This is a genomic window from Clostridium sp. OM02-18AC, from assembly GCF_003481825.1.
GTDB lineage: Bacteria > Bacillota > Clostridia > Lachnospirales > Lachnospiraceae > Brotaphodocola.
The window spans coordinates 767-57,834 of record NZ_QULW01000003.1 but is presented as its reverse complement, the minus strand read 5'-3'; the positions used below and the strand labels follow the sequence as shown (position 1 = coordinate 57,834).

Below are 57,068 nucleotides of genomic sequence, written 5' to 3'. Positions count from 1 at the left end.
GGTATGAGTTTCTCGGAAACGGCTGAATATTTTAAAGAACGCTTTGAAATTCCGGACTCCATCGATGAGATCAAACAGACCTGGATTCGTATGAGCATCGAGAAATACCGGAAGGAAGTACCGTTAAAAACCGGAGCGATGCAGCTTTTAACCTATCTGAAGCAAACAGGGAAAAAGGCTGGTATTGCCACCAGCAATGGCCGCGATATGGTAGACGTAGTGCTGGAATCGCTGCACATCAAGTCTTATTTTCAGGTTATTGCAACGGCATGCGAGGTTGCTGCAGGAAAGCCTGCTCCGGATATTTATCTGGAAGTTGCAAAGCGGCTTGGAGTCAAACCAGCTAAGTGTATGGTCTTTGAGGATGTACCTGCCGGAATTCTTGCCGGAAAACGGGCCGGTATGACAGTCTGCGCGGTCGAAGATGAATTTTCTTTGGGAATGCGGGAAGAAAAAGAGGCGCTGGCAGATTACTATATTTCTGATTTTACGAAACTTTTTGATATAGAACGATAATACGCGTTTTCGGAATTTTATTTGTCCGGCGCGTAAAAAGCAACAAACAGGGAGATTCATTTTATGATACATGATTATTTGCCGATCTGCCGGGAAGATATGGACCGGCGCGGCTGGGAGCAGTGCGATTTTGTTTACGTTTCCGGAGATGCCTATGTGGACCATCCGTCTTTCGGACCGGCGATCATCAGCCGTCTTTTGGAGTCCCGTGGCTACAAAGTGGGAATCATCGCACAGCCAGACTGGAAAGATCCGGAAAGCATCCAGATTCTCGGAAAACCGCGTCTCGGATTTTTAGTATCTGCCGGGAACATGGATTCCATGGTAAACCATTATTCAGTTTCAAAAAAGCGCAGACAGCAGGATTCCTACACGCCGGGCGGTGTTATGGGAAAACGCCCGGATTATGCGACCATCGTATACTGCAATCTGATCCGCTCTGTCTATAAAGATTCAGCCATTGTCATTGGTGGTATTGAGGCAAGTCTGCGGCGTCTCGCCCATTACGATTACTGGTCAAACCGGCTGAAACGTTCCATTCTTCTGGACTCCCAGGCCGATCTGATTTCCTATGGTATGGGAGAACATTCCATTGTAGAGATCGCAGATGCCTTAAACAGCGGAATTGACATAAAGGACATTACCTTCATCGACGGAACGGTATTCAAGACAAGAAATCTGGATATTGTATATGATTATAAGATGCTTCCGGATTTCCAGGAACTCAAAGACGATAAAAAGGTCTATGCAAAGAGTTTCTATGTCCAATACAGCAATACAGACCCAATCCTTGGGAAACGCCTGGTAGAACCTTATTACGGCAAAGAATTTGTTGTGCAGAATCCGCCAGCCAAGCCACTGACCCAGGAAGAGATGGACGAAGTCTATGCACTTCCCTATATGCGTAATTACCATCCATGTTATGAGGCAGCAGGCGGTATTCCGGCCATCCGGGAAATCAAGTTCAGTCTGATCAGTAACCGTGGCTGCTTTGGTGCCTGCAGTTTCTGCGCACTGACGTTCCATCAGGGCCGCATCATCCAGGCCAGAAGCCATGAATCCCTGGTGGAGGAAGCAAAACTTCTGACCGAAGAACCGGATTTTAAAGGTTATATCCACGATGTTGGTGGTCCGACGGCCAATTTCCGTTTCCCGGCCTGTGAAAAGCAGCTGACAAAGGGGGCATGCCCGAATAAGCAGTGTCTTTTCCCGGAGCCATGCAAAAACATCCGGGCAGATCACAGCGACTATATTTCCCTGCTGCGCAAGCTTCGGGCAATTCCAAAAGTGAAAAAAGTATTCATCCGCTCCGGTATCCGGTTCGATTATCTGCTTGCAGACAAAAACCGGGCATTTTTGCGGGAACTCTGTGAATACCATGTCAGCGGCCAGTTAAAAGTTGCTCCGGAGCATGTAGCCGATGCGGTCTTAAAGCGCATGGGAAAACCGAAAAATTCGGTCTATATGCAGTTTGTAAAAGAATACAAAGAGATGAACAAAAAGATTGGGAAAGAGCAGTATCTGGTCCCATACCTGATGTCCTCCCACCCGGGCTCTTCCTTAAAAGAGGCCGTGGAACTGGCAGAATACCTGCGTGACCTGGGGTATATGCCGGAACAGGTGCAGGATTTCTATCCAACACCGTCCACGCTCTCGACCTGCATGTATTACACCGGACTCGATCCGCGTACCATGGAAGAAGTCTATGTGCCGCATAACCCGCATGAAAAAGCCATGCAGCGTGCCCTGATCCAGTACCGCAACCCGAAAAACTATGAGCTGGTAAAAGAAGCCCTGATCAAAGCCGGACGCACCGACCTGATCGGATTTGATAAAAAATGTCTGATCCGTCCACGGGAGATGGGCTGGGGAGCTGGTTCTTCTTTTGCTGGCGATTCAAAGAAGTCTGGAAACAGAAACAGCGGACGGGAGACGGTTGGTTTTGCCACTGGAACAGGGAAAGCAAAAACAGCAAAAACACCGGCAGGCAGCAGTGCAGCCCGTTTTTCGGGAAACAATGCAAGCCGGTCTGCAGGAAAACAGGTTTTTGATACACGAATGGAAAATCACAAACCGGGAAAGAAAAAAACGATCCGCAACGTTCATAAGAAAAAATAAGATTAGCAATCCAGAAAAGAATCAGGAGCGTGAAGCATGAAAATGACACGGAAAAAAATTGCTATTGTGACCGGAGCATCTTCCGGAATGGGACGGGAATGTGTGATCCAGCTGGCCGACCGCTTTTCCGGTCTGGAGGAAATCTGGGTCATCGCAAGGCGAAAAGAACGGCTTAAAGACTTACAAAAGGAAGTACCGGTACCTTTGAAAATCCTGGAATCAGATCTTCTGGATCCGGCTTCTTTGGCAGTCCTTGAACATGATCTGAGCTTAGAAAAACCGGACGTGAAAATTTTAGTAAACGGAGCCGGATTTGGAAAGATTGGAAAAACAGAGGAATTATCCCTGCAGGAAGAGCTTGGCATGGTCGATTTAAACTGTCGTGCGCTGACCGGTGTGACCCGTCTGGTTTTGCCATACATGACAAAAAACAGCCGTATTTTGCAGTTTGCTTCGGCAGCAGCATTCCTTCCGCAGCCTGGTTTTGCCATTTACGCAGCAACCAAATCGTTTGTCTTAAGCTATAGCCGCGCACTTTCCATGGAACTGAAATCGAAGCAGATTTATGTGACTGCAGTCTGTCCGGGACCTGTGAAAACAGAATTTTTCGATATTGCCGAAACGGTCGGTGAATCTGTCGCAGAGGATGGCTCAGTATGTGCGGTAAAACGAACCATTCCACTTTATAAGCGTCTGGTTATGGCCGATCCGAAAAAGGTAGTGAAGCAGGCAATCCGGGACAGCATGCTGGGACGGCAGGTATCCGTATATGGATTTCTTATGAAAGCATTCTGGATTTTGACAAAACTTTGTCCGCATAACGTGATCCTGTCAGCTTTGTTTCATGCTTAAACAGAATGAGAAAGAGGGACGTTTATGAAAAAATACAAAAAAGGGGAGTACGGCTACCGGGACCAGCATAAAAAGTCCCGGCTCCTTTTGACGGGCATTTTTGTCGCTGCAATCATTGCCCAGCTCATCGCAAGACAGCTGACCGGCGATCAGGCTGCCAAAAACATTCTGACGGTCATGGCTATTTTAACCGTACTTCCAATGGCAAATCTGGCATCGCCACTTCTTGCCTCCTGGAAATATGGTACAGGAGACCGCGCATTTTATGAAAAAGCAAAAAGTTACGAAGAGAAATGTACGATGCTGTATGACCTGATCGTAACAACAAAAGAACAGATTCTTCCGCTGGACGCTGTAGCAGTGCATCCGAACGGTGTATTTGCCTTCTGCAGCAATGACAAGGCTGATCTGACCAAGGCTGAAAAAGCACTCAACGGATTATTCCAGACCAATAAACTGGATCCAAATGTAAAACTGATCCGCGACCCGCATGCATTTTGGCGCAGGCTGGACAGCTTAAAGCCAGCTTCCGAATATGAAGATGATGGTGTTGTGGATTATGCAGCTGCACTGATGAAAAATCTGTCCATGTAGACGTAAGATACTGCAAGATACGAAAAGGAGTTCCTGACTATGAGATCCATTACCGTAAATAAAAACGAAGCCGGGCAGCGCCTGGACAAACTGCTTGCCAAATACTTAAATCTGGCCGGGAAAGGGTTCCTGTACAAAATGATGCGGAAAAAGAACATCGTATTAAATGGCAAGAAATGCGATGGTTCCGAAAAACTTTCCGAGGGTGATGAGATCAAACTGTTCCTGGCTGATGAAACCATTGAAAAATTTTCTGAGGTCAAGGTTCAAAAGGTGAAGAAAACGAAGCTGCACATCATTTACGAGGATGAGCATATCCTTCTGATCAACAAGCCGTCTGGCATGCTTTCCCAGAAAGCAAAGGAACAGGATGAATCCCTGGTGGAATACCTGATCGATTATCTTCTTGATTCCGGAAAGATCACAAAGGAAAACTTACGCAGCTTCCGTCCTTCGGTCTGCAACCGGCTGGACCGCAATACCAGTGGTCTGGTTGCAGCCGGATGTTCCCTTGCTGGTCTGCAGAAGCTATCCGCTATGTTTAAGGATCGTTCCCTTCACAAATATTATCTCTGTGTTGTTTCCGGTGCAGTCCGGGAAAAGAAGAAAATTGATGGATTTTTAAAGAAAGATGAGAAGACCAACCAGGTCACAATTAGTCAGAAAGAACTTCCTGACAGTGCGCCAATCTGCACGGAATACGAACCATTGATGCAGAGCGGTGCATACACGCTTTTAAAAGTAACCCTGATCACAGGACGAACACACCAGATCCGCGCGCACCTGGCTTCCATCGGTCATCCGATCGTAGGAGATACCAAATACGGAACACCACGGGTAAATGAAGAGGCAAAACGAAAGTATCATATCCACTCCCAGATGCTGCATTCCTGGAAACTGGTATTTCCGCAGATGGACACACCGCTGGACTACTTAAGCGGAAAGAGTTTTACCGCACCTGTTCCAGGAGAATTTCAAAAAGTTCTTGGTTCCCTCCCGGAAGAGGTGCGTTAGATGGGCACCTGGAAAAGCCGTGGTCTGCGCGGCTCCACACTGGAGGACATGATCAATCACAGCAATGAGGTTTATCGCGAGAAAAAGCTGGCCCTGATCCAGAAAATCCCAACCCCGATCACCCCGATCAGCATCGACAAGTCCAGCCGCCATATTACGCTGGCCTACTTCGACCAGAAAAGTACGGTCGACTATATCGGAGTCGTGCAGGGAATTCCGGTCTGCTTCGACGCAAAGGAATGTGCCGTCAAAACCTTTCCGCTTCAAAACGTTCATGAGCACCAGATCCGCTTCATGAAGGAATTTGAGCAGCAGGGCGGGATTGCCTTTATCATCCTGCACTTTACAGCGTTAGACGAACTATACTACATCCCGTTCCGTGATCTGGAGCAGTTCTGGAAACGCATGGAAGAGGGCGGCCGCAAAAGCTTTACGTACGATGAAATCGACAAAAGCTATCAGATTCACGCAAGCCGCGATATTCTGGTACACTATCTCGAAACCATCCAGAAGGATCTGGATGAGCGCGATAACAATTTAGCACAGTAAATATCAAAGGTGCGAAAGCTTCCACAGCTGCCATGCATGGCGGCTGCGGGAGCTTTCGCACCTCGTTTGTTATCATGCGATATTGTTATATTTACTCCTGCCCATCCCAGCAGTACGTGCACAAACATTCTTTCGGAAGTCCGATGGATTTGACGAGATCGTCCAGGCGGTGGAATTTCAGAGTCGTGAAGTTTAAGCGCTTACGGATCTCCTCCACCATTTCCTGATAGTTTTTGCTGTCCGGATTTGCGTAATCAGCTAATACTTCTGCAGATACGTCATCACCTTCGCGGTCACGGATGATGCGGCGGGTGATCAGGTCTAACTCGGAATTGGAGCGGGAGAAGTTTAAGTATTTGCATCCGTAAAGGAGCGGCGGGCAGGCTGGGCGGATATGTACTTCTTTTGCACCGCTCTCATAAAGAAATTCGGTTGTTTCACCTAACTGTGTACCGCGGACAATGGAATCGTCGATCAGAAGCAGGCTCTGGTCTTTGATCAGGGCACCAACCGGGATCAGCTTCATTTTTGCGATCAGGTTGCGCTGGCTCTGGTTCTGCGGCATAAAGGAGCGCGGCCAGGTAGGAGTGTATTTGATAAACGGTCTCGCAAACGGGATACCGGATTCGTTGGCATAACCGATCGCATGGGCGATTCCGGAGTCCGGAACACCTGCGACGATATCCGGGTGGATAGTTTCTTTTTTGTGCCCCGGACAGTTTTCACAGCTGCCACAGCCTAAATCCCGGTCGGCCAAGATCTGCCCGCAGCGATAGCGCATTTCTTCCACATTGATTCCTTCGTAACTGGAGGTTGGGTAGCCATAATATACCCATAAGAAGGAACAAATCTTCATTTCCTTTCTTGGCGCAGAAAGCTGCTCAACTCCGTCTGCAGTTACCCGCACAATCTCACCAGGTCCCAGTTCATAGCAGTCATGATATCCCAGATTGATATAGGCAAAGCTTTCAAAGGAAACACAGCAGGCATCCTCTTTTTGGCCTACGGTCAGCGGGGTACGGCCATAGCGGTCGCGGGAAGCATAAATTCCTTCTGGCGTAAGGAGCAAGATCGTCATGGAACCCTGGATCATATCCTGGGCGTAGAGCAGGCCATCAACCAGGCTTTGTTTCTGGTTGATGATCGCAGCCGTCAGTTCGGTGGCATTGATCCGGCCGCCGCTCATTTCCATAAAATGGATATGTCCGTTCTGGAAAGCGTGTTGGATCAGTTCTTCCTCATTATTGATTTTGCCGACCGTTACGATCGCATAGCTTCCTAAATGAGAGTGGATCAGCAATGGCTGCGGTTCATTGTCCGAAATCGAGCCGATTCCGGCATTTCCTTTCAGTTCTTCTACATCCCGCTCAAATTTCGTGCGGAACGGGGAATTTTCTATATTATGAATACTTCTCTGAAAACCGGATTCTCCGTATACAGCCATGCCGCCGCGACGGGTACCCAGGTGAGAATGATAGTCTGTACCAAAAAACAGATCCATCACACAGTCATGCTTGGAAACAACTCCGAAAAAGCCTCCCATAGTCTCAAACTCCTTCCAAATTTTGCGTTACCTGGCACGCATACGTGAACAGTAACGTTTTTCTTGTAATGATGCAGATCCGCAACTGTTCATTTTTTACAGCTGCATAATTTTTCTATGTGAACACGAAGTTAGTGTATCATATATCTATATGCTTATACAACAGCTATTATATATAAAATATACTAATAAATAATAAACGAGGAATACTAGCCATAACCGGAGTCTATTTGACGTGTTTTGGGAAACGTCGTAAAATGTATGAAAACAGTGGAAAGATATTGATTGACAATTCAGATACTTTCTCCTATAATTGGAATCACGTTAACGAATTAGCGCTTTACCATAGCAAAGTATTGGAGGCGGGATTATGAACATGAATAACCAGTTACTGCATACCCCCGAGGGTGTGCGTGATATTTACGCAGAGGAATGTGCCAGAAAGCTTGCCGTGGAGCAGAAGATCCAGCATGTATTCGGGCTTTACGGATATCAGAGCATTGAGACACCGGTGTTTGAGTTCTTCGATATTTTCAAAAAGGAGCGCGGAAGCGTAGGCAGCCAGGGAATGTACAAGTTCTTTGACCGCGACAACAACACTCTGGTACTTCGTCCGGATATGACACCGCCCATTGCACGCTGCGTGGCAAAGTATTATATGGATGAGACAAAACCGCTTCGCTTATGTTACCTTGGGCCTACCTTTATCAATGGGACCAGCTATCAGGGTCGCTTAAAAGAATCCACCCAGACGGGAGCCGAGCTGATCGGAGATGATACCTCCGATGCCGATGCAGAGATGATCGCCATGGTCATTGACGCCTTAAAGGAAACTGGTTTAAAGGAATTTCAGGTGGAACTGGGGCAGGTGGAATTTTACCGCGGACTGGTCGAGGAATCCGGAATGGATGAGGAGACCCAGGAGAAACTCCGGATCCTGATCGAGAATAAAAATTACTTCGGTGTGGAGGAGCTCTTATCGGAGCAGACCATGAGCGAAGACTTAAAGAAACTCTTTCTTAAGCTTCCGGAGCTCTTCGGAGATATTGATCAGATCCGGATCGCGAAAGCGATGACAACAAATAAACGGGCACTTAATGCGATCAAACGTCTGGAAGAGGTACAGGAAATCTTAGACAGCTATGGTCTTGGCGATTATGTTTCCTATGATCTTGGCATGCTGAGCAAATATTCCTACTATACCGGCATTATCTTTAAGGCATATACCTACGGAACCGGTGAGTACATCGTTGCCGGAGGCCGGTATGACAAGCTGTTAGAGCAGTTTGGAAAAAAGGCTGCCGCAGTCGGATTTGCCATTATGGCTGACCAGCTTCTTCTGGCTCTTTCCCGCCAGAAGATCCGCATCGATGTAAAAATGAACGATACCATCATTTTGTACGACCCGGCAGCGAGAGATAAGGCAATCCGCCTTGCCTGCCAGTTCCGCAATGCCGGCATTCCGGCGCAGCTGACACCGCGTGCCGAATCAGAAAGCATGGATGCTTATCTGGATTACGCAAGGCGGTTCCAGATGCACCGGCTCATCAGCCTTTTGGATGACGGAAGCACCGCATCCGTCTATGATACCGAAACCGGTGTATCGGTAAATCAGACTTACACGGAAACCGTCCGGGATTACATTCACTAAAGGAGACTGGCAATTATGAGATATCTTACCTTTGCGCTGGCGAAAGGAAGGCTGGCTAATAAATCCCTCGATCTTTTCGAAAAGATCGGCATCACCTGTGAAGAAATGAAAGACAAAGATACGAGAAAGCTGATCTTTACCAACGAAGAACTTGGCTACCGGTTCTTCCTCGCAAAAGCAAACGATGTTCCAACCTATGTGGAATACGGAGCAGCCGATATCGGTATCGTTGGAAAGGATACGATTCTGGAAGAAGGCAGAAAGCTTTACGAGGTTCTGGACCTGAAGCTTGGCAAATGCCGCATGTGCGTGTGCGGGCCGGAATCAGCCAAAGAGCTTTTGCAGCATCACGAGCTGATCCGCGTTGCCACCAAATACCCGGCGATTGCGAAAGATTACTTCTATAATAAAAAGCATCAGACTGTGGAGATTATCAAACTGAACGGCTCCATTGAGCTGGCTCCAATCGTTGGACTTTCCGAAGTGATCGTCGATATTGTAGAAACCGGTTCTACCTTAAGAGAAAACGGTCTGACGGTCCTCGAAGAAGTTTGTCCGCTTTCTGCACGCATGGTGGTAAACCAGGTCAGCATGAAGCGGGAGCACGAGCGCATCACCAAAATCATACAGCAGTTAAAGAATCTGATCCAGGAGGCATAACCAATCATGAGAATTGTAAAATTAGATGAACAAAGCAGGGCTAACATCCTTGCAGATTTATTAAAGCGTGACCCGAACAATTACAGTGCTTACGAGGGCACCGTCCAGGAGATCGTGGACGATGTACGCGCCAGAGGCGATGAAGCCCTGTTCGAGTATACAAAAAAATTTGACGGCGCAGAGCTCTCTGCAGACAACATCCGTGTGACCCAGGCAGAAATCCAGGAGGCACTTTCCCAGGTAGACCCGAATCTTCTGGCTGTCATGAAAAAATCCATGAAAAACATCCGCGAATACCACGAAAAACAGAAGCGTTACAGCTGGTTCGACAGTAAACCGAACGGAACCATTCTCGGACAGAAGGTAAGTGCACTTTCCAGCGTCGGTGTCTATGTCCCGGGCGGCAAGGCAGCGTATCCGTCTTCCGTACTGATGAACATTATCCCGGCTGAGGTTGCCGGCGTCGAGAAGATCGTGATGGTAACACCACCTGGTAAAGACGGCAAGGTGAATCCGGTTACGCTGATCGCTGCACATCTGGCAGGCGCTACCGAAGTCTACAAAGTCGGCGGTGCCCAGGCGATCGCAGCACTGGCATTCGGAACCAAATCCATTCCGCGTGTTAATAAGATTGTCGGACCGGGCAACATTTTCGTGGCATTGGCAAAGAAGGCGGTCTATGGCCATGTAAGCATCGACAGCATCGCCGGACCGAGTGAGATTCTGGTCCTTGCAGATGAAACCGCAAATCCGCGCTACGTCGCAGCGGACCTGTTATCCCAGGCAGAGCACGACGAGCTGGCATCTGCAATCCTGGTTACCACCAGCATGGAACTGGCGGAAAAAGTTTCTGCTGAGGCAGAGGCATTCGTTCAGAAACTCTCCAGAAAAGCGATTCTGGAAAAATCCCTGGAGAACTATGGTTATATCCTGGTAGCAGATTCCATGGAAGACGCGATCGAAACTGCAAATGCCATTGCATCCGAGCATCTGGAAATCGTGACAAAGAACCCGTTTGAAGTCATGACCAAGATCCAGAATGCCGGCGCGATCTTTATGGGCGAGTACAGTTCCGAGCCGCTGGGCGATTATTTTGCAGGTCCGAACCATGTCCTTCCGACCAATGGAACCGCAAAATTCTTCTCCCCGCTGAGTGTAGACGATTTCATTAAAAAATCCAGCATCATCTACTATTCCAAAGAAGCACTGGAGCCGGTTCATAAGGATATTGAAACCTTTGCAGAGGCAGAGCATCTGACTGCACATGCAAATTCCATCCGCGTACGCTTCGAGTAAAAAACAAGAAAATGATTGTCTTTTGGAAAGCAGCAAACCCAAGAGGCGGTCATTCAAATAAGAACAGGAGGTAGTGCTCATGGCACGCTGTGCGACCATAGAACGCAACACAAAAGAGACGAAAATCCGTCTGACCCTGGACCTGGACGGAACCGGAAAAGCGGATATTCACACAGGCATTGGCTTTTTTGACCACATGTTAAACGGATTTGCAAGACATGGTCTGTTTGACCTGACCCTGCATGTAGACGGGGATCTGGAGGTCGATACCCATCATACGATCGAGGATACCGGTATTGTGCTGGGACATGCGATCAAAGAAGCCGTAGGAGATAAAAAAGGCATTGTCCGTTACGGAACCATGATCCTGCCCATGGATGAGGCACTGCTTCTTTGCTCCCTGGATCTTTGCGGAAGACCATATCTGGTTTATGACCTGAAGCTGGATCGGGAAAAAGTCGGGGATCTGGAAACGGAGATGATCCGGGAATTTTTCTATGCGGTGTCTTACGGTGCACAGATGAACCTGCACGTAAAGCAGCTCGAAGGAATCAATAACCACCATATTATTGAAGGTGCATTTAAGGCATTTGCAAAAGCACTCGACAACGCAACCCGCTACGACGCACGGATCACCGATGTTTTGTCGACAAAGGGTGTGCTGTAAGTGGTTGGGGTTCACGTTTGTGTGCCTGGCAACAGAAAACGTATAAAAAGGAGAGATTTCCCATGCAGTTATATCCGGCAATTGACATGAAGGGCGGCAAATGCGTCCGTCTGACACAGGGATTATTTGATAATGTAAAGGTTTATTCCGACACACCGGCTGATATGGCAAAATTGTGGGTCAGCCAGGGTGCATCTTTTCTCCACATTGTGGATCTGGACGGTGCACTGGCAGGACGTTCCGTAAATGAGGATGCGATCCGTGCAATCGTATCCAGTGTGGATGTTCCGATTCAGCTGGGCGGAGGCATCCGCAGCGTGGAAGCAGTGAAAAATATGCTGGAACTCGGCATTACCCGCTGCATCATTGGAACGCGTGCCGTGGAGCGGCCGGAGTTTATGAAAGAACTGGTTGAAACCTTTGGTGCTGACCGGATCGTAGCCGGTGTCGATGCCAAAAACGGCATGGTGGCAGTGGAAGGCTGGGAAAAGGTAAGCAGTCTTTCCGCTTTGGATCTTTGTCTGCAGATGAAAGAATTCGGGGTAAAGCATATTGTTTATACCGATATTTCCAAAGATGGAACCTTAACCGGGCCGAATGTCGAGTACACAAAGCTTCTGACTAAGCAGACCGGACTGGATGTGATCGCCTCCGGCGGAGTTTCCTGTATGGACGATCTGGTCCGCTTAAATGACAGCCAGATTAAGGGTGCCATCATTGGAAAAGCATTGTATGAGAAAAAGATCAGCCTGCCGGATGCGGTAGCGCGGTTTGAACAGGGAGAATAACTATGGCAGAATTTAAACGGTTACTTGCGCAGCTTTGCTGCGATGGAAAACAGGAAGCGGAAGTGCTTTCTTTTGCCTCTGCTGCCGGGAATGACGGCGCAGACGGTCTGGTATTTGTCGATGGTTCCAAAAACGATGAGGAACACGATTACAACATTGGCCTGATCCGGAAAATGGCAAGGGCAATCGACATTCCGATCTATGCAGGCGGACGCGTAAAACGCCTGGAGGATGTGAAGAAATACCTCTACGCAGGCGCGAAGGGCGTATTTTTAGATGCATCTGCGGAAGAAAATGTGGATCTGATCAAAGAAGCGGCAGACCGTTTCGGCAGTGAAAAAATCTTTATCCGCTTAAACCAGAAAGACCAGACAAAACGGATCCCGGAGTACGCGCAGCTTGGCGCATCCATGGCACTGCTGGAGGATGCCGTTCTTCCGGAAGCTGTGGAAGTGATCCATACGATGGACGAGCAGATGCACTACTATGTAGTCAGCACAGCGGATGAAACCGCAAAACTGGCAGAAGAGCTGAAAGCAGACGCAGCTGCCGGTATCGTTCTCGCCAGCCTGGCTCCGGAAAATGGAAATTATATGGAGAAGAAGCAGGAACTTGGCAGCCTTGGAATTACGGTAGACATTCTGCGCAGCAGTGTTTCCTGGGAAGATTTTAAGACCAATTCCGACGGCCTGGTTCCGGTCATCGTCCAGGATTTCAAGACTTCCGAAGTGCTGATGCTTGCTTATATGAATGAACAGGCCTTCGCAGATACACTCCGCACCGGCAAGATGCATTACTACAGCCGGAGCCGGAAGAGCCAGTGGTTAAAGGGCGAGACCTCCGGACATTTCCAGTATGTAAAGTCCCTGCACTTAGACTGTGACAACGATACGATTCTGGCGAAAGTTCATCAAATCGGTGCAGCCTGCCATACCGGTTCCCGCAGCTGTTTCTTCCAGACACTTGCTGAGAAAGAGACCAAAGAAACCAATCCATTGAAAGTATTTGAGGATGTCTTCTCTGTCATTCAGGACCGTAAGATCCATCCAAAGGAAGGCTCTTACACCAACTATCTGTTTGACAAAGGCATCGACAAGATTTTAAAGAAAGTCGGAGAAGAAGCGACCGAGATCGTCATTGCAGCCAAGAACCCGGACCCGGAAGAAATCAAATACGAGATTTCTGATTTCCTGTATCATGTCATGGTTCTCATGGCAGAGCGCGGTGTGACCTGGGAGGATATCACAGAAGAACTTGCAAACCGTTAGATTTGCTTATAAAATCACAGAGTGTTGGCATAAAAATTGCAGCAATGCAGTTACGGTATGCCAGCACTCTTTTTCTGCGTGACAAAAAGCCCTTGATTCGTCAAAAAAATAACTTATGAATATGTCAGAAGAGACATAGCCGACTGCAGAAAAACATGGTATACTTTTACATTATAAAAACAGGAGAGTTATGATCATGCAGCAGACAAAAGAATCACATGACCAATACTACGAAATGGCCAATGCGCCGGTCGGACGTGTCATCTCAAAGCTGGCTGTCCCAACCATCATCAGTATGCTGGTCACCTCGATTTATAACATGGCTGACACTTTTTTTGTAAGCCAGCTTGGGACCAGCGCTTCTGGCGCGGTCGGAATCATCTTTTCAGCCATGTCGATCATTCAGGCATTATCGTTTATGATCGGAATCGGATCCGGAAATTACATTGCCCGGCTGATCGGGGCAGGAAACCGGGAGCTGGCCGAGAAGCTTGCTTCCATCGCTTTTTTTACCGGCTTTTTTATGGGACTGGTTATCACGGTCCTCGGAACTGCCAACATCCATGCGCTGGTTATGATGCTTGGATCTACCGTAACCATTGCGCCTTATGCCGAAGCCTACGCATCCTATATTCTGATTGCAGCACCGTTTATGATGACTTCATTTATCATGAATAACATTCTACGGTTTCAGGGAAAAGCCTTATTTGCCATGGTCGGCATCACAACCGGAGGTATTCTAAACATTGTCCTTGACCCGGTATTTATTTTCGGTATGGGTATGGGGACCGCAGGCGCTGCGCTTGCAACAGGCATTTCCCAGTTTGTCAGCTTTTGCATTCTGCTTGTGATGTGCAATTTCCGAAAGGACTGCATTTCCATCGATATCCGTAAGTTCCGTCCAACTGTAAAGCTTTACGGACAGATTTTGTATGGAGGTGTGGCATCACTTGGGCGTCAGGGAATTGCCAGTGTGGCAACCATCCTGATGAATGTCATGGCACAGCCATATGGGGATGCAGCCATTGCGGCTATGTCCATCGTGAACCGCTTTATGATGTTTGTTGGCTCGGCCATGATTGGTTTCGGTCAGGGCTTTCAGCCTGTCTGCAGCTACTGTTTTGGTGCCGGGTTATATAAGCGTGTGAAAGAAGCCTGTATTTTCTGCATCAAAGTCAGCACTGCTGTGCTTTTTGTATTTGCGCTGGCTGGCCTTGTCTTTTCTGGAAATATTATTCCGGTATTCCGGAAAGACGATCTGGATGTTATCCGGATCGGAACACTGGCACTCCGTATGCAGCTTTGCACCTTGCCGCTTATGGGAGTCACCGTTATGGGCAATATGACACCGCAATCCATGGGCTACGGAACCTGGGCAACCGTGGTTTCCACCGCCAGACAGGGATGGTTTCTGATACCGGTCCTTCTGTTTCTGACTCCGGCAGTCGGCATTCTTGGAATCCAGATCGCGCAGCCTCTGGCAGATGCAGGAACCTTCATTCTGGCCGCATGGGTACTTCACAAAATCTTTAAGGAACTGGAGCAGAAAGAAGAGGGCGCATTACCGTAAAGAATGGATTCCAAAACGGAACATTCTATTTTCAGAAATGTATGCGTGAAACAGAATAAAGCGGCTGATATATTACAAAAGGAGTTTGAGAAATGGAAAAAACAATGAAAACACGCAGATTAGGAAAAACCAATCTTCAGGTCAGTGAGATAGGTTTTGGCGGCGAGTGGCTGGAGCGCCATCCGGAAGAAGAGGGCATTGAGCTGATCCGCTATGCTTCTTCCAAAGGAATCAATATTCTGGACTGCTGGATGGCAGATCCAAAATCCCGCGATGTCATCGGCAAGGGAATCAAAGAGAACCGCGCATCCTGGTATATCCAGGGACATATCGGTTCTACCTGGAAGGACGGGCAGTATTTCCGCACCCGCGATATGGCTTATGTGCGTCCGGCTTTTGAGGACCTCTTAAAGCGTCTGCAGACAGACTATATCGACCTTGGCATGATCCACTATGTAGATTCCGAAGAAGAGTGGGAAAGCATCCAGCATTCCGATTATCTGGATTATATCATGGAGCTGAAAAAGAATGGCGTGATCCATCACATCGGTATGAGTTCCCACAATCCGAAGGTCGCCGCGAAAGCGGCAGAATCCGGCTATGTGGAGATGATCCTCTTTAGCATCAACCCGGCATTCGATATGCTTCCGGCCAGCGAGCAGATCGAGACCATGTTCGCAGATGAGTTTGATGCAGACTTAAAGGGGATTGATGCGGACCGTGCACGCCTGTACAAGCTGTGTGAGCAACATGATGTTGGAATTACTGTAATGAAAGGGTTTGCAGGCGGACGTCTTTTTGATGCCAAACGTTCCCCGTTCGGCGTTACTCTGACACCGGTTCAGTGTATCCACTATGCACTTACCAGACCGGCAGTCGGTGCGATTATGTGTGGATATGACACAAAAGAGCAGATCGATGAGGCAGTCGCTTATGAGACAGCCTCAGAAGAAGAAAAGGATTATGCATCCGTGATCGCCAATGCGCCACTTCATTCTTACCGCGGAGAATGCACCTACTGCGGTCACTGCAAACCGTGCGTGGTCAATCTGGACATTGCCATGATCAACAAATTCTATGATCTTGCAACCATGCAGCCGGCCGTACCGGCAACGGTACGGTCCCACTATGAGCTTTTGGAACATCGGGCATCGGAGTGTATTGGCTGTCATGCCTGCGAATCCCGCTGTCCGTTCGGGGTTGCGATCGCAGAGCGGATGGAAAAGACCGCGAAGTTATTTGGATGTTAGGCGTTTTCATAAGAATTTTTGCATAACAGGAGTCCTTGGCAAACGAAAGATTTCGTTTTATAATGGTCAGGTCTGTTTTTATGTTGCTGTTTACGCATTGCGCAAACAGCAACATTTTTGCAGATAGAATGAAAAAAGGAATGGTACAGAAACAATGTGGTTTTGGTTAGCTGTTACGGCACTCTTATTCTGGAGCGGTTCTGATCTGTTTTCCAAGATCGGCTGCCGCGGAAACGACAAATATGCCCATTTGAAGATGGTCATTGCAGTCGGCATTGTCATGGGTGTCCATGCAATGTATGAAATTTTTGTGGGAGGAACGATTGTCACCTGGCATGTGATCCTTACTTACCTGCCGGTATCTCTGCTTTACATTTTCTCCATGACACTGGGCTATATCGGCCTGCGTTACATTGAACTTTCGATTTCTTCCCCAATCTGCAATTCCTCCGGTGCACTGGTAGCAGTTCTCTGTTTTCTGACCGGCACACTGGACGAGAGCATTGAGGGAACCATGCGTCTGGCCGTGATCGGTGCCGTAGCACTGGTATGTATCGGTGTGATTGGCCTTGGCATCGTAGAATCCAGGGAAGACGATGACCTGCGCCGCGCACGTCAGGAAGCATCCAACTACAAATATGCGAAGTCCTGGCTGGCTTTATTCCTTCCGGTGGCTTACTGTCTTCTAGATGCAGCCGGCACCTTTGCAGATACCTTTGTGCTGGATCTTCTGGCTGGGGAAGCAGAGGCAGCCGGACTGTTTGCAACCGCAGAAGAGTGCGCTTCCTATGCGGCATCTTCCGCAAACTGTGCTTACGAACTGACCTTCCTCTTTGCTGCAGTCTGCTGCGTGATCTACGTAGCGCTGATCAAAAAAGAACGATTTACCGTGAAACAGGAAGGACCGAAATACATTGGAGCACTCTGTGAGACGGCTGGTCAGTTTGCTTATATCTTCGCATTATCGGATACCGCACATGCAGCAATCTCCGCACCGATCATTTCCGCATACTGTGTCGCTTCCGTTGTATGGAGCCGCATCTTCTTAAAAGAGAAGCTGTCCTGGAAGCATTATGCGATGATCCTGCTGGTTGTGATCGGTATCGTAATGCTTGGGGTATTTGACATTTAACAATTCATAGAAATATTTTATCTGGTGGTCAGAATATTCTGGCCGCCTTTTTTTACACAAATTTTATGGAAATAAAGCAAAAAACTTAAAATACAGTCGTACTTTGCTGATCGTATTTTACATGGATTTAACATTGCCTTTACGTGGGTATGGTAGATGCAAATGCCCTCAGCATTTATGATAATTAGGATAAATATTGAATGATGTAAGAACGATTACAAAGGAGAAGGTACGATGAATGAAAATGTAAAGATCTTTTTTGGTCTCATTGGCGGTTTGGCGCTGTTTTTATATGGCATGAACAGCATGAGTGACGCGCTTCAGAAAGCAGCGGGAGAGGGCATGAAAAAGATTCTCAGCTTTCTGACGAAAAATGCAGTCATGGGCGCGCTGGCAGGAGCCTTAGTCACTGCCGTATTGCAGAGCAGTTCCGCGACCACCGTTATGGTCATCGGATTTGTCAGCGCTGGCCTTATGAGTCTGCCGCAGGCGATTTCCGTTGTTTTCGGTGCTAACATCGGTACGACCATGACCGCACAGCTGATGGCATTTAAGATCAGCAACTATATCTATCCGATCATCTTTCTTGGATTTATGCTGAATTTTGCCAGCAAAAAAGAAAAGATCAAAAACATCGGTATGGTAATCTTCTCCTTTGGACTTCTTTTTGAAGGAATTGAAATTATGGGCGGCGTTATGAAACCGCTTGCAAGCAGCCCGTTTTTTGTAGACATGATGGGACGTGTTTCCCATATTCCGGTACTCGGGGTACTTCTTGGTGCCGGTATGACCCTTGTGGTACAGAGTAGTTCCGCAACGATTGCAGTACTTCAGAACTTCGCTTCCCAGGCGGGCCCGGATGGGGTAACCAGTGTGATCGGTCTGACCGGCGCAATCCCGATCCTGTTAGGTGACAATATCGGTACCACGATCACAGCACTGTTAGCTTCTATCGGCCAGTCAAAAAATGCAAAAAGGACGGCACTGGCACACAGCGTTTTCAATATTACGGGAAGCATTGTATTTCTGTTTTTGATTCCGGTTCTCGCTGGCTTTGTGCGTTTCATTTCCCCGAAGGGACCGGAGCTGGAAGTCATCTCCAGACAGATTGCAAACGCCCACACAACCTTTAACGTTGTCTGCACACTGATCTGGCTTCCATTGATCCCGGTCATGGTAAAAATTGTTACCTTTCTTGTTCGCGGACAGGATCAGCAGGAACGTCAGACTTACGAGCCGAAATTCCTTGAAAACCGTGTCCTGACTCAGCCGACCGCAGCTCTTTACCTTGTCTCAGAAGAGATTCAGAGAGTGGCCAGTTTTACTACACAGATGTTAGACAACATGAAGCTTTCTTTCGTTGGAGACGAACCGCAAGCTGCTTACCAGAACTTTAAGGATATGAACCTCGCGGTAAAGAAGCTTCAGGAGCAGATCGGAAGCTATATTGTTAAGATGTTTTCCAGAGGTGCCCTGACGGAACAGCAGTCCGAACAGGCAGCAGGACTTCTCTATATCAACAATAATATCGAGCGAATTGCAGACCGTTGTGAGGAAATCAGTGCTGTTGCAGAATTTTCACAGGAACATGGCGGAATCTTCTCGGAAGACGCAAAGCATGAGCTGGAGACTGGCATCGGGACACTGGAAAATCTCTTTTCCACCGCAATGCAGGCACTCGAAAACGGCGATAAGGATATTGTTGCCAAAGTAGCAAAAGACAAAAATAAGATCCGGAAGCTGCAGAAGCAGAACAATAAAGCGCATTTATCCCGTGTGAAGAAGAATACCTGCTCCTCTGATATGACAAAGCAGTATTCCAATCTGCTTTATAACATCGACCGTATCGCAGACAACTGCGTGAGCATTTCTGAAGAGGCGATGGATAACATTTCGTTCCAGAAATTGTACCAGAATAATGCAAATCAGGAAATGGCAGGAGGAAATGCTTAGCTTATACAATGTCGATCTTCTTCACGCTCTTTCTTCGTTCTTCTTCGATCGCCGCATAGAACTTCCGGGTGATGTTGACATCATTGTGCCCTAAGATATCCGCCACAAGGTAGATATCGTTCGTTTTCGCGTAAAGGGCAGAGCCGTAGCTGCTCCGGAGCTTGTGCGGCGTGATTTTCTTTTTGGGTGTAACGATAGAAGCATATTTTTTTACGAGATATTCTACGCTTCGCACGGCAATGCGCTTCCCCCGCAGGGAAAGAAAGAGGGCCGGTTCCTCTGCCGGATCGATACCGGCACCTTTTCGCTCCTCAAGGTAATGTTCCAGATGCCGCGTAACTTCATCGCTGAAATATACGGTTGCTTCTTTTCCACCTTTCCGGTGGATGTGAATGCTCTGTTCCATTAAATCCACATCCCCCAGATTCAGACCGACGCATTCCGAGACACGAATGCCGGTTCCAAGCATTAAGGCAAGGATCGCACAGTCCCTTGCCCTTGTTTTTTTGTGAAATTGCTTCTGCTTCGGTGAAAGACCGTCACCGCTTTCTGCTTCTTTGATCAGCTTCCGAATTTCCTCCTGGTTTAAGCGGACGATTTCTTTCTCCCGGATACGCGGCACCTGCATGGACAGCGTCGGATTGGTCTTGATCTGCCCCGTACGGTAAAAGTAGCCGTAAAAGCTTTTCAGGGAGAAAAACTTGCGCTTGATTCCGGCCTCTTTATTTGTATTTTTATGGTCCGGGTTATCGGGCCGGTATTTTAAATATTCCAGATAACGCTCCAGATCCGTAACGGTGATTTCAGAGAAATCGTTCATGGAAATTTCGTTTGTCTCCAGGTCCGATAGTTCTGGTTTCAGATTCCGGATAAATGCAAAAAACATACTGATGTCGTATGCATAGGAGAGTCTTGTCATAGAAGAGGTTGCAGGCTCGATTCCACGAAAGAAATCCGCACAGAAAGGTGGGAGAGAAGCAAGCAGCTCTTGCAGTTTCTTTTCATTTTTAAAATCACGCTGTTCATGATATTGCAGTTCTTCCATATAAAATTACTCCTTGATTGTCTGGTCCTGGTTCGGGGCTAGTGAAGCTCTCAGTTGTTCCAGTTCCGTCTGCAACCGGACATTCTCCCGGTCGGACGCCCGCAGTTCTTCCTGGAGTTCCCGCTCTTTGGCGATCACGGCACGTTCCAGCTTCAAATCCGCTTCCATCTGAGTCTGCTTTAACTGGTTCTGCGTATCGGTATCCTTCTCCTGTAATTGTCTTTGCAGGTCAGATACCTGGACCTTATACTCTAACAGCTGGTTTTCCAGTTCCCGGAGCTTTTCCTGGTTCTGTCCGGCAATACTCTCTAAATTTTTCCTCTGTGCTGCTTCGTGCGACAGTGTCTGTTCCAGTTCCCTGGTTTTTAATTTTAATTCCGTATTTTCTGATTTCACCAAAGCTTCCGCTTTTTGCAGCTCGTGAAGCTTTTGCAGCTGTTTTTGCAGCTCCTCATTCTGCGTCTGAAGAAGCCGGTTCACTTCTTCCTGGTCGGAGATTGCCTTCTTTGCGGAGTTCAGCTGATTCGTTGCGTATTCTGCCTGTTCTTTTAAACGGTTCTGTTCTTCTTCCAGCTTCTTTGAGACAGCCTCTGCCTGTTCTTTTTCTCCCTGCAAAGCTTCCATCTTTTCCCGCAGTTCATCAATGGTACGGTCCTTTCTTTTTAAGTCAGACTGAAACTGTTCAAGAACCCGTGCCTCCGCATTGTTGCTCAGCTCAATGCTGTTGATATACGCTGATAATAGTTCCTTACAAAGACGTTCAAAATTTTCAATTTCCACCAGACGTCCGGGAGTAGCAGCCTTCGCATTGTTTAACTCCAGAACCTGCATCAGATGATCAAACCCCTGTGCCTGGTTCATTCCATGTGTAGTGCAAAACTGGCGGAAAGCCTCCGCGGAATCCGGGTCAATACGGAAATTAACCTGTTTGCTTTCTTTAACGGTTCGTTCTTCTTTCATCTATTTGAATCCTCCTCGGAAATCTTGCTGTGTGAGATTTTGAGCTGCCTTGCATATCAAAAGAGCAGCAATGGTGTATCCATTGATCTGGCAAATGTTTTCTATGTACCTGTACAGATCTTAATCCTCTTCAGGCCTATATGCTAGTATAGCATATCGAAAACATGTTCGTCAATTCTTATTGTGTCACACATCTACAAATGTTATACATTACTATACTTGCATATGTTATACATAGCATCGTATAACGCGATAATAGAAGAAAAGTCTGGGAAAGTATACGAAAAACACAAGAAAAACAGCAGAGAAAATTGAATGACAAATCAAAAAGATGCGCACACAATTCAAGGAAATGCCAGGATACGAGCCAAATGTTAGAACATATATTCGAAAATATTAGTTTAACATTGCGCAAAACCTCAGTTTTGCGCAATGTTAAAACCGAACATTTACATTTCTGGAAAAAACAGATATAATTCAAGGGATTTTATAGCAAAAACGTACAGGAGGTGAGATTGCGATTATGTCGATACTGTTTGCTATAGTATTTTTAGTGCTGATTTTTAAATGTGTCGGTCTGGCCCTGCGTGTTTGCGGAACACTACTGGGTGCCCTGTTAAGTCTGGCCGGTTTTCTCCTGTCACTCACACTGGGGGCAGTACTGTTCGGACTTTCTACCGCGTTTGCGGCAGTTCTGCTGCTGATCGGAATTGTATGGCTCGTGATTCGGATCCTTCTATAAAAACGGGCATCGAAAAATCCACTGATTCGGAGAGAAACTAGTATGAGCAAAAGCATGATCAATAACCGTTTTTTAGAAGAGACCGTGTTTGCGATCGCAGATGGGTACTGCGTCATTAACCTTACCAAAAACTATGTGCCTGGCGTCATGTACCAGGTCATTGATGGCAGGCAATATAACCTGAATGAGCAATTAGGCCTGCCGGAAGATTCCAGTCTGCAGAGTCTGGTGGATGCCTGGGCATTAACAATTGAACGCAGAGATCGCAGAAATGCTTTTGTCAGATGAAGGAGCAAAGATCACGGTCGTGAAAAATGGCCTGCAGGCAGTGAAAGCCTTTCAGGAAAACCCATGCAATTATTTTGATGCCATTCTTATGGACATCATGATGCCTGTGATGGATGGGTTGGCTGCGACAGAAGCCATCCGGGCAGCAGCGCGCGAAGATGCGAAAACAATCCCAATTATTGCCATGACTGCGAATGTCTTCCAGGAAGATCAGGAACAGTGCTATAAAGCGGGAATGAATGCCCATCTGGCTAAGCCGCTGAATATGGAAAAAGTGATAAGAACGATCTATGAGCAGTGCAGGTACAAGCTGAGTGGGAGGCAGCAGAATAAAAAAACCTAACCTTTAGTTAATGGTTATCCCATAGGATCCACCGTACAATAACAGTACGGTGGATTTTCTATATGATAGGAAATTGCATCCTATCATTTAGCCAATAGAGGAGGAATGCAGGATGAAAAAATGAAAAAGTAATTTATTTCCCGTAATCACACTGGCAGTGTGTCTTGGACTTGCTGCCTGCGGTGGAGGAAGAAAGCCACTTGAAATCACCGTAGTGAACCGTACTACATATCCTGTGGAAGACATCCGTATTAGAGAAACGGATGGGAAAGACTGTGCTCTGAACGATGATGGCCGCGGGGATCTGATCCCGAGTGAACGTATTCCTGTTTTGATGGGCGGAGCGCTTCCCTTTACCAATATGCAGAACCTTCGAACGGAAAACAATGAGGATGGAACGTACCGCTATGAGGATTTCACGCAAGATGGCCAGATCCTTATAGTAAATACGGCAGAGCCGACCCGGTTTGCCCCGGAGGTGCAGGATCTGGAAGATTATCTGACAGCCTGCGCCCTGTCATTAAGTGATACGGATACCTGTGAACTGCTATCTGCAAAAGCAAATGAGAAATATACTGAGAACCTGACTTATCCGGTTTATATCGTAACGTACACCGCAGGTGAGAACGAGGATACCAGGAAATGGACGGTATTTGCTGTGGATACTGACAGTTATACCTATCTTTACGGGTTCTGTGAGTCTGTGGATATGGAAGAAGATATGGATGAGATTTACCAAACTATTTTTTCGCAGCTGTATCTGAGTGATGAAGAGGGAGATTTATGAAGAAAAAAAATAAGCGGTTCCGTTTCCTCCAAACCGGTAAAGATAACAGATGCTAAGCTATCAAAAAAGCTGGGACATTATCCGGCAATGTCCGTCATCTGTTTTGGGTAGGCGTGGTTGGCTTAGTGAGCGGTATCATTTCTTTTTTGTGGTGCAGAATAAGGCGCTCAAATCGCTCCTTGTGACAGTGCTGTTATTTGGCGGCATTATCTGCACGGTTTATCCATTTCAGCAATGTAATGCCGAAGAACGTATCAACAACCGTGATCGATGATCTGGAACGAGTGCTGAAGCTCGGCGGATATTGGTTTATTAAGATGAACCCGTACTATTCAAAAGAAGAGTTTGAAAGCTTTGGATATAAAAATGCGGGTAATAATATTTATGAAGAAGATCATATTATGAGATTAAGAGAGGCAACTACAAACTATTGGAAAGAAAAATTTACACGTTTTGGGAAAGAAATCATATATTTGGAATTCGAATACCCGTGGCAGGAGGGAATGAACCGTCTGTTTGTTTATCAGAGCTAAAGGTGCCAGAAGATTCGCAGCAAGAAGCCGGATACTGAAGGATAGTGTCCGGCTTCTTTTACGAGGTGCGCCTGACGGCGCACCTCGCAGATGGATATAAATTTCTGGGAGAATGTTTTATTTCTCACGGCAATATTCCCGGATCATTTTCAGAAAATCTCTTGCATGCTGCGGCAGATACCGGTTTTTCCGATAGGCGGCGATGGTAGTTGTGAGGGCCGGTCTGTGGCCGACGGAGAAGCAGAGGGCGCGGTTTCCGGTGTACTGGTTTTCATAATGGAAATAGCTCTCCGGGGCGAAGGCAGCGCCGACGCCGTCCATGGCCAGATGGATCGACATGGAGGAGTTTCTCGTGTGGAGAGAGACCGGTGGATTGATGTTGTACTCTTGAAAGAGATCCAGGGAGATGCCACCGGTGTTCTGGTCCGGGTAGAGGAGAATGAAGTTTTCCTCTTTTAATAGGGAAAGATCCAGCCACGGGTAGCGGAAGCCGGGGCGGGTAATGGCTTTTGCGGCGAGAGGATGGTTTTCATGCAGGACCAGAACGATCTCCTCAGAGCGCAGGATCTGGTAGTCCATGGTCTCGGGAAATTCATGGATATTGTAAAGGGTCAGGTCGATGGATGAGGTCTCCAGACTGTTCTCCGCAATGAAATTTACTGCTTCCATGATATTTAAGGTCACATAGGGGTATCGTTTATGAAACGGTGCCAACATCGGTTCGATCAGCGTGCTACCCATCATGATCGGCACGGCGATGTTTAAGCGGCCGCGCTGGCGGTGAGCGATATCGTCGTATTCCTGCATCCACTCATCGCCGCAGGCAACGATCTGTTCGGCGTAGTGGAGGTAGCGTTCACCCATGTAAGTCGGGTAGTAGCGGTTTTCGTGGCGGCTGAACAGCGGAGCGCCGAGACGTTCTTCCAGGTTCTTTAAGTACTTGCTCAGGGACGGCTGGGAGATATAAAGGGATTCGGCGGCTTTGCCGATGCTCTGGTGGCGGGCGATCGCCAGGATATAGCGGGCTTCTTTTAATTCCATACAGGGGCCTCCTCATAGCTTTACTGCATAAAAATTATAGATAATATGTATTTGACGTATAGTATATCACTTTTTATAATAAATGTAAAATATAAGTGCAATTGATGAAAAAACAAATATTTATAAGAAGCACTAATTAAAACTTATCACGCACAGTTGAGAAAGGGGCAAACCAATGAAAAAGAGCAGTGCATGGTGCATGCTGGTTCCGGGACTGGTGATCTTATTTCTGTTCCTGATGATCCCGCTGCTTCGCGTTCTGGTTCCAAGCGTGTTTACGGGGGATTACCCGTTCAGCGCGTACGTGGACTTTTTTAAGGACGAGTATTACAGAAAGATCTTTTTGAGAACCGTGAAGATCGCGGTCATCACCACCTTTGTCTGTATGGTGGGCGGTATCCCGACGGCGTATTTCATCAGCCGCTGTGATAAGAAATGGAGAGGACTGCTTCTCTCTGCGTCGATCTTTCCGATGATGACAAACTCTGTTATCCGAAGCTTTGCATGGATCAATATTCTCGGCAGCAACGGGATCATCAACAAGGCCATGATCGCTATGGGACTGATCGAGAAGCCGATTAAGCTTTTATACACTGACTTTTCTATCATCATTGGTTCTGTCTACCTGTTCCTTCCGTTAATGATCGTAACGGTTGCCGGTGTTATGGAAAATATTGATGATGATATGATGGAGGCGGCACAGAGCCTCGGAGCCTCAAGAACGGAAGCGTTCATGAAAGTCATCTTCCCGATGAGCCTTCCGGGAATCATCGTCGGCGGTATTCTGGTATTTACCGGAACCCTGACCGCGTACACGACGCCGCAGTTATTAGGAGGCAACAGCAACATGGTCATGGCGACCCTGATCTACCAGAGAGCGATGTCCGTCAGTGACTGGACCGGCGCGTCCGTGATCGCCCTCATCATGATCGTTGTAACCCTAGTTGTGATCAAAGGATTTAACGCTCTGGCCGCACGGCTGGACCGCAGAGGTGAAGATTATGCGTAAAAATAAAGTGTTGACCATATGGGCAGCGATCGTATTTGCATTTTTGATGATCCCGTTACTGATCATCACCGTAACGGCATTCGGCGGCGGAAGCGCCATCACATTCCCGATCGAGTCCTTCTCGACGAAATGGTTCGCGAACGTGTTCGCGTTAAAGTCTTTCCGCAGATCATTCCTGACCAGCCTTGAGGTCGCGCTCCTCGCGACATGCATCTCTCTTCTGGTCGGAATCCCGGCGGCTTACGCGCTGGCGAGAGCCGGTTTAAAAGGAAAGCAGTTATTAAAGTCCATCTTCCTTTCCCCGACAATCGTTCCGGGAATTGTAATCGGCTTTATTATGTACCAGTGCCTGATCCTGACACTCAGGATCCCGGTGTTCGCGGGACTTCTCGCAGGCCATTTTATGGTGACACTTCCGTATGTGATCCGCGTAGTCGGTTCTTCGATGGAGCAGTTCGACTTTTCAATCGAGGAGGCGGCGTGGAGCCTCGGATGCCCGAAGGGAGCGGCGTTCTTCAAGGTCGTTCTTCCAAATGTGACCTCCGGAATTTCCTCAGCATTCATGCTGGCGTTCATCAATTCCTTCAACAACATTCCGGTGTCCATGTTCTTATCCGGACCGGGAGTTTCCACATTCCCGTCAACACTGATGAACTATATTGAATACAACTATGATCCGACCGTATCGGCGGTTTCCGTACTTTTAATGGCAGCTACCGTAGTCATCATGGTGATCGTAGACCGCACACTGGGTATCGCAGCCCTGGCGAAATAAGGAGAATATGACCATGGCTTTTATGAGTTTAAATGGAATCGACGTAAGTTACGATAAAAAGAAACAGATCTTAAAGGGGCTGAATCTGGAAGTCGAGGAGGGCGAGCTTGTATCCCTCTTAGGTCCCAGCGGCTGCGGCAAGTCCACGACACTCCGCGTCGTTGCAGGCTTTATCGACCCGCAGGGCGGAACCTTCACATTAGACGGAGAGGACATGACAAAGGTCCCGGTCCACAAGCGCCAGTTCGGCCTGGTATTCCAGAGCTACGCCCTGTTCCCGCACTTAAGTGTTTATGACAATGTAGCGTTCGGGCTCAGAACAAGAAAGATGGACAAGGACCTGATCGACAAGAAGGTCAGGGAGATCCTTGAGGTCTGCGGCCTGACAGAGCTTGCCGACCGTTTCCCGAAGCAGATGTCCGGCGGACAGCGCCAGCGAGTTGCCCTCGCGAGAGCACTTGTCATCGAGCCAAAGCTACTGCTCTTAGATGAGCCGTTATCCAATCTTGATGCGAAATTAAGACTTTCCATGCGTGTGGAGATCAAGAGACTTCAGAAGCGCCTTGGAATCACCACATTATTTGTTACACATGATCAGGAGGAATGCTTCTCCATCTCCGACAAGGTGGCTGTTATGAACGGCGGTGTCATCGAGCAGTTTGACACACCGGAGAACATCTATAAGAGACCGGCGACAGAGTTCGTCGCGAGATTCATCGGTTTCGAGAACTTCCTTGAGCTTGCGAAAAAGCAGGACGGCGTTTATACAGCACCGGATGGAAGCGAGTTCTTAACTTCCATGGATCTCGATTGCGAGAAATTCGCGGGAACGATCCGCCCGGACGATATCTGTCTGGCAGATGATGTTCAGACGGAGAATGTCTTAAGCGGTAAGATCGGTGTCCGCACATTCCTCGGGAAGAGCTATCAGTACGAGGTTGAGACTTCCGCCGGTGTCCTGAAGGTAAATATGGGAACTGACCATGTTTATAAAGAGGGCGAGGAGATCCGTCTGTATCTGCCGAAGGATAAGCTGATTCTCGTGAGAAGATAGGAGACAGAGATCTTAGGGCACAGGTCATGCGCCGAAGGGAGAACCAGAAAGATCGAATCGTTCTCCGGATGGAAAACAATGAAGGGAACCATCGCAGGATGTGGGGGATATGAACGGATAGTTCCGAAACAGACCCATATTCATGCGGGAAAATATGCAACTGCCCATTTGTACAGCTTGTGCGGAAAGCACAGACCTGCCGGACAGTTACAAAACATTATCTCAAAAAGAGAGAAAGAGGAGAAAAACCATGAAAAAAACAGCAGCAGTTGTACTTTGCGCAGCAATGATGCTTACCGCCTGCGGCGGCGCATCCACAACAGAGACCACAGCAGCAGGAAGCCAGGCAGCAGGCTCTGAGGCAGCTTCTTCCGCAGAAGAGACAAAGGCAGCTTCCGGAGACGCACAGAAGCTCGTATTATCCACATACGGCCTCAGCGAAGATATCTCCGAAGAAGAGGTTTACACACCGTTTGAGAACGAGTTCAGCTGTGAGATCGTTACTGAGACAGGCGGCACAAACGACCGTTATACAAAGTTAGCGGCAGACCCGAACTCCACCATCGATGTGATCGAGCTCTCCCAGGCTATGACAGCGAAGGGCACTGACGAGGGACTTTTCGATACGATCGACTTAAGCAAGATCCCGAATGCTGAGAAGCTGATCCCGGCTGCAAAGGAGATTGCAGAGGCAGGACAGGGTGTTCCGTACACCATCAACAGCATCGGTATCATCTACAACCCGGAGCTTACAGGATTTGAACTCACAAGCTTTGATGACCTTTGGGACGAGCGCCTTGCAGGCATGGTTTCCATCCCGGAGATCACAACAACATTCGGACCGGCTATGGTTTACGTTGCAAGCGACCACGCAGGCGTTGACGTAACAACAGACAACGGCGAGGCTGCTTTCAAGGCACTTGCTGACTTAAAGCCGAACCTTGTTAAGACTTACACAAAGTCTTCCGACCTGATCAACATGTTCACATCCGGTGAGGTTGCAGCAGCAGTTGTCGGTGACTTCGGCGTTCCGACGATCGTAGCCGCTAACCCGACACTTGTTTACGTTACACCGGACGGAGCTTACGCTAACTTCAACACCATCAACGTAACAAAGAACTGTGCGAACAAGGAGCTTGCTTACGAGTACATCAACTACCGTATCAGCGAGGAGCTTCAGACAAAGACAGGTAAGGCATTAAACGAGGCACCGACAAACAAGGACGTTACATTCACTGAGGAAGAGTCCAAGGATATGACCTACGGCGACAAGGCTGCAAAAGTTAAGGTTGTTGACTATGCTTTTGTAAACCCGATCTTAAATAACTGGATCGACCAGTGGAACAGAACGATCAACAACTAATAACGAGGAATTTTATATGAGACCCGATTTCATTCTGAAAAATGTCATGGTCTATCAGACCTTCAGACAGTGTTTTGAAAAGCGGGATGTGGCAGTTGCAGGGGAAAAGTTTTATTGCGTTTCCCCTGCAATTTCATATCCGGGAGTGCGGGAGATCGACGGAAAAGGCAGATACATGCTGCCTGGTCTCGTGGATATCCATATGCACATCGAGAGCTCGATGACATATCCGGGCGAGTTTTCAAGGATCACGCTTCCATATGGAGTAACAACGGTGGTTGCCGATGCCCACGAGATGGCGAACGTGTTCGGCATGGACGGCATCCGGGCTTTTATGGCGCAGAAGACGAAGCAGGATATCTTCTGGGCGATCCCGTCCAGTGTACCGGCGACAAATGAGAAGTTAGAGACAGCCGGGGCGTCACTTGGTGTAAAGGAAATTTCTGAGATGGCATCCTTAGATGGAGTTCTCTGCCTTGGAGAGATCATGAACTATAAGGATCTCTCAGCAGAAGGCGAGAGCCGGACGCGGGATCTCATCAATGTGTGCCGGAACGCGGGAAAGAATCTCCGAATCGAGGGGCACTGCCCGGGACTTACGGGGGCGGATCTTAACCGCTTTATCTATGAAGGTGTTGATGCGGACCACACCCAGCAGACTCCACAGTCAGTGATGGAGAAGACAGAGCTTGGGATGTTTCTGGAGCTGCAGTTCAAATCCCTGACGCCGGAGGTCGTGAAGACCGTCTGCGACAATGAACTCTATGAGAATGTGGCGCTGGTGACGGATGACACGATGGCAGATAAGCTTCTGACCGGACATCTCAATAAGATTATCGAGACGGCTGTGAAGGCTGGAATGCCGATGGAGAAGGCGATCTACTGCGCGACCTGGACACCGTCGAGACGGATGCATCTGGATGACAGAGGGATGATCGCGCCGGGAAAGATCGCAGACTTTATGCTGCTGGACAGTCTGGATGGGATCGATCCGGTTGTGGTTTATAAGAAGGGCGAGTGTGTGTACTGCAAGGACAAGGAGGCTTACGGTGCGGCAGAAGCTGCGGCGTGCAGTTTCCCGGCTTCTTTCTACCACACGATCAACTGCCGTCCGGCGGAAATCTCCGACTTTGTGTTAAAGGCGGAAGATCCGGAGGCGAAATGGGCGGAAGTCAATGTCATGAAGATCGGCACCTTCGGAACGGCAACCACACCGGTGAAATGCAGAGTCGAGGTGAAGGACGGTGTGCTTGACTGGAAGTCGGCAGGACTTTCCCTTGCAGTCGTTTTCGAGCGGTACGGCAAGAATGGAAATATCGGATATAGTCTCGTGGAAGGAGCACTGACGAAACCGGGCGCTGTGGCCACCACGTGGTCCCACGACAGCCATAACCTGTTTGTCCTGGGAACAGATGAGAACGATATGAAACTGGCCCAGAGGCGCGTCCTAGAGCTCCAGGGGGCATATGTGGCGTTCGCTGAAGGAAGATCCCTGGCAGAGGCGGGACTCACCATCGGCGGCATCGTGTCGGATCAGCCCATCGAGGTTCTCGGACAGGAATTAAAGGAAGTGCGGACGGCGATGGAAGGTCTCGGATATGTGAACAACAACGTGGTCATGTCCATGTCCACGCTTTGCCTTCCGGTGTCACCGAAACTGAAGCTCACGGATCACGGGCTTTTGACGGTGCCGGGGCAGGAACATGTGCCGTTGGTTGAGAAGTACGGGAAGTAGTTTTACGGCCCGCCGCCGGTTTTTCTCCGCGGATAGTGGAAGAACCGGATCAGGTCGAAATTATGAAGGATGAAATTAGAACGATGAAGAAGATTATCAAAAACGGCATTGTTGTGACGATGAACGAGGCAGGTGATGTCTGGGATCATGGTTATGTGATGTTTGAAGATACAAAGATTCTGGCAGCAGGACCGGAGGAAGAACTTGAGAAGGCGCTTCAGGCGCTTACTGCGCAGGGGATTTTAAAGGCTGGCGAGACCTTCGAGGAGATCGACGCAAAGCGCGCCATCGTGATCCCAGGCCTCGTAAACACCCACTGCCACCTCGGCATGATCCCGTTCCGCGGCCTCGGGGACGATTGTAAGGATCGCCTGCGGGTGTTCCTGCTTCCGATGGAGAATCAGGCCATGGACGCGGAGATGGCCAGGCTTTCCACGCGATACGCCATAGGCGAGCTGCTGCTCTCCGGTGTGACGACAGTGCTTGATATGTACTATTTCGAGGAAGTTGTGGCGAAGGTCATGGACGAGATGGGGATCCGCGGAATCGCCGGTGAGACGGTGATGGAAAAGGATTCCTGCGACAGTAAGAACGCGGATGAGGCCATCGAGCGTGGAATTGCACTGATCGAGGCGTACAAAGATCACCCGCGCGTTTCCGGAGCGATCACGCCCCACGGAACGACGACCTGCAGCCCGGAGACTTTAAAACGGGCATATGAGGAGGACGTGAAGGCGGGAACCGTATTTACGCTCCATGTGGCGGAGATGGACTACGAGATGACCCAGTTGAGGGAACAGTATAATATGACGCCCATCGAGTTTATGGAGCATATCGGAGTCCTCGGACCGAATACGCTGGCGGCCCACAGCATCCGCACGACGGAACATGACGTGGAGATCCTCGCGAAGCACGGAGCGTCCGTGGCCCACTGTATCGCCTCCAACACGAAGGCCGCAAAGGGCGTGGCTCCGGTGTCCCTGATACATAAGCACGGCATGTCCGTCGGCTTCGGTACCGACGGTCCGGCGAGCGGAAATACGCTGGATCTGTTCATCCAGATGCGGATGTGCGAGAACTTCCACAAAAATGAGCTCCACGATCGCAGCGCGTTCCCGGCAAAGGAGGTCGTTTCCATGGCGACGATTGAGGGAGCAATAGCGTTAGGACTCGGCGATATCACTGGTTCCATCGAGCCCGGAAAACAGGCGGATCTCGTCCTCGTAGAGACCGACTCCCCAAATATGTTCCCGGTATACGACCCGTATTCGGCTCTTGTGTATAGCGCGATTGCATCGAATGTGAGAGATGTTTATGTTGCGGGTGAGTGCCTCGTAAAAGAAAAGAAGCTTGTCCGTGAGGACTTCGCGAAGATCAGGAATGACCTTCGGGAGAAGATGGAGCGGACAGCGTTTAAGGATATGAAGAATCTGGTGTAGAAGATAGAAAAACGGGGCTGTCGTACTAACGTGCGGCAGCTCATTTCATATTCCCAACACAAAACGCCGAGCTTCGAAAAGCCCGGCGTTCGTGGTATACTGTCTGATGCTGCACGGGCTTCGGTATGGGGAAATCCGAGGACTCTGTTTTACAGATTTTAATAAGCAAGAGCGGACGGTAACGGTCCGAAGGCAGGCTGTACGTCTCTCAGACGTCGATTACGCAGGTAAAAAAATTCGCGTTTCCAGAACAGGAATCGAAATAAAAGCAACGAAAACCGAGGAAAGTGACCGGGTTTTACGGATGCTGGAAATTATCTTTTCCTTAGCGGAAGAACGCAGAGACTGGCTGGAACTCAGAAAAGAAACCAGAAAAAAGAACAAGAAAGAATGGTCGGATGAGTATGATGGCTATATCTGTATTGCAGATCGGGGAGAGATCAAGTCAGACGCCACCTTAAATGCCGCTTTAAAACGGATCTGTGCGGATGCCGGCATTCCAATCGTCACGACTCACAACCTGCGGCATATTGCGGCAACTATGATGTTTGAATACGGTACGCGTAATCAGGACCATCCGGAAGAAATCCTGTTGCATGTTTCAGAATATCTTGGACATGCCAATATTGGAACTACATTTGATGTCTATACTGCTTATATGGAAGCGGAATCCAGAATCGATATTATCGCAGGAGGGCCTATTGTGGAGTGGAAGTTTCGCGATAGCATAACATCGGATCATGGGAAATATGTCATCCGTTTTTCGCTTACATTTTCTGACGGAACCGTTTTCCCAAAGCAGATAGGCAGCTTCGAGACACAAAGAGACGCGCAGGACAAAAAGAATAAAATCATAGGACAACTGGCAAGAAAGGAATACATCGCAAGTCAGATTCTGGCAGAAAATTTTTATGATTACTGGCTGAATGAACATATGGTAAAGGTACGGAAGATTAAATACGGCACCTTTGTGTGTTACCGGAACATCATACAAAATTATATTTTGCCCATAATAAAAGGGAGGACGATGGATGTAGTAACCAATGATGACCTCTTAAAGATTCTGGATTCCATGACGCCAGGGCTTTTATCACCGGCTTACGGAGTCTTCGGCTCTTCTTTCAAGTATGCCAAAAAACACGTTCTGATTAACAAAAATCCTGCTACAAGCGCAATTTCCATAAAGCGAAAGCAGGTATCCAAAAAAGAAGCGAATGAAAGAGCCGCAGCTGCAAAAGGTGGACCCAGTCGCCGGAGGCAGAAGGGAAGGATGCAGGCGAGGTGACAATCTGGCATCGGGCGGATGGCACTGCCTATAACCGCCGGTCCTATAAGGATGATTTCAATTCCATGAAAAAACTTTACGGTCTCCCGGATGATTTTCACTGGCACGATCTGCGTCATGTATACGCAACATTGATGGTCCATTACCAGGTCAATATCAAAGAACTGGCCATCGCACTCGGACATTCCAGCGGAATTTTCACGATGCAACACTATGTTGTTCCGAGCCAAAAAGTTTGTGAAGACGTTCCGGAATTTGAGAAAATTTTCCTGAATGCCATGCCGGTAAAACTGGAAAATGATGAGATCGTTCTGAAGGAAACCCTGATTTTTGAGGTTCCTGGATTTGACGAATATTCGGAAAACTTGATAAAAAGTTCGACGATAGAAGCTCGAAAAATTGATTTCGGGAAAGAATCTATTGCGGAAACACGCGAAATACCGTATAATAATGCGGTCTGATCTGTACATTTAGAGCGGATTTATCCGTAAAATAACGGAAAATCCGAATTGTGCGTATTTCAGAAACAATTTTTTTTGTCGTAAGAGCGAAAAATATTATGTAAACTATCCGTGAGAAAAAGACACTTGACAAGAATTTGTGTTTTTACGCTTACGGAGAAAATCAGAGAAAAAGAACTAAAAAACAGCGATGAACCCATCGCTAAAAACGTGAGAAATGTAGGTAAAATAAGGATTTATGAGAAAGTTAGCGTTAAGTGATGAAATTTTATTAACCGTTCAACAACCCGCCAGATACATCGGTGGGGAAGTGAACTGTGTCATGAAAAATCCGTCCCTTGTGGACATTCGGTTTGCCATGTGCTTCCCGGACGTATACGAGATCGGCATGTCCCACCTTGGCATGCAAATCCTGTACGCGATGTTTAACAAGCGGGACGATGTGTGGTGTGAGCGTCTGTTCTCTCCGTGGACAGACTTAGACAAGGTGATGCGGGAGCAGCATATCCCGCTGTTTGCGCTGGAATCCCAGGATCCGGTGAAGAATTTTGATTTCCTGGGCTTTACGATCCAGTATGAGATGTGTTACACCAACATCCTGCAGGTGCTGGATTTAAGCGGCATCCCGCTGCATGCGGCTGACCGTACGGAGGAAGATCCGGTCGTGATCGGTGGTGGTCCGTGTGCCTATAACCCGGAGCCGCTTGCCGTATTCTTTGACATGTTCTATATCGGCGAGGGCGAGACCCAGTACGATGCACTGTTTGATCTGTACAAAGAAAACAAGAAAAATGGCGGCAACAGAAGAGATTTCCTGGAGGCAGCAGCCAAACTTCCAGGCATCTACGTGCCGATGTTTTACGATGTAGCTTACAACAAGGACGGCACCATTGCGTCCTTCACCCCGAATAAAGAGGGCATTCCGGCTACCATTACCAAGGAACTGGTTATGGACATGAACGATGTCCCGTATCTGGAAAATCCGGTAGTTCCGTACCTGAAGGTAACCCAGGACCGCGTGGTTCTGGAGATTCAGCGCGGCTGCATCCGCGGCTGTCGTTTCTGCCAGGCAGGCAATATCTACCGTCCGCTGCGTGAACGCAGTCTGGAGTTCTTAAAGGATCATGCATACAAGATGTTAAAGAGCACCGGCCATGAGGAGATTTCCTTAAGCTCCTTAAGTTCCAGTGACTATACCCATTTAAAGGAGATCGTAAACTTCCTGATCGAGGAGTTCCAGGGCAAGGGCGTGAACATTTCCCTGCCGTCTTTGCGTATCGATGCGTTCTCCCTGGATGTCATGAGCAAGGTCCAGGATATCAAGAAGAGCAGCCTGACCTTCGCGCCGGAGGCCGGTACCCAGCGTATGCGTGACGTCATCAATAAGGGACTGACGGAGGAGATCATCTTAAAGGGTGCCGCTGAGGCATTCCACGGCGGCTGGAACCGTGTAAAGCTGTACTTTATGCTGGGACTTCCGACCGAGACCAGAGAGGATATGGAGGGCATTGCCCTGCTGTCTGAGAAGGTTGCAGAGCTCTACTACGACGAAATCCCGAAAGAGCAGCGCAACGGCAAGGTTCAGGTTGTTGCCAGCTCTTCCTTCTTTGTTCCGAAGCCATTTACCCCGTTCCAGTGGGCGCAGATGTGCACCAAGGAGGAGTTTTTGGAGCGCGCTTACATCGTAAAAGATAAGTTCAAGGAGATGTTAAACCGCAAGAGCTTAAAATATAACTACCATGAGGCTGACCTGACGGTCCTTGAGGGTGTTCTGGCCCGCGGAGACCGCCGTGTGGCAAGCGTTGTGGAAGAGGTTTACAAAAACGGCGCCATGTTCGATTCCTGGGGTGAGTATTTCAAAAACGACACCTGGATGCAGGCCTTCGAGACCTGCGGCATAGACCCGGATTTCTATACCGTAAGAGAGCGCAGCTTAGATGAAATCTTCCCGTGGGATTTCATCGATGCAGGCGTGACCAAGGAGTTCTTAAAGCGCGAGTGGCTGACTGCCATCAGCGAGAAGGTGACTCCGAACTGCCGTCAGCAGTGTTCCGGCTGCGGCGCGAGAAAATTTGGAGGAGGTGTCTGCTTTGAAGATAAGAATTAAATTTGCTAAGGAAGGCACCATGAAATTCATCGGTCATTTGGATATCATGCGTTATTTCCAGAAGGTGATGCGCCGTGCCGATGTCGATATCCGCTACAGTGAGGGCTTCAGCCCGCACCAGATCATGTCGTTTGCGGCTCCGCTCGGCGTGGGACTGGAGAGCCGTGGCGAGTATGTCGATATCGAAGTGCTGAGCACCGATTCTTCCAAAGAAATGCTGCGCCGCATCAATGAAAATATGGTAGAGGGCATGGAAGCGCTTTCTTACCGGGCACTTCCGGATGATGCAGGCAATGCCATGTCCTTAGTGGCGGCAGCCGACTACGAAGTCCGTTTCCGGGAAGGTTATGAGCCAAAAGATCTGGATGCATTTTTCGCCGGGATCCCAGAATTTCTGAAAAAAGAAGAGATCCTGTTTTTAAAGAAGACCAAAAAGGGCGAGAAGGAGATCAATATCCGACCGCAGATCTACCAGATGGAAGCCCGTCCGGAGCATAAGATCTTTTTACAAATTGCGACCGGAAGTGCTGCAAACTTAAAGCCGGATGCCGTGCTTCGCGCTTACGCAGAAAGCCGCGGCGAGACGCTGGGCGAGTTTGCGCTTATGGTTACCCGTTTGGAAGTATACGCAGATAAGGGAAGCGAAGAAAAGCATGACTTCGTGACCCTGGAATCATTTGGTGAAGACATTGAATAAGCTAATCGTAACCCGGTGGCATGACCGCGTCCTGACAGCTCTGGTTTCCGGCAAGGAGACTCTGGAGCTTGGACTGGAGGATGCATCATCCATTCTGGGTAATATTTATGTTGGAAAAGTCCAAAAGGTCGTAAAAAATTTAAACTCCGCTTTCGTGGATTTCTCTGATGGCCGTACTGGCTACTACAGTCTGACTGACAATAAGGTCACGCTGTTTGCCGACGGCCGGGACCGGAAACTGAAGGAAGGCGATGAGATCATCGTACAGGTGGCAAAGGATGCGGTGAAAACAAAGGATCCCGTGCTGTCCGGGAACTTAAATTTTTCCGGAAAATATGCAGTCCTGACTGCCGGAAAGCGTGTGATCGGCTTTTCTTCCAAAATCGATGACCGGGAGTGGAAAGAACGCATGCGTCCGCAGATTGAGCAGCTTCTGGACGGCAAAAGCACCGGCGTCATCATCCGCACAAATGCATACGGACAGGAAACAAAGCTCCTTCGGGAGCTTTCCGCGTTACTGGAGCAGTTTGACCGTGTCATGAACCTTGCGCAGTACCGGACCTGTTACAGTCTTCTTTATGAAGCAGAGCCGGATTACTTAAAAGCGCTGCGCAACTGTCCAAATGGAAGTCTGGAGGAGGTTGTGACGGACCAGCCGGATCTTTTTGCACGTTTGCAGGAATATTTCCGCATTTCAGATCTCTCAGAGACAACCGGACTGCGTTTTTATGAGGACAAGCTTTTAAGTCTGGCGAAATTATATTCGCTGGAGTATGCATTAGAGCAATCTTGTCAGAAAAAGGTATGGCTAAAGTCTGGCGGATACCTTATAATAGAGTGCACAGAAGCCATGGTCGTCATTGACGTGAACACCGGAAAATATTCCGGCAAGAAGAATCTCGCTGATACCATTCGCCTGATCAACTTAGAAGCAGCAAAGGAAGTTGCACACCAGCTGAGACTCCGCAATCTGTCCGGCATCATCATAGTCGATTTTATCGATATGGATACGGAAGAGGATAAGGCACTTCTCATGGACACCTTAAAAGCTGCCGTGCGGCCGGATCCGGTCAAAACGACCGTTGTTGACATGACACCGCTCAACCTGGTGGAAATGACACGAAAGAAAGAAAAGAAACCCCTGTGGGAACAGATCGCCCAGATTTCAAAATAGGGTATAACGACCAACAGAGGATAGGAAAAGGGGATGCAGCATGAAGATTATCATTGTAGGCTGCGGTAAGGTCGGACTGACCCTGACCGAACAGCTAAATAATGAGGGACATGATATCACCGTGATCGACAAGGACGGCGCCAAGCTCCGCTCTGTGACCGATAACATCGATGTGATGGGAGTAGAGGGGAACGGTGCGATTTACCAGGTGCAGATGGAGGCCGGAATCAAAGAAACGGACCTTCTGATCGCAACCACCAACTCCGATGAGCTGAATATGCTCTGCTGCCTGATCGCAAAAAAAGCCGGCAACTGCCACACCATTGCGAGAATCCGTAATCCGGAGTACGCGAACGAAATACAGTATATCCGGGAGGAATTGAACCTGTCTATGGCGATCAACCCGGAGCTGGCAGCAGCTACCGAGATTTCCAGACTGTTAAAATTCCCGTCTGTCATTAAGATCGACGCATTTGCAAAGGGCCGCGTGGAGCTGATGAAATTTATCATTCCAGATAACTCTGTGCTTGACAATATGCAGGTATACGAGGTTGGACCGCGTCTTCACTGCAGCATCCTGATCTGTGCAGTAGAGCGCGGAAACGATGTCATCATCCCTGGCGGAAACTTCTGCCTGCAGAAGGGCGATAAAATTTCCTTTGTGGCATCCGGATCTCAGGCAACCGAGTTTTTCCGCCAGGTCGGACTTTCCAATAATACGATCAAAACCGCCATGCTGGTGGGCGGCGGCAAGATTTCTTACTACCTCGCCAAGATGCTGGAAGACACTTGCATTAAGGTTAAGATCATCGAGCAGGATCTGACCCGCTGTCATGAACTGAGTGAGCTTTTGCCAAAGGCCATGATCATTCACGGAGACGGTTCCGACCAGCAGCTTTTAATGGAAGAGGGAATTACCCAGACCGAATCCTTTGCGGCACTGACCGGATTCGATGAAGAAAACATCATGCTTTCCCTTTACGCGGCAAGCGTTTCCAAGGCAAAGCTGGTCACCAAGATTAACCGCATCGCGTTTGAAAATATCATCCAGCAGATGAACCTCGGAAGCATCATCTATCCGAAAATGATCACGGCAGACGGCATCATCCGTTATGTCCGTGCGATGCAGAATTCCATGGGAAGCAATGTGGAAACCCTGTATAAGATCGTTGCGAACAAAGCCGAGGCGCTGGAGTTCCGCGTGGAAAAAGACGCACCGCTCATCGGCATTCCGCTGGAAAAGCTGTCCTTTAAAGATAACCTTCTGATTGCCTGCATCAACCGCGGCGGACAGATCATCACCCCGCGTGGTAAAGATACGATCGAGCCGGGCGATACCGTCATCGTGGTCACGACCCATTCGGGCCTGAAAGATCTGAAGGATGTCTTAAGATAAGAGGGATGCATCATGAATATTGGAATTGTATTTTATTTTTTAGGCTGGGTCCTTGGAATTGAAGGAATCCTGATGATCCTGCCATGCGTGGTGGCATTGGTCTATCAGGAGCCGAGTGGATTTTATTTTCTTGGTGTCGCTTTATTTTGTGCCATCAGCGGCTGGCTTCTGGCGCATAAAAAATTAAAAAGTACTGTTTTTTACGCCAAAGAAGGCTTTGTGGCAGTTTCCTTAAGCTGGATCGTATTAAGTTTCTTTGGCGCATTGCCGTTTTTCTTAAGCCGGGAGATCCCGTTGTTCGAGGATGCACTGTTTGAAGTCATTTCCGGGTTTACGACCACCGGAGCCAGCGTGCTTCCGGATGTGGAAGCCTTAAGCAAATGTATGCTGATATGGCGCAGCTTCACCCACTGGATCGGCGGTATGGGCGTTCTGGTCTTTATCCTGGCAGTCCTCCCGCTTGCCGGGGGCTACAACATTCATATCATGAGGGCAGAGAGCCCTGGACCGTCTGTCGGAAAGCTGGTTCCGCGCGTGCGCACAACCGCAAAGATCTTATATCTGATTTACTTCTTTATTACGGTTGTCCAGATCGTTCTGCTGCTTTTGAGCGGCATGCCGTTATTTGATTCTATGGCGATGAGTTTTGGTACGGCAGGAACCGGCGGTTTCGGTATTGTCAACAGCAGCTGTGGAGACTATACGTCGCTGCAGCAGTGGATCTTTACCATTTTCATGATCCTGTTTGGCGTAAACTTTAATGTATATTACCTGTTTTTGATCCGGAAACCGAAGGATGCACTACACTGCGAAGAAATGCGTGGGTATCTTGGGATCATCCTGGTCAGCACACTTCTCATCACATGGAATATCCGTGGTATGTTCCCGGATATCCTGACAGCGTTAAAGCATGCAGCCTTCCAGGTTGGATCTATCATCACCACAACTGGTTATTCCACAATCGATTTTGACTTATGGCCGGGCTTTTCCAAAACAATCCTGGTATGTCTGATGTTTGTGGGTGCCTGTGCCGGAAGTACCGGCGGCGGTATTAAGGTTTCCCGTATCGCGATTGCCGTGAAGACCGTAAACAAAGAGCTGTCTTCCCTGATCCACCCGCGGAACGTCAAGGTATTGAAATATGAAGGAAAGCCGATCGAGCATAATGTGCTGCGTTCCATTAACACGTATCTGGTGGCTTATATTTTAATCTTTACCGTGTCCCTGCTTCTGATCAGCCTGGACAATTTCGACATGACTACCAACTTTACGGCGGTAGCAGCGACCTTGAATAACATTGGTCCGGGACTTTCAAAAGTGGGTCCGACCTGCAACTTCGGGATTTTTAATCCGTTTAACAAATATATCCTGATGTTTGACATGCTGGCTGGACGTCTGGAACTGTTCCCAATGCTGCTTTTGTTTTCCCCGCGTACGTGGGTGAGAGAGTAGAGAAAAAAGTTTTAAAAAAGATAAAATTAAGATTGACATTGATAACATTTCATGCTAGTATATATGAGTATGTGCCGCACAGCGAGGTTTGAAAGTTCCGAGTCCATCGGATCCGGACACCGAAACTGGCGAGTAATGATAATAGGAGGTGCCATATGTACGCGATTATTGCAACAGGTGGTAAGCAGTACAAAGTAGCAGAAGGCGATATCATTAAGGTTGAAAAGCTTGGTGTAAACGCTGGCGAAACCGTTACGTTTGACCAGGTTCTTGCAGTTAACAACGGAGAGTTATCCATCGGATGCCCGACTGTAGCAGGTGCAACTGTTACCGGAACCGTAGTTAAAGAGGCAAAAGCAAAAAAGGTGATCGTTTATAAGTACAAGAGAAAAACTGGCTATCATAAGAAAAATGGTCACAGACAGCTCTTTACCGAGATCAAGATCGACAAGATCAATGCTTAATTAATCATGATTAACGTAACCGTATCTGTTGATTCCGAACATCGTTATCATGGGATTTCTTTTCTGGGTCATGCAGGCCTTGCCGATGACTATCAGGAAGGACAGGAGCTGGTTTGTGCAGCCGTGTCTGCCCTGACCCTCAACATGGCAAACTCTGTGGAACACTTCACGGAAGACCAGTTTGAGGCAGATGAGGACGAGCAGTCCGGGATGTTCCGTTTCCGTTTTACCGGAACGATTAGTCCGGAAGCAGCACTCCTTATGAATTCTCTGGTCCTTGGTTTAGAGGACATTGAGGAAACATACGGAGAACCGTATATAAAAATTCGATTTGAGGAGGTGTAAGAGATGTTTAAAATGAACCTTCAGTTATTCGCTCATAAAAAAGGTGTAGGTTCTACCAAGAACGGTAGAGATTCTGAGTCCAAGAGACTTGGCGCTAAAAGAGCAGATGGTCAGTTCGTATTAGCTGGTAACATTCTTTACAGACAGCGCGGTACCAAGATCCATCCGGGTCTGAACGTAGGTCGCGGCGGCGATGATACTTTATTCGCTACTGTAGACGGCGTTGTAAGATTTGAGAGAAAGGGCAGAGACAAAAAGCAGGTTTCTGTATACCCGAGAACAATCAACGAATAATGACACTGACAGGGCTTCATACTGATTGCTGGTATGAAGCCTTTTTTTGCCAGAGACATCATAAACGTATCCCATACGTTTGCTGATACACAGGAAAGGATTTAGGTGAATCCATGTTTGCAGATAATGCAAAGATCTTTATTAAATCAGGAAAAGGCGGAGACGGCCATGTAAGCTTCCGCAAAGAATTGTTTGTGCCGGCAGGCGGTCCTGACGGCGGTGATGGAGGAAAAGGCGGAGACATCATTTTTGAGGTGGATCCGGGTTTAAATACATTAACAGATTTTCGTCATGTTCGGAAATATGTAGCACGAGATGGAGAACAAGGGGGCAAGAAGCGGTGCCACGGTGCCAACGCAGAAAACCTGGTGATCAAGGTTCCGGAAGGAACGGTCATCAAGGATTTTGAGACTGGCAAAGTCATCGCGGATATGTCCGGTGAAAATAAACGGGAGACCATTTTACGGGGCGGTAAAGGCGGTCTTGGCAACATGAACTTTGCAACCCCGACCATGCAGGCTCCGAAATATGCACAGCCAGGTCAGCAGGGCCACGAGCTCTGGGTTCAGCTGGAGCTGAAGGTCATTGCAGACGTTGGACTGGTTGGTTTCCCAAACGTAGGAAAGTCCACCCTTCTTTCCCGCGTGTCCAATGCAAAACCGAAAATTGCAAATTATCATTTTACGACCTTAAACCCGCATCTGGGTGTAGTTGACTTAGACGGCGGAGCCGGTTTCGTCATGGCAGATATTCCGGGTCTGATCGAGGGAGCTTCCCAGGGAATCGGCCTTGGTCATGACTTCTTACGCCACATTGAACGCTGCCGTGTTCTGGTCCATGTAGTAGATGCTGCAGGTACCGAGGGGCGTGACCCGATTGCAGACATCCGCGCGATCAACGCAGAGCTGGAAGCATACAATCCAGATCTGTTAAAACGCCCTATGGTTATCGCAGCCAACAAGATCGATGCCGTTTACTCAGAGGATGAGGATCCGGTAGAGATTTTGAAACAGGAGTTTGAGCCGGAAGGCATCAAGGTATTCCCGATTTCCGCAGTCAGCGGTAAGGGCGTAAAAGAGCTGTTATATGCGGTTTACGAGCTGCTTAAGACCGTAAACCTTGATCCGGTCATCTTTGAGAAAGAATTCGAGATCGAGTATGCCGGCGACCGCAATCTGCCGTACACCGTAGAGCAGAACGAGGACGGCGAGTTTGTGGTGGAGGGACCGCGTATCGAGAAGATGCTGGGTTATACCAACCTGGAATCCGAGAAGGGCTTCCAGTTCTTCCAGAAGTTCTTAAAGGAAAATGGTATTTTAGACGAACTTGAAGCTGCAGGCATCAAAGAGGGCGACACCGTCCGTATGTATGGTCTTGCATTTGATTATTATAAATAACAGGAGATAAAACATGACAAGTAAGCAGAGATCCTATTTAAAGGGACTGGCTATGACGATGGATCCGATCTTTCAGATCGGCAAGTCCAGTGTAACTCCGGAGCTGACTGCAGCAATCGCAGAAGCACTGGAAGCACGGGAGCTGATCAAGATCACCGTATTAAAGAACTGCCTGGACGATGGACGTTCCATCGCAGAAGTTCTGGCTGAGCGCACTCGTTCCGAGGTCGTTCAGGTGATCGGCAAAAAGATCGTTCTTTACAAGCCGGCAAAAGATGAGGCAAAACGCAAGATCGTTCTGCCTTAATAAAAGAAAGTCATAATTGTACAGGCAGCGCATTACATTGCTTGTACAGTTACAAAACATTGATCTATAGCCCACAGGAACAAACCATATGATCTGCTCCTGTGGGTTCGTAATATCATAGAAATAACATTGTTTGCGAAGGGAGTGACTGTGATTGGCTAAGATCGGAATTATGGGTGGAACCTTTGATCCCATCCACAATGCGCACCTGATGCTTGGCAGACAGGCTTTAAAAGAATATCACCTCGATGAGATCTGGTTTATGCCTTCCCACAATCCCCCGCACAAAACAGATCATCGTGTAACCGGCACCAAAGACCGGTGTGAAATGGTAAAGCTGGCCATTGCAGGGGAACCGCGTTTCCGTTTCTCTGATTTTGAGATTTCCCGTGCAGGAAATACCTACACAGCCCAGACGCTAAAGCTTTTGAAAGAAGCTTATCCGAAGCATACCTTTTTCTTTATCGTGGGGGCAGATTCCCTGTATCATATCGAAAGCTGGTATCATCCGGAGGAAGTCATGCGCCAGGTTACAATCCTGGCTGCCGGTCGGGAATGCGAAGATGCTTCCTGTACGTTAGAAGAGCAGGCTGCGTATCTGATCAAGAAATACGGAGCCGCAATTTTTCTTTTGCACAGTGATAGCATGGAGGTTTCTTCCCAGGAACTGCGAGAGCGTGAAATGAACGGAGGCAGAATCCATAATCTGGTTCCGGAAAACGTGGAACGCTATATTGAAGAACATGGTTTATACCAGAATCCTGAGAAGCTCTGACTATGAGGAGGAGGAAATACCTATGATAACAGAACAGATCATTACACTGCGTAAACAGCTGAAATCAAAACTGGATCCGATGCGCTACGAGCATTCCGTAAGTGTATCCTTTACCTGTACCGCGCTTGCCATGCGCTATGGCTACGACATCAAGAAAGCAGAGCTTGCCGGGCTGATGCATGACTGCGCCAAGCGTTTTACAGACAGCGAGCTGATTCAGAAATGCCAGAAGCATAACGTCCCGCTGACCGAAGCGGAAATCAAGGCTCCGGCCGTGATCCATGCAAAATACGGCGCTTTTCTGGCAGAAAATAAATATGGCATTCAGGATGCAGAAATTATCTCTGCCATCTCCTGTCATACAACCGGAAAGCCAGATATGACAACACTGGACAAGATTCTTTATATCGCAGATTACATTGAGCCGCGCAGGGACAAAGCCGATAATCTTCCGCAGATGCGCTATTTGGCCTTCCAGGATCTGGATCAGACCATGTATGAGATTTTAAAAGGAACGCTGGATTATCTTGGCAAAAAGGGAAGCAGCATTGACCCAATGACCATGCAGGCATACCAGTATTTTGAAGGCGTTATGGAACAAAAGAAACAGACAGAAACCGTGTAAGGAAAAGCCATGTCAGGCTGCTATAAAGCGAAAGCTGCGGTTCCTGTGCATGAATGGAGTTATAGATTAAATAAAACAAAGAAGGAGAACATGAATGAGTCAGGCAAATGAAATGGTAAAACTGGCGATCACCGCCCTCGAAGATAAAAAGGGTGAGGATATCCGCGTGATCGATATCCGCGAAGTCTCCGTACTGGCAGACTACTTCCTCATTGCAAGTGGTTCCAACGGAAACCAGGTACAGGCTATGGCCGACAACGTAGAAGAGGAGCTTGGAAAAGCCGGATATCCATGCAAGCAGGTAGAGGGCTACCAGAGTGCTAACTGGATCCTGATGGACTACGGTGACATCATTGTGCATGTCTTTGATAAGGAAGACCGCTTGTTCTATGATCTGGAACGTATTTGGAGAGATGGGAAGATCATGGATACGAAGGAATTTGCGGAATGAATTTTTGTTTAATTCCTTTTATTTCTGAAACAAGGAACGGAAAGAATCGGCCACTCCGGCTCCAGCCCATGCAGCCAAAACAATACAATTTCCATATGGAAGGAAGACATCATCTGCATTTATCAGAGACTAAGGTACGGATACTGTTACCGTGATACCTGGTCGATCGACCAATGGTTCCTTACGGTTGTTCCGAACATGATCCATGATATTCGTGTCAACAGCCATGGTTATCCTGGCTCCTTTGAAGGTCCGGAAGAAGAGAATATCCGGAAGTGGGAACGTATTCTGAGAAATATGATGAGTGATGTGCCGGAATATGCGGAGATTTCGGAAAGGTGGCTGGCGGCTGAGGGAGAACTGCGTGAGTACCGGAACCGGTGCCTGAAGCAGGGGATGGAGCTTATGACAAAATATTTTTGGAACCTCTGGGATTGATCAGCAGGAACGGGCAAAAAGAAAGCGGCGGGGAGTCGAAGGAGGATTCCCTGCCGCTTCTGTCGTTCGCTTTCTGCTTCTTCCGGTTGTATGCCTTGCCGTTCGGCATGGTCCGCGTTGCCGGGTTCAAGATGCCCCAGGTGGAACGCTGGCCGGAATGGTATGTTTTTTGTGCTTTCTTACTCTGTTTGCTGATCGGGATAAATGATTTCTTCATGCGGCACCTCGATTCTGTTCCAGTGTTTCCATGATGTTATTGCAGAATTCTGTGTAATCGTTGTGTCCGAAAAGCAACATCTTGTTGCACAGCAATTCCATGGATTTCTCAAATTCCGCCGTGTCTTTCTTTCTGACTTTGCAGAGAATGATGCGGTACGGGGAATCGTCCCGTGAGAATTCGTTTCCGAACCGCACGGAAACATGGTTCTGTGCGAACAGGGAATCCGCAAGGTAGTCTTTATGGTCAATGTACATATACTGGACGGACAGGATGGACAGACCGTCCAGTCTCAGGAAATTTTTCATGGGATCCTCCTTTGTGATAGCTGTATGTAAGGAAAAGGCTGCGGAATTTCCATTCCGCAGCCGTGGTGCCTGAAACCGTACCCCGGCACCGGCGTGATCGCTCACGGGTTTTCTACAGGGGATCATTTACCATTGATATTTGCTGAATTAGCGTACCATGAACCGAAAGATACAATGGATAAAAAATAACAAAACAATCCATGTCACTGAACGTTAACAATCCCATCTGCATTTTTAAAGACCCTGTACGGAAAATTCTTTAAATGTCCGCTTCAAACAGGAACGTCTGATTGTACCGGTCAAGAGCAATCTGCATTTCCATGATTTCGCCGGAAATGCGTTCGTAATCCTGTTTTACCAGTTCCGGATCGTAATTGGTATAGCGATACTCAGGAACGGCATTCCTGGAGCTGAATGCATGGGAAGATTCCCTCATTTTCGGCAGGCATTTCCGCATGGCGTCCAGAGTCGCTTTGCGGGAGTTGAGCTGTGCCATTCTTACCAGAATGCTGTCAACGCTCATTTCCGTATCGCCTACCATGATCTTTGCTGTTGCGTTGGCCAGGTTCAGGGCGTGCTTGATAATAACGGTTTTTTGATCAATCTCTTTCAACGTCTCGGAAACGGCGGAGTAGTCATATTCCGGGATGACCGGTTCCTCGCCGACGGCAGAAACGTATGTACGGGATGCCACCTCTTTGGCTTCCCAGTAGGACTTTTCGTCCGACAGGCTTTTGAGCAGTTTATTGGCATAAGCCGAAGTCATTTTCATGATGTATTCGCCTCCTTCGCATCAATTCCTTATAACACGATTATAAGGCGAGAGAGGGAAGATGTCATTGAACCGCTGGTTTAAAGCGGCCCATAAACGAGGAATATCCCCGTCAATGACGAGGATATTTTCAATGCTGGTATGTAACAGTCTGCTGAGAATGATAAAGTTGTCCAGGCTCGGCAGGGATTTCCCGGCAATCCATTTGTAGATTGCCTGTGGGTTTTCAAAGCCGAATGCTCCCTGGATCTCGCGGATCGTGTAGTTCTGCTCTGAAAGCAGCTGCTTGATCCGCTTCCCGGTTTCCACGGGTTGGATTGACAAATACATCGGTTCCATTTGCATCCCTCCATGATTCTGTACCATCCCGAAACACTTGTTTCCATTCTATCACGGCTGTGGTAGATTGAACAGCGAAATTTTATTTCTGTAGGCGAAATCTGGATACTTCTTCGTGATCTAGTTTATCGAGTGTCCCATCATTACCAGATTCTATGCTGGTTTCCTTCGACAGAAAATAAATTTCCGCAACACGATTTCCGTTTCTGAATTCCGTAAGATGAAGGGACCATCCGGTAAGTTCGTTGATCTGATTCAATGCCGGAATGATCATGTCTTTTTTTAACAGCTTATACGGATAGTCTGGGTTTCCGGTCAGGCGTTTTGCCATGTCCTTTTTGGAAAGCGGATCAGGGTCGGGCGGGAGTGACATCAAAAAGAAATATAAAATTACAGTTGAAGTCGATCGCAAGGCAGACAGATGATGTAAATTAATATACAAGGTAAATTTTGAACATTTTTTCCTTGTTTGGATGTGTTTGCATAAAGAAACCTGCGGTAAGGATTGGACTTGGAATCATAGCTGTTTTGGGCCTAATGCTTGCAGTTCTGATCGGTAGCGTTACCTATACGACAAAATATCGGGTTAATTCCGTTGACTCGTCCACCTCTCAAGATGGGAAGTATGAATTACTGTTTCAACAGATAGGAGATCCAGACTGGCTATTTGGATATACACATGCCAGACTGGTTCTTAAAGATGAATTAGGAACGATTGCAAAGTATTCTTTTGATGTAAGAAATGATAGCGCTTCTGTTCATTCCGATTCATGGCAGGTTATCTGGAAAGAAGATAGCGTGGAGGCTGTGATTAGTGGAAAAGAGCAGAATGATGAACAGTACATTCTATATTTTGATAGAAAATGTCCAGTTCTCTGCCTGTTATGATAAAAAATCCCGTCTGATATACTTTTCATTCTGCACACAATAATATACCTGTCATTTAACAGTTAATCTGCCCAGATTAACTGTCTGAGTGGTGCCATCTCCTCCATCCATACGCCGTTTTCCCTGTCATAAAACTTTGTATCTGAATTTACTGCAAATGGGATGCCTGCCGCCTCCAGAGAGTCACACATGAAAGCCGCAAATTCCATTTGCTCATTCAGGGTATAATCATTTTCATCGTTATAATTTCCAGGCATCCAGGCTCCCACCCAGGTCGGTACCCCTGTTTCCTCCTGCCAGCGCAGCGCATATCCGATTTTTTCCTGGATAAGCTGCCGCTCACCCTCCGTCCCTGAAGTCCAGAGCTTCCGCTCATTTGTCTTGCTGGGACCAGAGGCATAGAAATGCCATTCGGCCATCATATATCCGTTTGCCATTGTCGGCACTCTCAATTCTGATAAATATGCCGGATCGGACCGCAGCCTTGGGGACATCATAAGAATCCGGTCCGGGTTGCTCTGGCGGATTGCGGTTACGGTCTGCTCAAGCATCTGATTCAGCATTTCCGGCTGTTTGTTCAGCTCATCGGAACACTCGATCATTAAATCAAAAGCCAGCATATGGGACTTCGTCTGGTAATGCTCCGCAACGGTCCGCCACCAGTTTGCAACCTCATTGATGGTTTCCTGACACGGATTATTTTTAAACGCATCTGCCTGATAAGCCAGAACCGGTATCATTCCCCTGCTTAAACAATCCTCAATCTGTCGGTCCAGGCCGGAAAGCACCTCCGGCGTCAGCTCATCCTTTACACGGATTCTCACATGGTCAATGCCCGCCGCCTTAAAATCCTCCACTGCCTTTGCCTGGTACATTTCCCGTCCTTTTCTGGTTTTCGACCAGTCCACATCCATTCCTCTCCCCAAAAGCTGCTGGTAATCCCAGGGCGCTACCGGCGAATCGCCGTCCTGCCACATTCCGGAAATATAAGCCCCGTCCCTGCCGGTTACATACCCGTCCGGCGTTACACGGTTGCGCACCATAATCCCGTTTTGATCCAGATAATACCATCTGCCGTCCTCATCCTGTATCCAGCAATTTGCCGCCAGCCCTCCGTCCTCCTGCTGGTACCTCCATGTATCTCCCTCTTGCATCCAGTTCCCTGCCTGTGCCGGAAACACCATGGTTGCCGCACAGATAAACGCTGCGGCTGTTAATCTCCATTTTTTCATCTTGCCCTTCCTCTCTTCATTTAAAGTAAAAAATGATTCTATCGTATACGTACCGGGGGGCTTTTCCCGTTTTCCCGGCCTGCTTTTACAATAACCGATTCCGTGGCATTTTTGTAGATTTTTCATGTGGCAGAAATGTGGCTACTCCTTACGTTTTTCAAACAGTTTCCAGGGAAGAGGGAAATACAGGCGGTAAACGGCCCCATGAAGGGGCGGTTCCAGGTTTTCAATCTCCACCCGGCCTCCCAGATAATCCATACCGGACCATACGACCGAAAGCCCGATCCCAAAAGCTCCCTTTTCTCCCTTGTAAAATCGTTCAAATACATGGGGAAGTTCTTTCTCATCAAACCCTTTTCCATCATCCTCCACCTGGATCACCGCCCAGGCATCTTCCATTTCCAGCCGTACGGAAACGCTTTGCTCTGCATACCGGACACAGTTTGAGACCACGTTCTGGACGATGCGGCTTAAAAGTTCAGGATCCGTCCATATCGTCACATCCTCCCTCTGGATATCCAGATCAAGGCAGAGCGTTCCGGCCATCCCCCTCAGCGCGTCCAGCCGTTCCTCCAGAAACTCCGCCAGGTCTATCTCCGTCAGCTGGAGCTTTAATTCCCGGTTATCAATCCTGGTTAGTGTCAGAATGCTCTCCACCAGATTTTTCATACGCATACTTTCCGCCAGAATAATCCCGGCTGCTTCCTGCGGGTTTTTCATAACGCCGCGCTGAATCCCCTGCGCATAGCCGATGATGGATGCCAGAGGCGTCCTTAAATCATGGGAAATGTTCTGAAAAAAACGGTCTTTTGCCTCCTGGCTCTGACGGATTCCCAGCTCCATCCGGTTATATGCCGCTTTCAGGCTTTCCAGTTCAGAAAGAGAATAGGTTTCCTCTATCGGACAGCATTCCCTCCCTCCTGCCGACTGTACCTGGCGGCAGAAGCTCCTCAGCGGACGCGTGATACTTCCTGCTGCCAGCCAGACAAGCGCCGCCCCAAGACCGACTGCCACGGCGGTAATGCCTGCCAGAAGCTTTCCTATATACTCCCACAGCAGGGATAAATTCGGCACCTGTGACGCCACTACAAAATATTTTGCCCGGATATTATGCTCTGTGTCCAGCGCCAGCATACGGATATGCCAGGATTCCCCGTCCATGATCTGAGTTTTCTCCAGGCGCGTGATCCCGGGATTCTCCTCCAGAATACTGGTGCAGATCTGCCTGAGCTGGTCCGGAACCGTCCCCTCCTCCGGCGTCTGTGGGTATGTCTGCCTTAACTTTGAGTTAAATACCAAAAGTTTTCCTTCTATTTCCCTGGCTTTTACATGGTTCTTTACATATTGCAGCAGTTCTTTGGAATATTTCCGCGCTTCCTCTCTGCCCTTAAGCCTTTCTGCTTCCCTGGAAAGCTCCGTTCTCCCCTGCTCAACCATCGAGAGCATTTCAGCCGTATATTTTTCAGCCGTATAAGCCGCATACCATTCCGATGTGACCGCGAATGAAATCCATACGCCTGCCGCCAGAAAAAGGATCACCGCCAGAACCGGCCAGAAAATCCTCGTCCTCATATTATGTCCCATCTGGCACCCCCAGTCCCTAAAGTATTTTTGCCGTCAGCCGGTATCCATACCCCCATACGGTTTCCACCCTGGCGGTGGAATTTCTGGCCTTCAGCTTTTTGCGCAGCCGCTTTACCAGGTCGTCCGGCATCCTCTGTTCTTCCTTTATCCCCCTGCATTCCCACACATGCTCTAAAAGCTCCTCCTTTGGCACCGCCGCATCCTCCCTCTCGATCAGATACCGGAGGAATTCAAACTCTGTCGGTGTCACGGGAAATTCCTCATTTTCCACAAAGACCTTCCTCGCCTTCTGGTAAAGTTCCAGATTGCCGCATTCGTACCGCTCCGGGAGCACTTTTACCTGCGGGGCCGACAGCTCCGCCCGCCTAAACAGCGCTTTTACGCGTGCAATCAGCTCCAGCGGAAGAAATGGCTTTGTAATATAATCATCGCTTCCCAGAGTAATTCCCGTGACGCGGTCCAGGGGACTGTCTTTTGCTGATACGATCATGATCGGAATCCCGCTTTCCCTGCGGAAAAAAGTACATAAGCTGAACCCGTCCTCCCCAGGCATCATCACATCCAGGATAATCATGTCAGGAGTTTTCTGCCGGACAGCCCGGCGTATCTCCGCGCCGTTGGAAAATACCTCTACCGCATATCCCTCGCTTTCCAAAAATGCTTTCATCATCTGCCGGATATTCTGTTCATCGTCCGCTATGTAAATCAATTTCTGCATACGCTTACCTCCGCAAATACCGCTGGATTTTCTTTCTATCATACCATTTTGGCATGAAACCGTAAATGGCTGCCACATTTTTGCCACAATTATGCCCTGTAAATCCCATCCCGGAAATTGCTATAATCACTTTGTAGCAATACATCGTTTTCAATCAAAAGAAAACTGAATTTTATGAAAAAGACTTTAAACTTTTATGTGCAACGGTTCTTCTAGGATGTTTTATGGCAGTTCCTGCACAGGCTGCGGAAACGAAAGCGGAATATAAGATTCTTTTCTGGATAAATGTAAATCATTCGTCCGCATGATGAAGTGGTACATGGATCATCACAGTGGCATACCAGACGTTTCGATCGGTCAGCGGGATTGTATTCCCATTTCATTTTTGGACATACAAACTTCATAGTAGAAAGTTTGCTTCGTAAATGAGATTTGCTTCCTTCCCGTTTCATAGGAAGTGTTGAATCATGAGGGCAGCAGGGGATACCGTTTTCATTCACTGTGTAGTCCGTTCCTTCCATGGATAATTTTACCCGAAGAGGAATAAAAGCCTGGTGAAATTCAATGCCTTCAAAGAGAGATTCATAGATTTCAACTATATCAAAGGCGGCATCACCCAGAAAGGTCTTCGGCTCGATCAAAGGGTGCTTTTTGGAAATGTACATGTGATACTCTGTAAAATTCTTAGGTATGAATCTCTTTTTAATGGTCGTTTTTTCAAAATGGAAAAATATGAAATAGATGGTACTGATATTACGGCTGAAATGAGAGAAAACATGCTATCATACCATGATGGAAAAAGAGTATATACAATATTCAGTCAACCAGCCAATGATATGGTCTACAAAAGAGGATTTTGTACATGGGAGAGGTACAATAAAAGAGCATTGCAAATTCAAAAAATTAAGAATAAAGATGAAATGAATATTAGTATAGAGTGGAATCACGAACAATGACAAGCATGGACACAGAGCATTTACTTATATTGGCAATGTGACAGATATTGGATATATGTTTGGTGAGTGCACGAAACTTAGCAATGTATCCGCTGTTAATGATTGGGATATCGCAAATGTTATGATATAAAACGAATAGGCACCTGGTACAACGGCACATTCACCCCAACCACCTAATCAATGCATACAACTCACACAGAAAGCACAGACTCACCGCAGCATGTGCTTTCTTAAATAAAATAGAAAATCGGACGACTGTGCTTGTACGACTTATTTGAGATAGGGTTTTAGTTTCTTAACAAGGAGATGGGCCATAGTTACGGGAGCAGAATCAGACGGACGTCTGCCAACATTGATTTTTTCTAATTTCTCTGCATTTGCAATGGCAGCATCCATATATGGAAACAGGATTGCATACGTTTGACCAGACCGCATGGAAGATTGTATCTTCCGTTGATTCCGCTTTACACAGATCAGCCGTTTTGTCGATATGTTCCGCCGGAAAATCATCGGTATCGAAAACAACCCAGACATGTTTGTAGCCGTTGGCGGAGGTTGAAGCGAGCTGTTTGGCTCTTCAAGAACGCCGAAGCGTGGTCCAGGATCGAATCAATTATAGCGTATGTAAAGTAAAAGGTAATGGATCAGAAATGGTTCATTGCCTTATATGCAGGCTTCTATAGCCGTAATCCTTTAATATCTTTAATACGTGATAGGATCGTATTGCAGCTGCAGCTGATAACGCCGGGAAGTGTATCAATGACTGTGTGCAGGAAGTGTTCCATTTCATCACTTGATGAAGCAACGGCATGTACATGCAGCTTGTCTCTTCCTGTGACACGGTAAATCTGCGTAACGGTATCATTATTATGTAATATATCTGTCACCTGCGACAGATGGTCTGGTTTTGTTTCGATTTCAAAATAGCATGAAACAGCACCGCTGATCTTTTGAGGGTTTATTATAGTTGTATATTCTTCAATTATGCCTTTTTTCTCCAGAGCCTGAATCCGGGCTTTTACTGCCACTCTGGAAATACCGGTTTCTTTACCGATATCAGAGTAAGAAATACGTGCATTTTCTATAAGCAACTGGATGATCTTCTGATCCAGTTCATCTAAACCGTTCAGGTACATAAGTGTCCCCCTGTAAAATAATATCCTCCGAATAGTAATTTTCCTTAAATATCATATCATTTATGTTGCTGAAAGTAAACTCTGGCTTGACTTAGCAGCTGTAACTACATATAATTATTTCGAAACGTAATTTAAAACTTGCATTTTGAACACAAGGAATCAATTCTGGTGAAGGAAAGAATAAGTGAAATTATAAAGGCTGTGGAGGAATATGATAATGTCAAAAGATGAATATTTGATCGCAGAAACGCCTCTTAAAGCGTTGACGGTTTTTGCAATGCCGATGATTTTAGGCAGTTTTTTTCAGCAAATATACAATATGGCTGACTCTATCATCGTCGGCCAATTTGTTGGCTCCTCTGCACTTGCAGCTATCGGGGCCTGCGCAGCGCTGACCAATGTTTTCATTTGTGTGGCACTGGGAGCAGGTGTCGGTGCCGGTGTGCTCGTGAGCCGCTATTTCGGTGCCAGGGAGTATGGAAAAATGAAGACCATCGTGTCAACGTCCTTGTTTAGCTTTTTAATTCTAAGCATAGTCCTTGGTGTTTTTGGCTTTTGCTTTTCCCACTCGATGATGCGGGTATTACAAACCCCTGGCGATATACTGAATGATGCAGTGTTATATCTACGGGTCTATTTTGTGGGCTTTCCGTTTCTGTTTATGTATAATATTCTTTCCAACATGTTCACTTCCATTGGTGAATCAAAAATCCCACTGGGACTCTTGGTATTCTCGTCAATCTTAAATATTTTTATGGATCTTTGGATGGTGGCCGGACTTGGTCTCGGTGTGTTTGGTGCAGCCCTTGCGACTCTTATAGCACAGGGGATTTCTGCGGTGTGTTCACTTTTTCTTTTCCTTAGCCGGATGCGTCGATATAAAAGTCGCTTTGATTGGTTTAACAGGCAGGAGTTATATTCCATGCTTCAAATTGCTGTACCTTCGGTTCTTCAGCAGTCTACAGTGTCCATCGGTATGATGATCGTACAGGCTGTTGTAAATCCTTTCGGTACACAGGCACTTGCGGGGTATGCGGCGACGATGCGGGTAGAGAATGTTTTTTCATTGATTTTTGTATCCATTGGCAATGCGGTTTCCCCATATGTTTCCCAGAATCTTGGTGCAAAGAAAATTGAACGGATCAAAAAAGGATATCACGCTGCACTGGTGTTAGATGTATGTTTTGCAGTTCTTGCTTTTATAGTCATTGAAACATTGCATACTCAGATTTCCTCGCTATTCCTTGGCAAAGATGGAACTGCCCTGGCTTATCAGGTATCCGAGGGTTATATGAGATGGCTCGGTTACTTCTTCATCTTTATGGGAATCAAAATGGCAACCGATGGGGTTCTGCGTGGTCTTGGAATCATGCGCCCGTTCCTTATTGCAAATATGGTGAATCTGGCGATCCGCCTGTCGGTTGCGTTGATTTGTGCACCGCGTTTTGGTATTGTATTTGTCTGGCTTGCTGTACCAGCAGGTTGGTTTGCAAACTTTTTAATATCCTATGTGGCTCTTCGGAGATCATGGCCGACTGATAAAGAGGTGCAATCCCGATAGCCTAAAGTAATTTAACGTAACACTGCAAGAATTCCCCCATCCTCTTCAGGTGGTGGGATGAATTGCCTGCTTTTGATTCCTGATATGCAATAACTGGCATGATTCGATAGTGCACATATCTGTGCTGACAGAAAAAGAACATACATTCGATAAAATTATAGACATATAGAGAAATATATGATAAAATATAATCAGTCGAAATAATAAGAAAGGCTGATTTCTATGAGAAAATTGGATAGTAATGCACATTCGGTATTTTTATTATATTACCATTTGATTCTGGTGGTAAAATACCGAAAAAAGGTTTTGAATGATCCGATTTCCAATCGGGCAAAAGAAATATTTGAGCATATTGCTCCGAACTATTACATTACCCTGGAAGAATGGAATCATTATCAGGACCATGTTCACATCATGTTCCGTGCTCATCCAAAATCGGAACTGAGTAAGTTTATCAATGCGTATAAAAGCGCAAGCAGCCGCCTGATTAAAAAGGAGTACCAGGAAGTCCGGCAAAAGCTATGGAAGGAAATGTTCTGGAGCCAGAGTTTTTGTCTGTTGAGTGCTGGAGGTGCCCCGATCGAGGTCATCCGTCAGTACATTGAAACACAGGGAGAGGGTAAAAGTGAACACCGTGTACCGTTTTCGGATTTATCCGAATAAACCACAAAGGGAATTATTTGCAAAGACATTTGGTTGTGTTCGTTTTGTTTATAACCGGATGCTTGCGGAGAAAAAAGCTTACTATGAGAAAACGGGAAAGAACTTAAGCGTGACACCGGCCAGATATAAATCCGAGTTTCCGTGGTTGAAGGAAGTAGACAGTCTGGCACTGTGCAATGCGCAGCTGCATTTGCAGACTGCATATAAAAATTTCTTTCGTGATGACTCAGTTGGTTTTCCGAAATTCAAATCAAAAAAGAAACCTGTGAGAAGTTATACAACCAATTGTGTGAATGGAAACATCGCCTTACAAAATGGAAGGTTAAAACTTCCAAAAGCTGGCTGGGTCCGCATCAGACAGCATCGGAAGATTGAGGAAGGTTACCAGTTGAAAGGTGCAACCATCACTCAGGAAGCAGATGAACGATACTATGTTGCTTTGTTATATTCCTGCGAGGAACCGGTGAACGAAATCAGGAAAGCAGAATCCG

61 protein-coding genes and 1 pseudogene (1 of these 62 cut by a window edge) are annotated in these 57,068 nt (G+C 47.6%); 48 read left to right on the top strand and 14 right to left on the bottom strand.

Annotation, left to right across the window (positions count from 1 at the left end; genetic code table 11):
- The 6 genes from DXB18_RS16835 to DXB18_RS03180 all read left to right on the top strand — a co-directional run.
- Positions 1-516, top strand: the 3' end of a protein-coding gene (locus DXB18_RS16835) for a pseudouridine synthase (RefSeq protein WP_347560844.1). It extends 1,011 nt beyond the left edge of the window; only the last 516 of its 1,527 coding nucleotides appear in the window; its start codon lies beyond the left edge, outside the window; the stop codon is at positions 514-516.
- Between the two features lie 63 nt (positions 517-579).
- Positions 580-2,634, top strand: coding sequence for a YgiQ family radical SAM protein (locus tag DXB18_RS03200; RefSeq protein WP_118705947.1), 2,055 nt, complete (start codon positions 580-582; stop codon positions 2,632-2,634).
- A 42-nt stretch (positions 2,635-2,676) separates the two neighbouring features.
- On the top strand, positions 2,677-3,486 hold the full coding sequence (locus tag DXB18_RS03195) for an SDR family NAD(P)-dependent oxidoreductase (RefSeq protein WP_118706084.1): 810 nt from the start codon (positions 2,677-2,679) through the stop codon (positions 3,484-3,486).
- 24 nt (positions 3,487-3,510) lie between these two features.
- Positions 3,511-4,080 (top strand): O-linked GlcNAc transferase-like protein, encoded by a 570-nt coding sequence (locus tag DXB18_RS03190; RefSeq protein ID WP_118540508.1) that lies wholly within the window; start codon positions 3,511-3,513, stop codon positions 4,078-4,080.
- A gap of 39 nt (positions 4,081-4,119) precedes the next feature.
- Positions 4,120-5,094, top strand: coding sequence for an RluA family pseudouridine synthase (locus DXB18_RS03185; protein WP_118540509.1), 975 nt, complete (start codon positions 4,120-4,122; stop codon positions 5,092-5,094).
- A complete protein-coding gene (locus DXB18_RS03180; RefSeq protein ID WP_118705945.1) occupies positions 5,095-5,643 on the top strand; it encodes a Holliday junction resolvase RecU in 549 nt (182 codons plus the stop codon).
- 91 nt (positions 5,644-5,734) lie between these two features.
- On the opposite strand, the gene DXB18_RS03175 is transcribed toward DXB18_RS03180, so the two are convergent.
- On the bottom strand, positions 5,735-7,186 hold the full coding sequence (locus DXB18_RS03175; protein WP_118540511.1) for an amidophosphoribosyltransferase: 1,452 nt from the start codon (positions 7,184-7,186) through the stop codon (positions 5,735-5,737).
- Between the two features lie 370 nt (positions 7,187-7,556).
- Between DXB18_RS03175 and hisZ the strand changes: the two genes are divergently transcribed.
- From hisZ to DXB18_RS03125, 10 genes are all read left to right on the top strand, one after another.
- Positions 7,557-8,837 (top strand): ATP phosphoribosyltransferase regulatory subunit, encoded by a 1,281-nt coding sequence (gene hisZ / locus DXB18_RS03170; protein WP_182430447.1) that lies wholly within the window; start codon positions 7,557-7,559, stop codon positions 8,835-8,837.
- 15 nt (positions 8,838-8,852) lie between these two features.
- On the top strand, positions 8,853-9,497 hold the full coding sequence (gene hisG, locus DXB18_RS03165; RefSeq protein ID WP_182430446.1) for an ATP phosphoribosyltransferase: 645 nt from the start codon (positions 8,853-8,855) through the stop codon (positions 9,495-9,497).
- Between the two features lie 6 nt (positions 9,498-9,503).
- Entirely contained in the window at positions 9,504-10,793 is a 1,290-nt protein-coding gene (gene hisD, locus DXB18_RS03160; RefSeq protein ID WP_118540513.1) for a histidinol dehydrogenase, read from the top strand.
- 79 nt (positions 10,794-10,872) lie between these two features.
- Positions 10,873-11,460: an imidazoleglycerol-phosphate dehydratase HisB gene (gene hisB / locus DXB18_RS03155; protein WP_118705943.1), complete on the top strand. Its 588-nt coding sequence runs from the start codon at positions 10,873-10,875 to the stop codon at positions 11,458-11,460.
- Positions 11,461-11,522: 62 nt separating this feature from the next.
- Positions 11,523-12,248: a 1-(5-phosphoribosyl)-5-[(5-phosphoribosylamino)methylideneamino]imidazole-4-carboxamide isomerase gene (gene hisA, locus DXB18_RS03150; RefSeq protein ID WP_118705941.1), complete on the top strand. Its 726-nt coding sequence runs from the start codon at positions 11,523-11,525 to the stop codon at positions 12,246-12,248.
- Positions 12,249-12,250: 2 nt separating this feature from the next.
- Entirely contained in the window at positions 12,251-13,516 is a 1,266-nt protein-coding gene (gene hisIE / locus DXB18_RS03145; protein ID WP_118705939.1) for a bifunctional phosphoribosyl-AMP cyclohydrolase/phosphoribosyl-ATP diphosphatase HisIE, read from the top strand.
- A 196-nt stretch (positions 13,517-13,712) separates the two neighbouring features.
- Positions 13,713-15,086: an MATE family efflux transporter gene (locus tag DXB18_RS03140; RefSeq protein ID WP_118705937.1), complete on the top strand. Its 1,374-nt coding sequence runs from the start codon at positions 13,713-13,715 to the stop codon at positions 15,084-15,086.
- A gap of 92 nt (positions 15,087-15,178) precedes the next feature.
- Complete coding sequence (locus DXB18_RS03135; protein ID WP_347560843.1) at positions 15,179-16,336, top strand: aldo/keto reductase; 1,158 nt, start codon at positions 15,179-15,181, stop codon at positions 16,334-16,336.
- Positions 16,337-16,490: 154 nt separating this feature from the next.
- Positions 16,491-17,468 (top strand): EamA family transporter, encoded by a 978-nt coding sequence (locus DXB18_RS03130; protein WP_118705935.1) that lies wholly within the window; start codon positions 16,491-16,493, stop codon positions 17,466-17,468.
- Positions 17,469-17,702: 234 nt separating this feature from the next.
- Positions 17,703-19,421 (top strand): Na/Pi cotransporter family protein, encoded by a 1,719-nt coding sequence (locus DXB18_RS03125; protein WP_118705933.1) that lies wholly within the window; start codon positions 17,703-17,705, stop codon positions 19,419-19,421.
- Position 19,422: 1 nt separating this feature from the next.
- On the opposite strand, the gene DXB18_RS03120 is transcribed toward DXB18_RS03125, so the two are convergent.
- Positions 19,423-20,466: a tyrosine-type recombinase/integrase gene (locus tag DXB18_RS03120; protein ID WP_118705931.1), complete on the bottom strand. Its 1,044-nt coding sequence runs from the start codon at positions 20,464-20,466 to the stop codon at positions 19,423-19,425.
- Between the two features lie 6 nt (positions 20,467-20,472).
- Positions 20,473-21,426 (bottom strand): hypothetical protein, encoded by a 954-nt coding sequence (locus DXB18_RS03115; RefSeq protein WP_118705929.1) that lies wholly within the window; start codon positions 21,424-21,426, stop codon positions 20,473-20,475.
- A 523-nt stretch (positions 21,427-21,949) separates the two neighbouring features.
- Between DXB18_RS03115 and DXB18_RS03110 the strand changes: the two genes are divergently transcribed.
- The 5 genes from DXB18_RS03110 to DXB18_RS03090 all read left to right on the top strand — a co-directional run bounded on the left by DXB18_RS03110 (position 21,950) and on the right by DXB18_RS03090 (position 24,119).
- Positions 21,950-22,168 (top strand): hypothetical protein, encoded by a 219-nt coding sequence (locus tag DXB18_RS03110; RefSeq protein WP_118705927.1) that lies wholly within the window; start codon positions 21,950-21,952, stop codon positions 22,166-22,168.
- 42 nt (positions 22,169-22,210) lie between these two features.
- On the top strand, positions 22,211-22,456 hold the full coding sequence (locus tag DXB18_RS03105) for a hypothetical protein (RefSeq protein ID WP_118705925.1): 246 nt from the start codon (positions 22,211-22,213) through the stop codon (positions 22,454-22,456).
- Positions 22,419-22,799: a response regulator gene (locus DXB18_RS03100; protein ID WP_243103123.1), complete on the top strand. Its 381-nt coding sequence runs from the start codon at positions 22,419-22,421 to the stop codon at positions 22,797-22,799. The genes DXB18_RS03105 and DXB18_RS03100 overlap by 38 nt, the downstream gene beginning before the upstream one ends.
- Before the next feature lie 157 nt (positions 22,800-22,956).
- Positions 22,957-23,586, top strand: coding sequence for a hypothetical protein (locus DXB18_RS03095; protein WP_207665758.1), 630 nt, complete (start codon positions 22,957-22,959; stop codon positions 23,584-23,586).
- A 239-nt stretch (positions 23,587-23,825) separates the two neighbouring features.
- A complete protein-coding gene (locus tag DXB18_RS03090; protein ID WP_207665757.1) occupies positions 23,826-24,119 on the top strand; it encodes a hypothetical protein in 294 nt (97 codons plus the stop codon).
- A 117-nt stretch (positions 24,120-24,236) separates the two neighbouring features.
- Here DXB18_RS03090 and DXB18_RS03085 read toward each other — a convergent pair whose 3' ends face one another.
- A complete protein-coding gene (locus DXB18_RS03085; protein WP_118540541.1) occupies positions 24,237-25,160 on the bottom strand; it encodes a LysR family transcriptional regulator in 924 nt (307 codons plus the stop codon).
- Positions 25,161-25,335: 175 nt separating this feature from the next.
- On the opposite strand from DXB18_RS03085, the gene DXB18_RS03080 reads away from it, so the two are divergent.
- The 22 genes from DXB18_RS03080 (at position 25,336) to DXB18_RS02975 (ending at position 46,203) form a co-directional block, all read left to right on the top strand.
- Positions 25,336-26,169, top strand: a complete 834-nt coding sequence (locus DXB18_RS03080) for an ABC transporter permease (protein WP_118540542.1) — start codon at positions 25,336-25,338, stop codon at positions 26,167-26,169.
- Positions 26,162-26,944 (top strand): ABC transporter permease, encoded by a 783-nt coding sequence (locus DXB18_RS03075; RefSeq protein ID WP_118297651.1) that lies wholly within the window; start codon positions 26,162-26,164, stop codon positions 26,942-26,944. The genes DXB18_RS03080 and DXB18_RS03075 overlap by 8 nt, the downstream gene beginning before the upstream one ends.
- A gap of 13 nt (positions 26,945-26,957) precedes the next feature.
- The gene (locus DXB18_RS03070; RefSeq protein WP_118705919.1) at positions 26,958-27,998 is read left to right on the top strand and encodes an ABC transporter ATP-binding protein; all 1,041 of its coding nucleotides are present in this window, start codon (positions 26,958-26,960) and stop codon (positions 27,996-27,998) included.
- A gap of 250 nt (positions 27,999-28,248) precedes the next feature.
- Complete coding sequence (locus DXB18_RS03065) at positions 28,249-29,361, top strand: ABC transporter substrate-binding protein (protein ID WP_118540544.1); 1,113 nt, start codon at positions 28,249-28,251, stop codon at positions 29,359-29,361.
- Positions 29,362-29,377: 16 nt separating this feature from the next.
- Positions 29,378-31,096 (top strand): adenine deaminase C-terminal domain-containing protein, encoded by a 1,719-nt coding sequence (locus DXB18_RS03060; RefSeq protein WP_118705917.1) that lies wholly within the window; start codon positions 29,378-29,380, stop codon positions 31,094-31,096.
- 83 nt (positions 31,097-31,179) lie between these two features.
- Positions 31,180-32,535 (top strand): amidohydrolase, encoded by a 1,356-nt coding sequence (locus DXB18_RS03055; RefSeq protein ID WP_118705915.1) that lies wholly within the window; start codon positions 31,180-31,182, stop codon positions 32,533-32,535.
- A gap of 91 nt (positions 32,536-32,626) precedes the next feature.
- Positions 32,627-33,820, top strand: a complete 1,194-nt coding sequence (locus DXB18_RS03050; RefSeq protein WP_347560842.1) for a tyrosine-type recombinase/integrase — start codon at positions 32,627-32,629, stop codon at positions 33,818-33,820.
- Positions 33,817-34,281: a tyrosine-type recombinase/integrase gene (locus DXB18_RS03045; RefSeq protein WP_118705911.1), complete on the top strand. Its 465-nt coding sequence runs from the start codon at positions 33,817-33,819 to the stop codon at positions 34,279-34,281. Before DXB18_RS03050 ends, DXB18_RS03045 begins: the two co-directional genes overlap by 4 nt.
- A gap of 238 nt (positions 34,282-34,519) precedes the next feature.
- Positions 34,520-36,388: a TIGR03960 family B12-binding radical SAM protein gene (locus tag DXB18_RS03040; RefSeq protein ID WP_118705909.1), complete on the top strand. Its 1,869-nt coding sequence runs from the start codon at positions 34,520-34,522 to the stop codon at positions 36,386-36,388.
- The gene (locus DXB18_RS03035) at positions 36,363-37,085 is read left to right on the top strand and encodes a TIGR03936 family radical SAM-associated protein (protein WP_347560841.1); all 723 of its coding nucleotides are present in this window, start codon (positions 36,363-36,365) and stop codon (positions 37,083-37,085) included. The genes DXB18_RS03040 and DXB18_RS03035 overlap by 26 nt, the downstream gene beginning before the upstream one ends.
- Positions 37,069-38,259: a ribonuclease E/G gene (locus tag DXB18_RS03030; protein WP_347560840.1), complete on the top strand. Its 1,191-nt coding sequence runs from the start codon at positions 37,069-37,071 to the stop codon at positions 38,257-38,259. Before DXB18_RS03035 ends, DXB18_RS03030 begins: the two co-directional genes overlap by 17 nt.
- Positions 38,260-38,299: 40 nt before the next feature.
- Complete coding sequence (gene trkA / locus DXB18_RS03025) at positions 38,300-39,655, top strand: Trk system potassium transporter TrkA (protein ID WP_118705905.1); 1,356 nt, start codon at positions 38,300-38,302, stop codon at positions 39,653-39,655.
- A 12-nt stretch (positions 39,656-39,667) separates the two neighbouring features.
- Positions 39,668-41,107, top strand: a complete 1,440-nt coding sequence (locus DXB18_RS03020; RefSeq protein WP_118705903.1) for a TrkH family potassium uptake protein — start codon at positions 39,668-39,670, stop codon at positions 41,105-41,107.
- A gap of 155 nt (positions 41,108-41,262) precedes the next feature.
- Positions 41,263-41,571 carry a 50S ribosomal protein L21 gene (gene rplU / locus DXB18_RS03015; protein WP_118540552.1) on the top strand — a complete coding sequence of 103 codons (309 nt, stop codon included), beginning with the start codon at positions 41,263-41,265 and terminating at the stop codon, positions 41,569-41,571.
- 6 nt (positions 41,572-41,577) lie between these two features.
- A complete protein-coding gene (locus DXB18_RS03010) occupies positions 41,578-41,916 on the top strand; it encodes a ribosomal-processing cysteine protease Prp (RefSeq protein WP_118540553.1) in 339 nt (112 codons plus the stop codon).
- 3 nt (positions 41,917-41,919) lie between these two features.
- Positions 41,920-42,210 carry a 50S ribosomal protein L27 gene (rpmA, locus tag DXB18_RS03005; protein ID WP_118534195.1) on the top strand — a complete coding sequence of 97 codons (291 nt, stop codon included), beginning with the start codon at positions 41,920-41,922 and terminating at the stop codon, positions 42,208-42,210.
- Positions 42,211-42,323: 113 nt separating this feature from the next.
- Positions 42,324-43,607, top strand: coding sequence for a GTPase ObgE (gene obgE, locus DXB18_RS03000; protein WP_118705901.1), 1,284 nt, complete (start codon positions 42,324-42,326; stop codon positions 43,605-43,607).
- 13 nt (positions 43,608-43,620) lie between these two features.
- Entirely contained in the window at positions 43,621-43,914 is a 294-nt protein-coding gene (gene yhbY, locus DXB18_RS02995) for a ribosome assembly RNA-binding protein YhbY (protein ID WP_118534197.1), read from the top strand.
- 154 nt (positions 43,915-44,068) lie between these two features.
- Complete coding sequence (gene nadD / locus DXB18_RS02990; RefSeq protein WP_118705899.1) at positions 44,069-44,689, top strand: nicotinate-nucleotide adenylyltransferase; 621 nt, start codon at positions 44,069-44,071, stop codon at positions 44,687-44,689.
- A 22-nt stretch (positions 44,690-44,711) separates the two neighbouring features.
- Entirely contained in the window at positions 44,712-45,314 is a 603-nt protein-coding gene (gene yqeK, locus DXB18_RS02985) for a bis(5'-nucleosyl)-tetraphosphatase (symmetrical) YqeK (protein ID WP_118705897.1), read from the top strand.
- Positions 45,315-45,408: 94 nt separating this feature from the next.
- On the top strand, positions 45,409-45,765 hold the full coding sequence (gene rsfS, locus DXB18_RS02980; protein WP_118705895.1) for a ribosome silencing factor: 357 nt from the start codon (positions 45,409-45,411) through the stop codon (positions 45,763-45,765).
- Positions 45,766-45,963: 198 nt separating this feature from the next.
- Positions 45,964-46,203, top strand: a complete 240-nt coding sequence (locus DXB18_RS02975; RefSeq protein WP_118705893.1) for a hypothetical protein — start codon at positions 45,964-45,966, stop codon at positions 46,201-46,203.
- On the opposite strand, the gene DXB18_RS02970 is transcribed toward DXB18_RS02975, so the two are convergent.
- The 5 genes from DXB18_RS02970 to DXB18_RS02950 all read right to left on the bottom strand — a co-directional run bounded on the left by DXB18_RS02970 (position 46,169) and on the right by DXB18_RS02950 (position 48,212).
- Complete coding sequence (locus DXB18_RS02970) at positions 46,169-46,420, bottom strand: hypothetical protein (RefSeq protein ID WP_118540558.1); 252 nt, start codon at positions 46,418-46,420, stop codon at positions 46,169-46,171. The genes DXB18_RS02975 and DXB18_RS02970 overlap by 35 nt on opposite strands.
- On the bottom strand, positions 46,417-46,728 hold the full coding sequence (locus DXB18_RS02965; RefSeq protein ID WP_118705891.1) for a hypothetical protein: 312 nt from the start codon (positions 46,726-46,728) through the stop codon (positions 46,417-46,419). The genes DXB18_RS02970 and DXB18_RS02965 overlap by 4 nt, the downstream gene beginning before the upstream one ends.
- 259 nt (positions 46,729-46,987) lie before the next feature.
- Positions 46,988-47,500 carry a hypothetical protein gene (locus tag DXB18_RS02960; RefSeq protein ID WP_182430444.1) on the bottom strand — a complete coding sequence of 171 codons (513 nt, stop codon included), beginning with the start codon at positions 47,498-47,500 and terminating at the stop codon, positions 46,988-46,990.
- 21 nt (positions 47,501-47,521) lie between these two features.
- A complete protein-coding gene (locus tag DXB18_RS02955; protein WP_118705887.1) occupies positions 47,522-47,839 on the bottom strand; it encodes a helix-turn-helix transcriptional regulator in 318 nt (105 codons plus the stop codon).
- Positions 47,840-47,921: 82 nt separating this feature from the next.
- A complete protein-coding gene (locus tag DXB18_RS02950; RefSeq protein WP_347560839.1) occupies positions 47,922-48,212 on the bottom strand; it encodes a hypothetical protein in 291 nt (96 codons plus the stop codon).
- Positions 48,213-48,304: 92 nt separating this feature from the next.
- Between DXB18_RS02950 and DXB18_RS02945 the strand changes: the two genes are divergently transcribed.
- Positions 48,305-48,727: a hypothetical protein gene (locus DXB18_RS02945; protein WP_207665756.1), complete on the top strand. Its 423-nt coding sequence runs from the start codon at positions 48,305-48,307 to the stop codon at positions 48,725-48,727.
- A gap of 62 nt (positions 48,728-48,789) precedes the next feature.
- On the opposite strand, the gene DXB18_RS02940 is transcribed toward DXB18_RS02945, so the two are convergent.
- The 4 genes and pseudogenes from DXB18_RS02940 to DXB18_RS16485 all read right to left on the bottom strand — a co-directional run.
- A complete protein-coding gene (locus DXB18_RS02940) occupies positions 48,790-49,959 on the bottom strand; it encodes a cellulase family glycosylhydrolase (protein ID WP_182430442.1) in 1,170 nt (389 codons plus the stop codon).
- A gap of 141 nt (positions 49,960-50,100) precedes the next feature.
- Positions 50,101-51,543, bottom strand: a complete 1,443-nt coding sequence (locus tag DXB18_RS02935; RefSeq protein WP_118705879.1) for a HAMP domain-containing sensor histidine kinase — start codon at positions 51,541-51,543, stop codon at positions 50,101-50,103.
- Positions 51,544-51,559: 16 nt separating this feature from the next.
- Positions 51,560-52,261 (bottom strand): response regulator transcription factor, encoded by a 702-nt coding sequence (locus DXB18_RS02930; RefSeq protein WP_118705877.1) that lies wholly within the window; start codon positions 52,259-52,261, stop codon positions 51,560-51,562.
- A 266-nt stretch (positions 52,262-52,527) separates the two neighbouring features.
- Positions 52,528-52,911: pseudogene (locus DXB18_RS16485) on the bottom strand (ISNCY family transposase); the annotation flags it as partial.
- A gap of 72 nt (positions 52,912-52,983) precedes the next feature.
- On the opposite strand from DXB18_RS16485, the gene DXB18_RS16310 reads away from it, so the two are divergent.
- A complete protein-coding gene (locus tag DXB18_RS16310; protein ID WP_147354126.1) occupies positions 52,984-53,217 on the top strand; it encodes a hypothetical protein in 234 nt (77 codons plus the stop codon).
- Between the two features lie 677 nt (positions 53,218-53,894).
- On the opposite strand, the gene DXB18_RS02915 is transcribed toward DXB18_RS16310, so the two are convergent.
- Positions 53,895-54,353 carry an Lrp/AsnC family transcriptional regulator gene (locus DXB18_RS02915; RefSeq protein WP_117677391.1) on the bottom strand — a complete coding sequence of 153 codons (459 nt, stop codon included), beginning with the start codon at positions 54,351-54,353 and terminating at the stop codon, positions 53,895-53,897.
- 217 nt (positions 54,354-54,570) lie between these two features.
- Between DXB18_RS02915 and DXB18_RS02910 the strand changes: the two genes are divergently transcribed.
- The 3 genes from DXB18_RS02910 to DXB18_RS16480 all read left to right on the top strand — a co-directional run.
- Positions 54,571-55,914, top strand: coding sequence for an MATE family efflux transporter (locus DXB18_RS02910; RefSeq protein WP_118705873.1), 1,344 nt, complete (start codon positions 54,571-54,573; stop codon positions 55,912-55,914).
- Between the two features lie 222 nt (positions 55,915-56,136).
- Entirely contained in the window at positions 56,137-56,577 is a 441-nt protein-coding gene (gene tnpA / locus DXB18_RS02905; RefSeq protein WP_118705871.1) for an IS200/IS605 family transposase, read from the top strand.
- On the top strand, positions 56,486-57,068 hold a 583-nt coding region (locus tag DXB18_RS16480; protein ID WP_347560847.1), incomplete at its 3' end, for an RNA-guided endonuclease TnpB family protein. The genes tnpA and DXB18_RS16480, both read left to right, overlap by 92 nt.

What these genes read in the sequence shown, in the direction of transcription:
- DXB18_RS03200 (WP_118705947.1), top strand. Translation starts at nt 580, where the DNA reads ATGATACATGATTATTTGCCGATCTGCCGGGAAGATATGGACCGGCGC.
- DXB18_RS03195 (WP_118706084.1), top strand. Translation starts at nt 2,677, where the DNA reads ATGACACGGAAAAAAATTGCTATTGTGACCGGAGCATCTTCCGGAATG.
- DXB18_RS03190 (WP_118540508.1), top strand. Translation starts at nt 3,511, where the DNA reads ATGAAAAAATACAAAAAAGGGGAGTACGGCTACCGGGACCAGCATAAA.
- DXB18_RS03185 (WP_118540509.1), top strand. Translation starts at nt 4,120, where the DNA reads ATGAGATCCATTACCGTAAATAAAAACGAAGCCGGGCAGCGCCTGGAC.
- DXB18_RS03180 (WP_118705945.1), top strand. Translation starts at nt 5,095, where the DNA reads ATGGGCACCTGGAAAAGCCGTGGTCTGCGCGGCTCCACACTGGAGGAC.
- DXB18_RS03175 (WP_118540511.1), bottom strand. Translation starts at nt 7,186, where the DNA reads ATGGGAGGCTTTTTCGGAGTTGTTTCCAAGCATGACTGTGTGATGGAT.
- hisZ (WP_182430447.1), top strand. Translation starts at nt 7,557, where the DNA reads ATGAACATGAATAACCAGTTACTGCATACCCCCGAGGGTGTGCGTGAT.
- hisG (WP_182430446.1), top strand. Translation starts at nt 8,853, where the DNA reads ATGAGATATCTTACCTTTGCGCTGGCGAAAGGAAGGCTGGCTAATAAA.
- hisD (WP_118540513.1), top strand. Translation starts at nt 9,504, where the DNA reads ATGAGAATTGTAAAATTAGATGAACAAAGCAGGGCTAACATCCTTGCA.
- hisB (WP_118705943.1), top strand. Translation starts at nt 10,873, where the DNA reads ATGGCACGCTGTGCGACCATAGAACGCAACACAAAAGAGACGAAAATC.
- hisA (WP_118705941.1), top strand. Translation starts at nt 11,523, where the DNA reads ATGCAGTTATATCCGGCAATTGACATGAAGGGCGGCAAATGCGTCCGT.
- hisIE (WP_118705939.1), top strand. Translation starts at nt 12,251, where the DNA reads ATGGCAGAATTTAAACGGTTACTTGCGCAGCTTTGCTGCGATGGAAAA.
- DXB18_RS03140 (WP_118705937.1), top strand. Translation starts at nt 13,713, where the DNA reads ATGCAGCAGACAAAAGAATCACATGACCAATACTACGAAATGGCCAAT.
- DXB18_RS03135 (WP_347560843.1), top strand. Translation starts at nt 15,179, where the DNA reads ATGGAAAAAACAATGAAAACACGCAGATTAGGAAAAACCAATCTTCAG.
- DXB18_RS03130 (WP_118705935.1), top strand. Translation starts at nt 16,491, where the DNA reads ATGTGGTTTTGGTTAGCTGTTACGGCACTCTTATTCTGGAGCGGTTCT.
- DXB18_RS03125 (WP_118705933.1), top strand. Translation starts at nt 17,703, where the DNA reads ATGAATGAAAATGTAAAGATCTTTTTTGGTCTCATTGGCGGTTTGGCG.
- DXB18_RS03120 (WP_118705931.1), bottom strand. Translation starts at nt 20,466, where the DNA reads ATGGAAGAACTGCAATATCATGAACAGCGTGATTTTAAAAATGAAAAG.
- DXB18_RS03115 (WP_118705929.1), bottom strand. Translation starts at nt 21,426, where the DNA reads ATGAAAGAAGAACGAACCGTTAAAGAAAGCAAACAGGTTAATTTCCGT.
- DXB18_RS03110 (WP_118705927.1), top strand. Translation starts at nt 21,950, where the DNA reads ATGTCGATACTGTTTGCTATAGTATTTTTAGTGCTGATTTTTAAATGT.
- DXB18_RS03105 (WP_118705925.1), top strand. Translation starts at nt 22,211, where the DNA reads ATGAGCAAAAGCATGATCAATAACCGTTTTTTAGAAGAGACCGTGTTT.
- DXB18_RS03090 (WP_207665757.1), top strand. Translation starts at nt 23,826, where the DNA reads ATGCCGAAGAACGTATCAACAACCGTGATCGATGATCTGGAACGAGTG.
- DXB18_RS03085 (WP_118540541.1), bottom strand. Translation starts at nt 25,160, where the DNA reads ATGGAATTAAAAGAAGCCCGCTATATCCTGGCGATCGCCCGCCACCAG.
- DXB18_RS03080 (WP_118540542.1), top strand. Translation starts at nt 25,336, where the DNA reads ATGAAAAAGAGCAGTGCATGGTGCATGCTGGTTCCGGGACTGGTGATC.
- DXB18_RS03075 (WP_118297651.1), top strand. Translation starts at nt 26,162, where the DNA reads ATGCGTAAAAATAAAGTGTTGACCATATGGGCAGCGATCGTATTTGCA.
- DXB18_RS03070 (WP_118705919.1), top strand. Translation starts at nt 26,958, where the DNA reads ATGGCTTTTATGAGTTTAAATGGAATCGACGTAAGTTACGATAAAAAG.
- DXB18_RS03065 (WP_118540544.1), top strand. Translation starts at nt 28,249, where the DNA reads ATGAAAAAAACAGCAGCAGTTGTACTTTGCGCAGCAATGATGCTTACC.
- DXB18_RS03060 (WP_118705917.1), top strand. Translation starts at nt 29,378, where the DNA reads ATGAGACCCGATTTCATTCTGAAAAATGTCATGGTCTATCAGACCTTC.
- DXB18_RS03055 (WP_118705915.1), top strand. Translation starts at nt 31,180, where the DNA reads ATGAAGAAGATTATCAAAAACGGCATTGTTGTGACGATGAACGAGGCA.
- DXB18_RS03040 (WP_118705909.1), top strand. Translation starts at nt 34,520, where the DNA reads ATGAGAAAGTTAGCGTTAAGTGATGAAATTTTATTAACCGTTCAACAA.
- trkA (WP_118705905.1), top strand. Translation starts at nt 38,300, where the DNA reads ATGAAGATTATCATTGTAGGCTGCGGTAAGGTCGGACTGACCCTGACC.
- DXB18_RS03020 (WP_118705903.1), top strand. Translation starts at nt 39,668, where the DNA reads ATGAATATTGGAATTGTATTTTATTTTTTAGGCTGGGTCCTTGGAATT.
- rplU (WP_118540552.1), top strand. Translation starts at nt 41,263, where the DNA reads ATGTACGCGATTATTGCAACAGGTGGTAAGCAGTACAAAGTAGCAGAA.
- DXB18_RS03010 (WP_118540553.1), top strand. Translation starts at nt 41,578, where the DNA reads ATGATTAACGTAACCGTATCTGTTGATTCCGAACATCGTTATCATGGG.
- rpmA (WP_118534195.1), top strand. Translation starts at nt 41,920, where the DNA reads ATGTTTAAAATGAACCTTCAGTTATTCGCTCATAAAAAAGGTGTAGGT.
- obgE (WP_118705901.1), top strand. Translation starts at nt 42,324, where the DNA reads ATGTTTGCAGATAATGCAAAGATCTTTATTAAATCAGGAAAAGGCGGA.
- yhbY (WP_118534197.1), top strand. Translation starts at nt 43,621, where the DNA reads ATGACAAGTAAGCAGAGATCCTATTTAAAGGGACTGGCTATGACGATG.
- yqeK (WP_118705897.1), top strand. Translation starts at nt 44,712, where the DNA reads ATGATAACAGAACAGATCATTACACTGCGTAAACAGCTGAAATCAAAA.
- rsfS (WP_118705895.1), top strand. Translation starts at nt 45,409, where the DNA reads ATGAGTCAGGCAAATGAAATGGTAAAACTGGCGATCACCGCCCTCGAA.
- DXB18_RS02975 (WP_118705893.1), top strand. Translation starts at nt 45,964, where the DNA reads ATGATCCATGATATTCGTGTCAACAGCCATGGTTATCCTGGCTCCTTT.
- DXB18_RS02970 (WP_118540558.1), bottom strand. Translation starts at nt 46,420, where the DNA reads ATGAAGAAATCATTTATCCCGATCAGCAAACAGAGTAAGAAAGCACAA.
- DXB18_RS02965 (WP_118705891.1), bottom strand. Translation starts at nt 46,728, where the DNA reads ATGAAAAATTTCCTGAGACTGGACGGTCTGTCCATCCTGTCCGTCCAG.
- DXB18_RS02960 (WP_182430444.1), bottom strand. Translation starts at nt 47,500, where the DNA reads ATGAAAATGACTTCGGCTTATGCCAATAAACTGCTCAAAAGCCTGTCG.
- DXB18_RS02955 (WP_118705887.1), bottom strand. Translation starts at nt 47,839, where the DNA reads ATGGAACCGATGTATTTGTCAATCCAACCCGTGGAAACCGGGAAGCGG.
- DXB18_RS02950 (WP_347560839.1), bottom strand. Translation starts at nt 48,212, where the DNA reads ATGTCACTCCCGCCCGACCCTGATCCGCTTTCCAAAAAGGACATGGCA.
- DXB18_RS02940 (WP_182430442.1), bottom strand. Translation starts at nt 49,959, where the DNA reads ATGAAAAAATGGAGATTAACAGCCGCAGCGTTTATCTGTGCGGCAACC.
- DXB18_RS02935 (WP_118705879.1), bottom strand. Translation starts at nt 51,543, where the DNA reads ATGGGACATAATATGAGGACGAGGATTTTCTGGCCGGTTCTGGCGGTG.
- DXB18_RS02930 (WP_118705877.1), bottom strand. Translation starts at nt 52,261, where the DNA reads ATGCAGAAATTGATTTACATAGCGGACGATGAACAGAATATCCGGCAG.
- DXB18_RS16310 (WP_147354126.1), top strand. Translation starts at nt 52,984, where the DNA reads ATGGAAAAATATGAAATAGATGGTACTGATATTACGGCTGAAATGAGA.
- DXB18_RS02915 (WP_117677391.1), bottom strand. Translation starts at nt 54,353, where the DNA reads ATGTACCTGAACGGTTTAGATGAACTGGATCAGAAGATCATCCAGTTG.
- DXB18_RS02910 (WP_118705873.1), top strand. Translation starts at nt 54,571, where the DNA reads ATGTCAAAAGATGAATATTTGATCGCAGAAACGCCTCTTAAAGCGTTG.
- tnpA (WP_118705871.1), top strand. Translation starts at nt 56,137, where the DNA reads ATGAGAAAATTGGATAGTAATGCACATTCGGTATTTTTATTATATTAC.